Genomic DNA, 56,255 nt, shown 5'->3' with positions numbered 1-56,255 from the left:
CCGGGAACGCCTGGGCCCAGTCGACCGAGCGCGTGCGGACGTGGCGCACGGCATCCCGGGCGCTGCGGCGCCCCTTGGCGGCGGGCAGGGTCGCGACCCGTTCCAGCGCGAGCTGCTCACCCGCGGTCTCGAGGTCCGCGCGCAGTCGGGCGACGTCGTCGGCGTGATCGGCGGGGATGAGATGCGCGTCCAGGATGGCGACATCGTCCGTCGTGGTGTTGTGCTCCGCCGCGAGGAACAGAGTGGACGCAGGGATGCGGATGCCGTGCTCGACGAGCGCCTCTCGCACGTCGGCGCGGTTCAGCAGCTCGGCGGCCGCCCTGGCATTCGGGGCGCCGGGATGCCCGCCGCAGGCACCGCAGTCCAGTACGGCCTGATAGGGGTTGTTCGTCGTGGTGGCGCTGTGACCGGTGAACACCACGAGTCTGGCGAAGCCGTCGGTCAGTCCGAGCAGCGTCAGGATCGTCACGGCGGTCTGCACCCGCTGATCAGGGGTGAGCGCGTCCAGCGTGACCTCGGTCGTGGCCTCGGGGGTGAGCCTGCCGGTGGCCTTCCGGAGCAGGGCACTGGATGCACGCGGGGCCAGCGTCCGTGCTGCGGCGATCGGTCCGGCCGCCCAGCCGGTCGCCTCCGCGAGGACGAAGGGCGCACCGGGCACCTCCTCGGCCGTGTGCCACGAGGACTGCACGGCGGCGGCCATCTGCCGCCCCGCGAGGTGCCGCGCGTTCTCGCGCTCGTGACCGGCGGTCGGCGCCTCGGTGAGATCGAACTGCGACGTTCCCGGACCGGGATGCTGGTGGCGGTGCGTCGGGCTGAGCAGGGGAGCGAAGCGCATGGCGACGGAGAAGAAGCCGGCGAACCCCATGGTCTGGTACGGCCCCGTCTCCTCGAGATGCCGGCGCAGCCCCTCCGCGCGGTTGTCGATGCAGCACGCCACCTGCGCGAACGGCGCCGCCGGGGCGGCCGACAGCGCACGCTGCCCATCCATAGCAGCCAGCAGGTCGTCGCGGTAGTGGCCTTCGTACGCCTCCAGCCAGATCAACTCGCGACGGCGCAGCGGCAGGTGGATGAGCAGATCGGCGACGACGTCGCGATCCTCCGGCATCGCTTCGGCGGAGAGCAGCGACAGCACGTGCGCCGCGCGCTCGCGCGGACCGGGCAGGACCGGCGCCTGGACGGGAATCCAGCGAGCCGCCTCGTATGCCGTCGTCCCCGCGTGCGCGGGCACCAGGAAGGCGGCCTCGACGCTCACCCGCATGGCCAGGTACTCCAGCAGATCCGCGATCTCGTGCGCAGGATCCTCCTGACGCCCGCGGATGCGAGCCGTCCAACCCGGCAGGCTCGACAGATGGCAGCGAAGATACTCGACGCGCTCCGACTCCGGGACGCCCAGCTCTGCGAGGGCGTGCAGCAGAGCATCCTGGGGTTCGGCGTCGACGGCTCTCAGACACGCTCTGGTGCGGCGCGGCAGGCGTGGGGTATGCGGTGCCAGACCGCGCCAGGCCGCGAAGAGCCCGCTCTCCCGGGCAGGCATCGACCAGGTCGTCTGCCCTTCGCCGAAGTATCCGCCGAGGTAGGTGATCACATGCGTCTCGATGCGTGAGGCGACGTCGGAGTCGAGTCGCTGCGCGAGCGTGAGCTGCGTGCGCTTCGGTGTCGGAACGGTCAGGCCGTGCAGCAGATCCACGAGGATGATCTCGTCGGGCTCGAAGACGGTGCTGCCGACGGTGATCGGTGACTGCTCGAACACGCGGGGTGCGAGGGTCTGCAGCGCTCGCCGCAGATCGGCATCCGTGATCCGACCGCCCTTGTACAGCTCGCGCATCCACGTCTCGGGGGGCATGACGCGGGACCCCAGGAGTTGACCGGCGATCCGTGCGGCCTCGGTGAACGGCTCGTCGATCAGGCCTTCGAGCGGATTGCCCGAGATGAAGTCCTGCAGGGGCCAGGTCCCGGTGAAGATCCGGCTCGCCTCGACCACGTCGCGGTTCAGGCGGCGGCGTGCTTCCTCGGCATCGGAGATCGACAGGGCTGCGAGCGCGGCAGCCTCGACGCGGCTCACAGCCGCACTCCTTCTGACACGGGCTCGGGCGTGTTGACGAACAGCGGGCGGCCCACGCGGGGGATGGGCACGACGCCGTGCGGGTGCGGGTGCGGGTACGGCATCGTGCGAGGTGCCGTCATCGCGCGCGGCTGGAACCGGATGGGCTGCCCTGCGGCCAGAACGTGCGCATACAGCCACGCGGCTGCTCGCGGGAAGCGCCGTGCCAGCGAGGGTGCGCACCAGGCGGCGACCAGCACCATGAGCAGCGCTGCGAACGCCCATGCGGGTGCAGCCGCGGCGCCCATCGGAGTGAGGTCCTGACCCAGGAAGCGGGTGATCGCGGTGAGGATCGTCAGGTAGGCGCCGGCCATGAGGGGGACGGCGATGAGCAGGATCGCGATGCCGGGGCCGGTCGGCCTGCGGCGGATCCAGCCCCACCCGGCGGACGCCGCCGTCAGCGCGGCGAAGGCCATGAGCACAGCGCCACTGGCGTGCGACTCGGGGCGCAGCAGGGCGGCGAAGACGGCGACGGAGGCCGCGGCGACGGTGATGCTGAGCGCCCCCAGCGCCGCAAGCCGGGCGCGGCTCACGGGCGTGAGCGCCGGCTCGTCCTCGTGGCGGACGTGGGCGCCGACAGCGGAGGTCGATCCGAGGAACAGCGTGGACTTGAACATGCCGTGCGCGATGAGGTGCGAGATCGCGGCGGCCAGCAGCCCCAGCGAGCAGGCCAGCAGCAGGAATGCCATCTGCGCGATCGTCGAGTAGACCAGGGCGCCCTTGATATCGGGGCGAGCCAGCATGATCAGTGTCGCGTACACCGTGCCGATCGCGGCGACCGCGAACGTGAGGCCGGTCGCCCACAGACTGGCTCCGACCAGCGGGTAGAGGCGCACCAGCAGGATTCCGCCCGCATTGACGACGCCGGCGTGCAGGATCGCCGAGACGGGGGTGGGCGTCGCCAGCGAGGCAGACAGCCAGCGGTGGAAGGGCAGCTGCGCGCACCGCGCGGCAGCGGCGATCACGAGCAGGACCGCGATGACCGCGCCGGTCACGGGGCCGGCATCCGGAGCGGCAGAGAGCGTGCCGATGTCCTGGGTTCCGCCGTGTGCCAGGTGGAGAGCTACCGCCACCCACAGGGCGGTGTCGCCGATGACGATCATGCGGGCGGTGTGCCGGGCCGCGTCGCGGGCCGCCGGCTGCGGCCAGTGCATCGACACGAGACCCACCAGGGCCAGGCCGGATGCCGTCCATCCCGCCGCCAGCGTGATGACCGACGCCGAGGTGACCATGACGGCCGTCGCGGAGATGAGCAGGCCGGAGCGGATGACGAACCGCGCGGCGCTGTCGTCGCCGAGCAGCTGTCGGCGCGCGAACACCTGGACGACGGTGTTCACGAAGCTCACGAGCAGCAGCAGGAGGACGGTGAGCCTGTCCGCCGTCGCGCCGAACCACAGGCCGTCATCCATGCCGATGCGCATCGTGGTCGCCTGCCCCCGGACGCCCACGAGAGTCGCCAGTGCGAGAGCGGCCGACACGCCGAATGCTGCCCCGATCACGCCCAGATGCCGGGTCGCGCCGCGCGCGCCGGGGATCAGCGCGAGCAGAGACGCGAGTCCGGGCGCGGCGATGCCGATGGTCAACAGTACGGCGGTGAGGCTCATGCGAGGCTCGCCGGGGCTGTGTTGGTGATTGCGATCACGAACGCCTCCAGGCTCATCCGACAATGATTACAAGAAACAAAATAGCAGACTAAGTTGTCCGGTATTGACGGTCAGGTCTCATATGACAGGTGATCGGCCCGGCCTGACGCCCTTCGCCGGGGTCGGCCTGTTAACATGACGTCATGCCGGCGTGGACGTTCCTGACCAATCACGCGCACGTGTTCCTGTGCGTCGTGAAGGATCCGGAAGCCCGCCTGCGCGATATCGCCGACATCGTCGGCATCACCGAGCGCGCGACGCAGCGCATCATGTCCGATCTGGTCGAGACCGGTTACATCGAGCGCGACAAGGCCGGCCGCCGCAACGTCTACCGCGTGCCGCCCGGACTGCCGATGCGGCATCCCATGGATCGTCATGCCGACCTGGACCAGCTGGTATCGGTGCTCACCGGGTTCGGGCCGGGCGAGCATCCGGCGGCGATGGAGGAGGACCGGGGATCTCGAAAGAACCCGCCTCATGACGCCCCCTCCGTGAGCTGATGCCGGCCGCCCGGGTCACATGATCCGGCGGACCTCCTGCGCCCAGCCGCATGCCTCGGCGATCGCCCGGGCCCAGAACTTCGCCTTCTCGTCGCCTTCGACGTCGACGATCGTGAAGCCGCCGATGTACGGCTCGCCGGGTGCGTGCTGCCCCGACTGGATCTGCGCCCCCGCGTCGGTCACGCTCACGCGGAAGGCTCGGGACATGTCCTCGTCCACCCCGCCGGCGAACACGTACTCGCCTGCGGACCTGATCTCGTCGACCACTACTCTGACCAGGGGTCCGCGGGCGGCGAACCACTCGTCGGGATGCTCACCGACCCACTGCTGGTTGAAGTAGATGATGTACTGCGCCATCGGCACAGGCTAACCCCGGGGCTGCACGCGCGGAACCCCGTGCTCTCCCGACTTGTCTGCCGGCGGCCGGGTGAATACCGTTGTCTGGGCGGTCGCGCACATCTGCGGTGGCCGCGAACGACCAGGAGGCGACCGTGGCGCAGACCAGCATCTTCGAGGCGGACGGCCGCACCGTCGAGTACGTCGACGAGGGGGAGGGACCCGTCCCCCTCGTGCTGATCCACGGCATCGGCCGCACCGGCGAGGCGCTGGGCGTGATCGCGCACTACCTGGCCTCGGAGGCCGGCTTCCACGTCATCCAGATCGGCGCCGACGCGGTCGACGACGTGATCGCGGTGATGGACCACCTCGGCATCGGGGACGCCTGGGTCGGCGGCCATGGCTCGGGCGGCACACTCGCACGTCGCGTCGTCGCAGAGCACCACGAGCGATCCAACGGCCTGCTGCTGCTGGGCGTGGAGGACGAGGACATCCCGCTCGCCCCGGCGCTGCCGGTGCTGATCGTGCAGGCCACCGACGACGATGTGACCCCGCCCGCCAACGGCGAGAGGCTGCAGGCCACCGCGCCCGAGCGAGCCAGCATCAAGACGGTCTCCGGCGCCGACCACCACTTCCCGGTCACGCACCCGATCGAGACCGCCGTCATCATCGAGGAGTACCTGGACTGGGACTGATCCGGATGAGCGAGCAGTCGGAGCCCGCTACGGCCGAGGAGCTGATGCGGTCGCGGTTCGCGGCGTTCAAGCGTGCGGATGCCGCGTGGCTGCTGCGCACCTGGCATCCATCGACGCGGCCCGCCGAACTGGACCTCACGGACAATCCGCACTGGCGGGGACTCCAGATCGTCGACGCGGTCGACGGAGGAGCGGATGCCGACAGCGGCGTCGTCGAGTTTCGCGCCACCTATCTGCGGGACGACGGCTCGATCGGCATCCTGCACGAGCGATCGCGGTTCCTGCGCGACGATGGCCGATGGTTCTACGTCGACGGCGACCTGTTCGACGCGTAGCCCGGAGAGCGCGATCCGTCGCACGCGATAATGGATCGGGCGGCACACGTCACCGAAATCGACGAGAAGCGGATCATGAGCGAGACAGCGGCGACAGAGACAGTGTCTCCTGCATCTCCGATCCGGTTCGAGGTCGGGCGCCTCGCGCCGGGCTACTTCGCCGCCGTCATGGGCACGGGCATCGTCTCCATCGGCCTGCACGACGCCGGTCTCCTCATACCCTCCGCGGTGCTGATGTGGATCACCGTCGTGCTGTTCGTCGTGCTGTGGGTGCTGTACATCTGGCGCGCCATCGCGTTCTGGGATCGCGTGGTCGCCGACCTGCGCGATCCCGGGAAGGCGTTCGCCTACTTCACCGTGGTGGCCGCGGCCGACGTGCTGGGCGTGCGCCTCTCCCAGGAGGGCTGGACGCCCGCCGCCGCATCGCTGTTCCTCTTCGCCGCGCTGATCTGGTTCGTGTTCGGCTACGTGCTCCCGTGGCAGGTGATGATGACGCGCGACGGCAAGGTCATCCTCGCCAGCGCCAACGGCACGTGGTTCGTGTGGGCCGTCGCCAGCCAGTCACTGGCAGTCGGCATGGGACAGCTCCGGCCCCAGTTCGACTCCGAGCTCGCCCAGTGGATCGGTCTGCTGGCCGTGCTGGCCTGGTCGGTGGGCGTGATCCTGTACGCGGCGATGGCCGTCATGGTGCTGCTGCGCGTGGTGCAGTACGGCGTGACCCCGCAGCAGTTCGAGCCGCCCTACTGGGTGGCCATGGGCGCTCTGGCGATCGCCGTCGTGGCCGGTGCAGGCATCGTGCAGATGGATCACACCCCTCTGGTCGACGCGGTGCGCCCGCTGATCGCCGCGACCGTCGTCATCTTCTGGGTGTTCTGCCTGTGGCTGATCCCGCTGCTGGTCGGCGCGGGCGTCTGGCGCCATGTTCTGCATCGGGTGCCACTGCGCTACGTCCCCGCGCTGTGGTCGATGGTGTTCCCCGTCGGCATGATCGCCGTGGCGTCCATCTCGCTGGGCAAGGCGGATGCCCTGCCGGCGGCCGGCGCGATCGGAGAGGTGGCTCTCGTCATCGCCGTGATCGTCTGGGCGGCCGTGTTCGCCGGCCTGGTGCACCATCTGGTGAACGTGCTGTGGGCGTCGATGCGCGCACGGCGAGCCGGCGCGTAGCGCGTCAGACGGCGCGGCGCTGTTCAGGCGCCCGGACGCTCCTCACGCAGCCGGGGTTCGACCCGGTGCTCGGGCCGCGCACCGGCCTTGTCGGCGTAGAAGGCACGGATCCGGTCCATGTCGGCCGCCACATCACCGGTCAGCTCGATGGTGGGGCCGAGCCCCGTGGTCATCGTCGTGCGATCCACGTAGCCCAGCGTCACCGGCATCCCGGTCTCGCGTGCGATGCGATAGAAGCCGGACTTCCAGTGCGAGTGGCCCTGGCGCGTGCCATCTGGCGTGATGACCAGTCCGAACACTGCGCCCGCGCGCACCTGCGCGACGACGTCGCCGACGACGCGGCCGGGATCCCCGCGGTCGACGGGAATGCCGCCCAGTGCGCGCATGATGGGTCCGCGCCAGCCGGCGAACAGCGTCTTCTTGCCCATCCAGCGCACGTCGATGCCGAGCCTCCAGGCGATGGCCAGCATCAGCACGAAGTCCCAGTTGGAGGTGTGCGGGGCGCCGACCAGCACGGTCGGGCGGGTGGGTGCGGGTTCGGTCTGCAGCGTCCACCGGCTGAACACCCAGTACACCCGTGCGACAAGACGACGGAGCATCTCTCCACGGTAGGTGAGCGCTCATGCGCACCCGGGCATACGACCCTTCGCGCCCGGGCAAACGAAGAGCCGCCGTCGGGGACGGCGGCTCTTCAGGTGCGCCTGCGTCAGGCGGGCTGGGGGAGCAGCGTGAACGACACCGCCCCCTGCTCGTCGACAGTGGCGTCGAGCACCTTGTCGTCCAGGGCCTCCGAGACGGCCTGCTCGAGGAACACGTGCAGTTCCTCGTCGCCGATCACCTCGTCTCCGGGCTCGGGGACCGATGCGACGGTGACGGAGAACCGCGGTTCGTCCGTCGTGCCCGATGAGTGGATGCGCAGGCCCGCCTCCGGCGTGGTGCTCTGCTGTGCGACGATGGTCGCCGCGATCGTGTTGGCGTTGTCGGTCAGGGTGAGCATGCGGCTCTCCTTCCGGTTGCGGACACCGCACCGTCCGGGGCGGTGTCCGAGCCACGATTCCCCAGTCGCGCGGCGCCTTCAACCCGAGCCGGCGGACTCTGAGCGCATTCACACCTGCCTCGTTCACAGCGCGTAGCATTCGCTCATGGATGATCGCGCTGTCCGACTGTCCGCGCGGCTGCGCCTGGTCGTCTCAGCGGCGATCGGCATCCTCGCCGGCGTGGCGATGGGTGCGATGCTCGGACCTGCCGCGGGCGTCGTCGGCGGCTGGGGCACGCTGGGGGTCGTCAACACCGTCTGGGTGCTCGTGACCGTCTGGCCGATGAACGCCGCGGCGACCAGGACGCACGCGACCGCCGAGGACCCGGGCCGCAGGACGGCTCGCACCATCGCCATCCTCGGCAGCCTGATCAGCCTCGTCGCCGTCGGCCTGGTCGTGCTGCAGGCGCGGCATGCGGGGAGCGTCGAGGGGTACCTGCTGGCGGGCATCGCAGTGCTGGGCGTCGCTGCATCCTGGGGTCTGATCCAGGTCGACTACATGCTGCGCTACGCGCGGATCTATTACACCGGCGAGATCGGCGGGATCGTCTTCAACCAGCAGGACGATCCGGAGTACACCGACTTCGCGTACTTCTCGCTGGGGCTCGGGATGACGTACCAGGTGGCCGACACCAACGTCACGGCCAACGCCGTGCGCCGCCTGGTGATCGCGCAGACCACGCTGGCGTACCTGTTCGGGGCGGTCATCGTCGCCACCGTCATCAACCTGGTGACCAGCCTCGGGAGCTGACCGCCGTCAGTCCCGCCTGCGGCGGAGCAGCTCAGGCAGGACCGCCCACAGCACGACGGTCACCAGCAGCCCGACGACCGCGGCGGCGATGGCGACCGGCCTGCTCATCGTCAGGTCGAGGATGAGCGCGACGACCCCTACGGTCAGCGCACCCACCACTATCAGGTCGGCCTTCAGGAGCCGGTTGGCCACCCGCACCAGCATCACCTTCCGGTGCTGATGGAACAGCATCCGGTGCATCCCGACCGGCGCGAGGGCGAGGATGGTCGCGAGGGCCGCCAGCACCACCAGCACGATGTACAGGCCGTGCTGCACGGCGTCCAGCTCGGTGAAGCGCTGCTGGAAGACGACCGCCAGCAGGAAGCCCGCGAGCACCTGAGTGCCGGTCTGCATGACCCGCAGCTCCTGCATGAGCTCGTTCCAGTTGCGGTCCGCGCGCTGCGAAGCGGTCTCAGCAGGGCGGGAGGTCTCGTCGTCCATGACCCGCAGGCTACTCTGCGAGTCGTCGGATGCGCACGCGCATCCGAACCCGGCCCTTCACCGTCCCCCACGGCGTAGCATCGGGGGATGGCCGATCAGCAGAGTCCCCAGACGCAGACGCCCGCGCTCACCGCGCCGCCGTCGTTGCAGCTGATGACGGCGGACGCCGAGGCCGGCCTGTGCACCGACGGCTACTGCGTGCTGCCGCAGCCCCGACCCTCCGAGTGATCATCGCGTCGCGCTTGCGCGACGGCTGCGGGCGGCCTGTGCCAGCTCACCGAGGGCGCGCACGGTCGCATCCCAGCCCATGCACGCGTCGGTGATGCTCTGCCCCCGCACGAGGCCCGCCGGCCCCGCCTCCACATCGAGCTTCTGCGCCCCCGCGACCAGATTGCTCTCCAGCATGACGCCCGCGATGCTGCGCCCGCCCGAGGCGATCTGCCCGGCCAGTTCGGCGGCGACCTCCGCCTGGCGCAGGTGGTCCTTGCCGCTGTTGCCGTGGCTGGCGTCCACGATCAGCCGGTCCGTGAGTCCTGCCGCCGCCAGCCGTTGCGCGGCCAGGCGCACGTGCGCCGCATCGTGATTCGGGCCGTCGGCGCCGCCGCGCAGGATCACCGACGTGTCCGGGTTGCCGGTCGTCGTCACCAGGCTGGCTCTGCCGTCGCCGCCGATGCCGAGGAACGCCTGCGGAGCGGATGCCGCGGTTGCGGCGTCCAGGGCGGCCTTGAGCCCGCCATCGGTGCCGTTCTTGAATCCGATCGGCATGGACAGGCCGGATGCCAGCTGCCGGTGGATCTGGCTCTCGGCCGTGCGTGCGCCGATGGCGCCCCACGCGATGAGGTCGGCGGTGTACTGCGGGCTGATCGGCTCGAGGAACTCCGTGGCGCACGGCAGGCCCAGCGCCGTCACGTCCCGCAGGAAGCCGCGCGCCAGGCGCAGCCCTGCGGCGATGTCGTGGCTGCCGTCCAGATGCGGGTCGTTGATCAGGCCCTTCCATCCGACCGTGGTGCGGGGCTTCTCGAAGTAGGTGCGCATGACGATCAGCAGGTCGTCGCGGTGCGCGTCGGCTTCGGATGCCAGCATCCGGGCGTATTCGATCCCGGCGTCCACATCGTGGATCGAGCACGGGCCGACGACCACCAGCAGCCGGTCATCCGCGCCGTTCATGACGGCCCGCACCTCGTCGCGGCTGCGGGCGACGGTGGAGGCGAGCAGGTCCCCGGCGGGGAGCTCCTCGATCACCTCCGCAGGCGAGGGGAGCGCGGCGAAGCCGCGCACGTGCAGATCGCTGGTGCTCTGGAGCGTGTCGGTCATGGGCATGGGTCCTGTCCTCTCTGAGGCGGACCCTGCGCAGAGCCCGCCGAAACGGCGAAGGGCAGAGCGGATGCTCTGCCCTTACGGCTCTGAAGGTGTCGGTGCGCGCTACATCTGCGCCGGCTCCTCCAGAGCCGGCCGAAAATACGCGAACCAACGGGTCATGTCCAGAACACTACCGCACGGGCGGAGCACCGGATGACGCATGACGTCAGTGCCCGATGGGCGCCTGCCCGTCGGCATCCTCGAGGTCGTCGGCCGGCTTGCGGATCAGGAACGCGCCGATGATCGTGACGGTGGCGATGACGGCACCGATCAGCAGCGATGCGCGGGCTCCCGCCGCGACGGCGACCGGTGCGTCCGTACCGCCGCCGGAGGCGGAGACCGTCGTGAACACGGCCATCATCACGGCGATGCCGGCGGCGCCGGCCACCTGCTGCACGGTGCCGACGACGGCACTCCCGTAGGAGTAGAACCGCCGCTTGAGCGAGGCGAGCGAGGCCGTGAACAGCGGCGTGAACGACAGCGCCAGGCCCACCGAGAGTGCGGTCTGCGCCACGAGCACCAGCCACACCGGAGTGCCGGTGGTGACCGTGGTGAACACCCACAGCATGGCGGCGGCGAGCACCGATCCGGGGATGAGCAGGATGCGCGTTCCACGCTGGTCGTAGATGCGCCCGATCACCGGACCCAGCAGGCCCATCGCCAGCGCGCCGGGAAGCGCCACGAGACCGGCTTCCAGGGCTGTGAGTCGCAGCGCGTTCTGCAGGTACAGCGGGATGACCGTGATGCTGCCGAAGAACGCCAGCGACAGCAGGAACATCTGCACGATCGACAGGGTGAAGTCGCGTGAGGCGAACACGCGCAGGTCCAGCAGCGCGTCGTCCCGCCGCTGCAGCACCACCTGGCGCCAGAGGAACAGGCCCAGGCCGACGACGCCGAACGCCAGTGCGATGACCATCTGCAGCGTGCCGCTGCTGCTGCCCAGGCCGCCGATCTGGCTGAGACCGAACACCAGTCCGCCGAAGCCGAACGCCGACAGCACGATGGAGAGCACATCGATGGGGGCCTGTACGCTCTCGCCGACGTCGGTCAGCCAGCGCCATCCGATCAGCATGGCCACCAGCGCGATGGGCAGCACCACGAAGAAGATCGCGCGCCAGCCGAAGTGATCCAGCAGGAATCCGGACAGCGTGGGGCCGATGGCGGGAGCCAGCGAGATCACCACGCTGACCCTGCCCATCATGCGCCCGCGCGATGCCGCCGGCACCAGCTCCATGATCGTGGTCATCAGCAGCGGCATCATCACCGCGGTGCCGGACGCCTGCACGACGCGTGCGCCCAGCAGCATCGGGAAGCCGGTGGCCAGCGCGGCCAGCAGCGTGCCGGCGGAGAACAGCGAGATGGCGGCCAGGAACATCTGCCGCGTGGTGAAGCGTCGCAGCAGGAATCCCGTGATGGGGATCACCACTGCCATGGTCAGCATGAAGGCGCTGGTCACCCACTGCGCGGCGATCGGGGAGATGCTCAGGTCGTGGATGAGATGGGGGATGGCGATGGCCATCGTGGTCTCATTCAGGATGGCGACGAACGCCGCGGACAGCAGCACCCAGATGACGGCCATGTCCTTGGCGGGGATGATGCCGGTCCGGGGCGGAACGGGCAGCGTGCCGGTATCGGCGGACGACATGGGACTCCTGAGAGGTGCGAGGGAGGTGAGATGCGGCGGGCGAGCTGTGGATCAGCCCTACAGCCTAACGCGAGGCACCGACATTCCATTCCCTCTCGGTCTCCGCATCACAGTGCGCATTAGCCTGAGGAGGTGAGCATGGTCAGAGGCGGGCGCGGCGGGGCATTCCGCGGGGTGGACGAGGCCGCGCAGCGCAGGCTGAACGCTCAGGCACCGCAGATCGACGGGCTCGGCCGCCGCGTCATGGCGCTGTTCACCCCGTACCGGGGCAAGCTGGCGGTCACCGCGCTGCTGGTGGTCATCGGCGCGGGCCTGGCCGTCATCCCGCCGCTGCTGGTTCAGCGCATCTTCGATGACGCCCTGTTCCCGCTGTCCGGAGGCGGTCCGCACATTCCGCTGCTGGTGATGCTGGTGAGCGTGATGATCGGGCTGTACCTGCTCTCGGCGGGGCTGGGAGTCGCGCAGACCTGGCTCACCTCCACGGTCGGCAACCGAGTGACCGGCGACCTGCGGGTGCGGCTGTTCGACCATCTGCAGGCCATGGAGCTGGGCTTCTTCACGCACACCAAGACCGGGGTGATCCAGTCCCGGCTGCAGAACGACGTCGGCGGGGTGTCCGGCGTGCTCACCAACACCGTCACCAGCATCCTGGGCAACACGGTCACGGTGATCGCCTCGCTGGTGGCGATGCTGCTCATAGACGTGCGCCTCACGCTCATCGCCGTGGTGATGATGCCGATCCTGGTCATCGTGCAGCGCCGCGTCGGCCAGGTCCGCGCCCGCATCGCGGGGCAGACGCAGGAGTCGCTCTCGGAGCTGACCAGCATCACCCAGGAGACGCTGAGCGTTTCGGGCATCCTGCTGTCGAAGTCGTTCAACCGGCAGCGCACCGAGTCCGCACGGTATCAGAGCGAGAACCGCAACCAGGTGCGCCTGCAGGTGCGTCAGGCCATGAGCGGCCAGGGCTTCTTCGCCGTCGTGCAGGTGCTGATGTCCAGCATCCCCGCCATCATCTACCTGGTCGCGGGCTTCTTCCTCTCCGGCGGCGCCCCCGAGATCACCGCCGGCGCCATCGTCGCGTTCACCACCGTGCAGGCGCGCCTGCTCATGCCGCTGATGGGCCTGATGCGCGTGGCCCTGGATCTGCAGACGTCCAAGGCGCTGTTCGCGCGCATCTTCGAGTACCTCGACATGGTGCCGCAGATCGGCGATGCCCCGAACGCCGTCGACGCGGCAGCCGCGCCCGGCCCTCGCGGCCACGTCGAGTTCCGGGATGTCGTGTTCCGCTACCCGGATGCCACGGGCGACACCCGGCCGACCCTCGACCATGTCTCGTTCATCGCCGAGCCCGGCAGCCATGTCGCATTCGTGGGGCCCTCGGGCGCGGGCAAGACCACCATCCTGTACCTGGCGCCTCGGTTGTACGAGGCATCCGGCGGGTCGGTGCGCTTCGCCGGGGCCGACGTGCGCGCGCTCACGCAGGGCTCGATCATCGACGACGTGGGCATCGTCTCGCAGGAGACCTACCTGTTCCACTCCACGATCCGCGAGAACCTGCGGTACGCGAAGCCCGATGCGACGGATGCCGAGCTCGAGGCCGCCTGCCGCGCCGCCAACATCCACCACATCATCATCGGCTTCGAGGACGGTTACGACACGATCGTCGGAGAGCGCGGCTACCGGCTGTCCGGTGGGGAGAAGCAGCGCATCGCCATCGCACGCGTGCTGCTGAAGGATCCTCCGGTGCTGCTGCTGGACGAGGCCACCTCGGCACTGGACACGGTCTCCGAGCGCGTTGTGCAGGAGGCACTGGACGAGGCGGCGAAGGGCCGGACGGTGATCTCCATCGCGCACCGGCTGTCGACGGTGATGGGTGCCGACGTCATCCACGTCATCGAGGCCGGGCGCATCGTGGAATCCGGCACGCATGCCGAGCTGCTGGCCGCCGGAGGGCTGTACGCCGAGCTCGCCGCCCAGCAGGTGGCGGCATCGCGCATGGAGGGCGCCTGAGCGCGCGCGAGGATTCCGGATCACGCTGATCGGCATACGGGTGCTGGACTGGCGGGATGCCGCTCGCTGACCGCATCTGAGTCCGGGTGCGTGTGCTGACGCTCTACTGTGGCAGTTGGCGATGAAGCACGCATCGAGGCTCTCGCCGTCCACCCGATCGCGAAGACAGGAGCGTGCACCCATTCACATCGACACTCCGGCATCCCGTGCCAGGGTCCGCCCGGCCGGGACCCCCAGCCTGCTCCGCTCGCACAACGACCGGCTGACCCTCGACTTCATCTTCGATCACGGGCCGATCTCGAAGACCGAGGTCGGCGCGGGCACGAACATCTCCAAGCCCACGGTCGGGCAGAGCCTGAGCAGGCTCGCCGAGCTCGGCCTCGTCGCCGAGAGCGGGATGCGCGTGGGCGGGGTGGGCCGGGCGCCCACGCTCTTCGAGGTCGATCCCCGCGTGGGCTCGATGATCCTGGTCGAGGTCGGCACGGAGCTCGTGCACGGCATCGGCGTCACGATCGCGGGGGAGTACACGCCCGAGGTGCAGGTGCAGCCGAGCGGCCGAGACATCGTCGACGTCATCCGCGAGCTGCGTGACGAGCTGATCACCGGCCTGCCGGAGACGACATTCGGGCACACCCTCGTGCTCGGGCTCTCCGGCGCCTACGACGCCGTCGCCGACCACGTCCGGCACGGCGCGCACATGGCCCCGCGCGTCGCGGGACTGCAGCGTCCGGGACTCGGCGCGCGGCTGCGCGAGGCCTTCGGACCCGTGGTCGCCGTCGAGAACGACGTGAATCTGGTCGCACTCGCCGAGCATGCGGAGGGCGTCACGGCCGGCACCTCCACATCGGTGCTGTTCTGGGCGGACACGGGTGTCGGCGCCGCATCCCTCATCGACGGACGCATCCTCCGCGGCGCGACCGGCAGCGCGGGCGAGATGGCGTTCCTGCCCGTCTCGTCGACGGCGCGCACGCCCGATGACGGCGAGGGCGGCTTCCAGCGCTGGGCGGGAGGCGTGGCGCTCGCGGCGCTGGGAAGAACGTTCGGCCTGACCGGGACCACCCGGCGGATGATCACGACGGCGACCTCGGACAGCGCACGGTACGGCTCGTTCCTGGATGCCGTCGCCGAGCGCTACGCGCAGGCGATCGGGTCCCTGATCGCCGTGCTCGACCCCGAGGTGGTGGCTCTCTCCGGCGCGTACGCGCTCGCCGGCGGTGAGGAGCTCGCACGCCGCATCCGGGTGGCCGTCGACGAGCAGGCGATCCGCGCCGTGCCGGTGAAGCTCGGCGCGTTCACGGAGTCGCCGGTGCTCACCGGTGCGGAGGTGCTGGCCCGGCGCCTGCATCGCGCGGCACTGCTCGACCGGGTGGGACCCGCGGCCTGACCCGCGGGCCTGCGGACTCGAGCCCGCGGGTCGAACCCGCGGCCTGCGGGCCTGAGCCGTTCTCGCGCGCCGATCAGGCGGAGACAGCGGCGACGGATGCCGCGACCAGCGCCGCCAGCTGCGCTGCCGCACCCGCAGGGAGCGGAGCGCGCCCGAACGTGAAGCGCACGGCGGTCTGCGCGACCTCGGGCGCGACGCCGCACGCGACCAGCACGTGCGACGGTGCGTCGCTGCCGGCCGCGCAGGCCGAACCGCTGGACGTGATGACCCCGCGGCGCTCCAGCTCCAGCAGCACGGCCTCGCCGCTGGTGCCCTCGAACGTGAAGCCGGCGGTGCCGGGCAGGCGGCAGGTGGGATGCCCCGACACGTGCGCCCGCGGCACGGCATCCAGAATCCCGGCGATGAACTCCGCGGTCGTCGCCGCGACCGCCGCGATCGACTGCCCGCGCTCGGCCTCGGCCAGCTCCAGAGCCGTGGCCAGCGCCACCGCTCCCGCGACGTTCTCGGTGCCGCTGCGCCGACCGCGCTCCTGACCGCCGCCGTGCAGCAGCGGCTCCAGCGGCACGCGCGTGCGCACGGCCAGCGCCCCGGTGCCCTTGGGCGCGCCCAGCTTGTGCCCGGCGATCGAGATGGCGTCGACCATGCGTCCCACCGTGCGCAGATCCAGCCAGCCGGCCGACTGGACGGCATCCACATGCACGGGCACGCGCCGTTCGCGGGCGAGGGCGGCGATGGCCGGCACATCCTGCACGGTGCCGATCTCGTTGTTGGCGTGCGCGAAGGTCAGCAGCGCGGTGTCGTCGCGAAGGGCTGCCGTCACGGCATCCGGATGCAGGGAGCCGTGCTCGTCGACCGAGACCAGCTCGACGTCGATCCCGTGCAGGCGTCGCAGGTGGTCGGCCGATTCGAGCACGGACTCGTGCTCGATGGGCGTCGTGACCAGATGCCGGCGCCGGGGATCGCGCTGCAGCGCTCCCAGCACGATGCCCTTGACGGCCAGGTTGTTCGCCTCGGTGCCGCCCGAGGTGAAGATCACGTCGCCCGCCCGCATGCCCAGCGCGCCGGCGACGCGCTCTCGGGCATCCGCCAGTGCTCGCGCGGCGGCCTCGCCGGCGGTGTGGTGGCTGGACGGGTTGCCGAACACCTCCGTGAGGTATGGGCGCATGGCCTCGAGCACCTCAGGGCGCACCGGGGAGGTGGCGGCGTGATCCAGGTACAGCACCTCAGCCGATCCGCACGTCGAGCCCGAGATCCAGGGCGCGCGCGGAGTGCGTGAGCGCGCCGACCGAGATCACCTGGACGCCGGTCTCGGCGATGCCGCGCACGGTCTCCAGGCTCACCCCGCCTGAGGCCTCGGCGATCGCGCGTCCCTTCAGCAGCCCCACCGCCGTGCGCAGATCCGCGAGCGAGAAGTTGTCCAGCAGCACGGTGTGCGCCCCGCCGTCCAGCACCGCGGCGATCTGGTCGAGCCGGTCGACCTCCACCACGACGTGCGTGGTGTGCGGCAGCCGGCCAAGCGCCTCGCGCAGCGCCTCGGCCAGGTCGCGGCCGCCCTGGCGCAGCACTTCGAGGTGATTGTCCTTGGCCATCACGGCATCCGAGAGCGACCTGCGGTGATTGCTGCCGCCGCCGCACACCACCGCGTGCCGTTCGAACTCGCGCAGGCCGGGAGTGGTCTTGCGGGTGTCGGCGATGCGCGCATCCGTGCCCTCGACGGCGTCGACATAGGCGGCGGTGAGGGTGGCGATGCCGCTCATCCGCTGGGTGAAGTTCAGGGCCACGCGCTCGGCGGTGAGGATGCCGCGGGCGGGCCCCGACACGGATGCCAGGGCGTCGCCGGCCTCGAAGCGGTCGCCGTCCGCGGCATGCAGATCCACCCGGATGCCGGGATCGGTGAGAGCGAACGCGGCTGCGAGCACCTCGCCGCCGCTGAAGACGCCGGCCTCGCGCGCGATGAGGTCGGCGGTGGCCTGCGCGGCCTCCGGCAGCAGCGCGGTGCTGGTGATGTCGCCCCAGGGCGCGTCCTCGTCGAGGGCGGCGCTGACGGTGCGGTGCAGGGCTGCGGGGGTGATCATCGGGCCCCGATCAGGGCGGGCCGGCTCCCGGCGGACTCGCGCGGTGCGTGCCGGGCCGGTGCGGGGAGGAGGCGGAAGTGCGCGCCGAGCGATTCGGTCCGGTCCAGAGCGGCGGATGCCACGGCCCTGGCGACCACGAGCAGGTTCGCATCCTCCTGCTCCTCGGACGTGCGGGGCATGGGCGGGGTCCATGAGGCGAGCCGGTGCACGGCATCCGCCAGCCCCTCGTCGTCCCGCAGCAGCCCCACCCGCTCCCACATCAGCTGCTGCAGCTCCGCCCGCGCGAACGTCGCCGCACGGTTTCCCAGGTCGCGGTTCTTCTCGGGAAGAAGGTCGGAAGGCGGGGCGGACTGCGACCTGGGCGGGAGCGAGTCGGGTGGCGACGTGCTGAGGGAATCCGCGGCGCGGGCGCCGAAGACTGCGCCCTCCAGCAGCGAGTTGGAGGCCAGGCGGTTGGCCCCGTGCACACCGGTGCGCGCGGTCTCCCCGATCGCCCAGAGGCCGGGCAGCGAGGAGCGCCCGTCGATGTCGGTGACCACGCCGCCCATCAGGTAGTGCGCGGCGGGGGAGACCGGCACCGGCGCGCGCGTCCAGTCCAGGCCACGACGGTGCAGCTCGGCGTCGACGGTGGGGAAGCGCTCGGCCAGGTCTGCAACGCCGGTCGCGTCCAGCAGAACGGGTGAGCCCTGTGCGAGCGCCCGTCCGGCCACCGCGCGTGCCACGACATCGCGCGGTGCGAGCTCGGCATCCGGATGCTCGCCGAGCAGGAACCGGCGGCCGTCCGCATCCCGCAGCACGGCTCCCGCACCGCGCACGGCCTCCGAGACGAGGAATGGCGATGCACCCGTCAGGACGGTCGGGTGGAACTGCACGAACTCCAGATCCGCGACGGCGGCGCCCGCGCGCAGTGCCATGGCGATCCCGTCGCCGGTGGTGCCCGCGGGATTGGTCGTGGTGGGGTACAGGTGCCCTGCGCCGCCGGTGGCGAGGATCACGGCATCCGCGTGGATCTCCTCGCCGCCCAGCAGGCGGATGCCGTGCACCCGGCCGTCCGCCACCAGCAGGTCCGCCGCGAAGGCGGCCTCCCGGATGCGCACCGAAGAGGAGCGCACGCGAGCGAGGAGGGCGTCCGAGATCGCGCGGCCGGTGGCATCGCCGCCTGAGTGCGCGATGCGCGGCAGGCTGTGCGCGGCCTCCAGCCCGCGGGCGATCGAGCCGTCGGCGGTGCGGTCGAACGCGACGCCGACGGCCACCAGCGCGGCGATCGCGTCCGCGGCCCCGTCTGCCAGCGTCGCGATGGCGACCGGATCGCCGTGCCCGCTGCCGGCCTGCAGGGTGTCCAGCGCGTGCAGCGCCGCCGAATCGCCCGGGCCGTACGCGCCGGCGATACCGCCCTGGGCGTGCGCGGTGCAGCCGTCGCCCAGCTCGCCCTTCACGATCAGCTGCACATCGTGGCCGAGAGCGTCCGCCCGCAGTGCGGCGGTGAGGCCGGCGATGCCGCCGCCGGCGACGAGGATCCTCATCGCGGTTTCGCCGCCAGCATCCGCTCCAGCGCGAGCCGCGCCGGATCCGCCACATCGGCCGAGACCTGCACGCGGTTCTGGACGTGCCCGGCGACCAGCTCCTCGAGCACCCAGGCCAGATATCCCGGATGGATGCGATACATGGTCGAGCACGGGCACACCACAGGGTCCAGGCAGAAGATCGTGTGCTGCGGATGCTGTGCGGCGAGCCGGCGCACCAGGTTCACTTCGGTGCCGATGGCGAAGACGGTGGGCTCGTCGGCCTCCTCGATGGCACGGCGGATGTAGGCCGTGGAACCCGACTCGTCGGCGGCGTCCACCACGGGCATCGGGCACTCCGGGTGCACGATCACGCGCACGTCGGGGTGCTTCTCGCGGGCCTCGGCGATCTGGTCCACCGTGAAGCGGCGGTGCACCGAGCAGAATCCGTGCCAGAGGATCACCCGTGCGTCGGCCAGCGCCTCTTCGGACGAGCCGCCCAGCGGCTGCCGCGGGTTCCACATCGGCATCCGCTCCAGCGGCACGCCCATGGCTTTGGCGGTGTTGCGGCCCAGGTGCTGATCGGGGAAGAACAGCACGCGACGCCCGCGCGCGAACGCCCACTCCAGCACGGTGCGTGCGTTGGACGAGGTGCAGACGATGCCGCCGTGCCGTCCGACGAAGCCCTTGATCGCCGCGGAGGAGTTCATGTAGGTCACGGGGATCACGGGGACCAGGCCGTCGGCATCCGTCTGATCCATCGGCCCGTACACGTCGGCCAGCTGCTCCCAGCAGTCCTCCACCTCGTCGATCGAGGCCATGTCGGCCATCGAGCATCCGGCGGCCAGGTTGGGCAGGATCACGGCCTGATCGGGACCGGAGAGCAGGTCGGCGGTCTCGGCCATGAAGTGCACGCCGCAGAAGACGATGGCCTCGGCCTCGGGATGCTCCAGTGCGGCGTTCGCGAGCTGGAACGAGTCGCCCACGTAGTCGGCGTGCCGGACGACCTCCTCGCGCTGGTAGAAGTGCCCGAGCACGACCACGCGGTCGCCGAGCGTGCGCTTGGCGGCGTCGATGCGGGCGTGCAGCTCGTCCTCGCCGGCCTCGCGGTACTCGAGCGGGAGTTCGCCCTGGCGCGGTGCGCCGGTGGGGATGACATCGCCCATCGAGGAGCCGGGCCCGTAGCCGGGACGGATGTCGAAGTCCCACGGGCCCGCCGCCAGGTCGCTGGTGCAGACGGATTCGGAGGATTCGCCCGCGACCGCCGCCTGCACGGCGTGATCGATGGAGGGGTCGAGCAGGGGGAGTGCAGGCATGAGGACGCCGCCTTCTGGTCGCTGTGACACTTACTGTGCGGGAACAGATTATGTCTAACTGACCAGAAGTGCAATCCGTGTGGCGCCGTCGTACGGATGTCGGTGCGAGTCACGGATGTCGGCGCAGATGCGCTGAATCCGCCGACATCCGTGATCTGAGCCGACATCCGTACCGCATGGAGTGCCGGAGGACGGGATGCCGGGGCGGTCGGGAGAGCGGATGCCGGGGCGAGAGCGCGTCAGGCGTCGGCGATGTAGCGGTACAGCCGCGCGGGGCGGTGCTTGCCGGTGCGGAACGACTCGGTCGGGACGAGCTCGTCGGAGCCCTCCAGCAGCCGGCGGAAGTTCGAGGGGTCCAGGCGCCTGCCCAGCACCGCCTCGTACACCTCGCGCAGTTCGGTGAGCGTGAACTCGTCGGGCAGCAGGCCGGCGGCGATGCGGCTGTAGCCGACTTTGTTGCGCAGGCGATCCAGCGCGTACTCGGCGATGCGGTTGTGGTCGAATGCCAGCGGCGGGATCTCGTCCACGTCGAACCACTCGACGTTCTCCGGGGCTCCCTCGGCCGCGCGCTGCGCGTCGACGAGGTCCGAGCGCAGCAGCGCCCAGTACACGATCGAGATGGTGCGGTTGGGCGCGCGGTCCACGTCTCCGAAGGTGTACAGCTGCTCGAGGTAGCTCGGCTTGAGCGCGGTGGTCTCGGCGAGGGTGCGGGATGCTGCGGCATCCAGGTCCTCCGCCGGATCCAGCCATCCCCCCGGCAGCGCCCACTCGCCGAGATGCGGCTGGCGGGTGCGCCGCACCAGCGGCAGCATGAGGCGGTCGCCCTCGGGAGCGCTGCGCAGCGAGAAGATCACGGCCGACACTGCGACGCGGATCGCGTCCTGCTCGCCTGTGCCACTCACATCCTCGAGCCTAGGGGCAGGATGAGCACATGCCGGCATCCGACACCACACCAGGCCCTGCGACCGACGATGACATCCCTGCCTACCTCGATGCGCTGGGAGTCCCCGGCCTCGCCGACATCCACGTGCACTTCCTGCCGGAGCGGATGCTGCAGAAGGTGTGGGAGTACTTCGATCACGCGCAGGAGCACTACGGCGCGGCCTGGCCGATCCACTACCGCATGGACACCGAGGACAGGCTGCGGGCGCTGCGGCGGATGGGGCTGAGGGCCATCCCGGCATTGACGTACCCGCATAAGGCGGGCATGGCCGCCTGGCTGAATGACTGGAACCGGGAGTTCGCCGCAGAGCATCCGGATGTCATCCACTGCGGCACGCTGTATGCCGAGCCCGACGCGGGGGAGTACGTGCCCGACGCGCTCGCCGCCGGTGCGAGGTTGTTCAAGGTGCATGTGCAGGTGGGCGGCTTCGCGCCGGATGACCCCGTGCTGGACCCGGCGTGCGCTGCGCTGGAGGCGGCGGGTGTGCCGGTCGTGATCCACGCCGGCTCCCGTCCGCTGGTGGGCGCGCATACCGGACCCGAGCCCATCGCGGCCGTGCTGGAGCGCTTTCCGGGGCTGGCCCTCGTGATCGCGCACATGGGGATGCCCGAGTACGACGCCTTCGCCGATCTCGTCGAGCAGTACGAGAACGTGCACCTGGACACCACGATGTTCGCCACGGGGTACCTCGACGGCCCCGACCGCTGGCCGTCCGGGTACGTGCAGCGGCTGTCCACGCTGCCGGATCGCATCGTGCTCGGGTCCGACTTCCCGAACATCCCTTACGCCTATGCCAGGCAGCTGGTGGGCCTGGCGGGCCTCGGTCTCGGCGACGACTGGATGCGTGCCGTGATCTGGGGCAATGGCGCCCGGCTGATGGGCATCCGCGTGCACTAGACCCCGCCCGTGGCCGAAATGTTACCGGCCTGTGCGTGCACTCGTCGATTTCATTTGTTAGGTTACTGTCCTAACAAACTCCTGAGGCGGCTCGACTCACCCGAACCGAGGCACCCCCTCCTGCAGTGCAGCATCGAGAGGAAACACAGCAATGAACCGAACCGGAAAGCGCGGCCTCGCGCTCAGCGCACTCGCGGGGGCCTCCGCTCTCGCCATCGCCCTGACGGGCTGCTCCAGCAGCGGCACCGGCGCGAGTGGGGAGGCCAGCGGCTTCGACACCGGGGCCACGAAGAGCCAGGACATCACGTTCTGGGTGATGGGCGGTGACACGCCCGAGGAGCTCCGCGACTACCTCGTCAAGGAGTACAAGAGCGCGACCGGCGGCACGCTGACGATCACGCAGCAGGACTGGGGCGACGCCCTGACCAAACTGACCAACCAGCTGCCCGACAGCAAGAACACCCCCGATGTGACCGAGATCGGCAACACCTGGTCGCCGACCTTCACCACCGCCGGCGCCTTCACCGACCTGTCGCCGATCTACCAGGACCTGGGCGGCGACAAGCTGCTGAAGTCGTTCGTCGACGTCGGCACGGTCGACGGCAAGCAGTACGCCCTGCCGTACTACTTCGGATCGCGCTACATCACCTACCGCAAGGACATCTGGCAGGCCGCAGGCCTGTCCGTCCCGACCACCCTCGCCGAGTTCAACGCCTCGGTCGCCAAGCTGAAGACCGCCGGCCAGTCGGGCTTCTACATCGGCGGTCAGGACTGGCGCAACGGCGTCTCCTGGATCTTCGCCAACGGCGGAGAGCTGGCGAAGAAGAGCGGTGACAAGTGGGCCTCCTCGCTGTCCGACGCGAAGAGCCTCGAGGGGCTTCAGCAGTTCCAGGACCTGTTCGAGAACGCGTCCGACGCTCCCGTGACCGAGAACGACTCCACGCCGTGGGTCAACATCAACAACGACAAGAACGGCGCCGCCCCGACGGCCGCCACGATCATCGCACCCGGCTGGGCGCACTGGTCGGTGGGCGACTACACCGGCGACAAGGACGGCAAGGAGGTCCGCGAGTGGAATGACGCCACCTTCGGCGTCTTCCCGCTGCCCGGTGTCGAGGCGGGCTCGGTCGCGCCGGTCTTCGCCGGCGGATCCAACATCGCGATCTCGGCGAAGAGCACCAAGCAGGCCGGAGCCAAGGAGCTGCTGCGCATCATCTTCTCCGATGAGTACCAGCAGATGCTCGGCAAGAACGGCCTGGGTCCGGCGAACACCGACTTCGTCAGCTCGCTCGGCGACGACCAGTTCGCGAAGGCGCTCATCGACTCCGCTCTGGACTCCAAGCTGACCCCGGCCGCTCCCGGCTGGGCGGCTGTCGAGGGTCAGAAGATCCTCGAGGAGTTCTTCGGCAAGGTCGCGGACGGCGGTGACGTGAAGGCTCTGGCGAAGGAGTACGACGCCAAGATCGACGCCATCATCAACGGCTGACGCCGTCTCGCGGGGGCCGGATCCCGCATCCGGTCCCCGCATCTTCGTCCGCAGAGCAGATCCCGAGCGCGCAGCGCGACGGGAAGGGGAGCAGCATGACCTCCACCGCAGTGCCCGAGAAGGCGCGGTCGCCGAAGCAGGCCGCCGCCGCGAAGCGGGTCGATGAGCCCCGCCGTCGGCGGAGCTGGGCGCCGTACGCGCTGATCACCGGCGCCACTCTCGTCCTGGTGCTGGGAATGGGCTATCCGGTCGGGTGGCAGATCGTCACATCGTTCCAGAAGTACGGCGCGCTGCAGCAGCTGGGTGGCAAGGCGCCTGATTTCGTGTGGTTCGCGAACTACATCACCATCTTCCAGAACGCCGCGTTCTGGGAGGTCACCATCCGCTCGGTGCTGTTCTGCCTCATCACGGCGTCCATCACCGTCGTCATCGGGGTGCTGCTGGCCCTGCTCATGACGCGGATCCCCGCCGCCCTCCGGTTCATCCTGCAGATCGCCCTGCTGCTGGCCTGGGCCATGCCGGTGATCGCGGCCATGACCGTGTGGATCTGGCTGTTCGACCGCCGTCGCGGTGTGATCAACTACCTCATCGATCTCGTCCCCGGCGTCGACATCGGCGACTTCAACTGGATCGGCTCCTCGCCCCTGCTGTTCTTCATCGTCGCGGGGATCATCATCACGTGGATGTCCGTGCCCTTCGTGGCGTTCTCCGCCTACGCCGGGCTCACCCAGGTCTCGGGCGAGGTGCTCGAGGCCGCGCAGCTGGACGGCGCGGGCGCGTGGGCGCGCTTCCAGCACATCATGTACCCGGTGCTCAAGCCCGTGATCGCCATCGTGCTGCTGCTGAACCTGATCTGGGATCTGCGCGTGTTCGCGCAGATCACCCTGCTGCAGGATGCCGGACCCAAGGCCACCTCGTACGACCTGCTGGGCACCTACATCTACAAGACCGGCGTCGCCGGCATGGACTTCGGCGGGGGAGCGGCCATGTCGATCGTGGTGCTCGCCATCACCATCGCGCTGAGCTGGTTCTACGTGCGCAGCCTCATCAAGGAGGAGTCCGAGTGACCACCGCAGTCGACACCCCGATCGAACAGCGCGCACAGCCCGCGGCGGTGCCAGGGCCGCGGAGGATCCCCTCCCACCGGCGCCGCTTCCGTCCGAGCACCTGGCTGTACAGCATCCTGTCGCTGATTCTGGCGGCGGCCTGGGCCTTCCCCGTCTACTGGATGATCAACTCGTCCCTGCTCTCCTCGGCCACGCTGGAGTCCGCGACCCCGACGTTCCTCCCGATCGGCGGGTCGCTGCGCAACTTCGCCAAGGTGCTCAGTCCGGACTTCTTCTCGGCGCTCGGCGTGAGCGTCTCGGTCACGCTGCTCTCGGTCGCGGTCTGTCTGGTCTTCGCGTTCCTCGCCTCAGTCGCGATCAGCCGCTTCAGGTTCAAGGGCCGCGTCAGCTTCATCGTCACGATCCTGCTCATCCAGATGCTTCCGGCCGAGGGCCTGTTCATCGCGCAGTACAAGATGATGTCGGGCCTCGGGCTGCTCAGCAACGTGCTGGGCCTGAGCATCCTCTACGTCGCCGCCGTCGTGCCGTTCACCATCTGGATGCTGCGCGGCTTCGTCGCCGGCGTGCCGGCCGAACTGGAGGAGGCCGCCATGATCGACGGGCTCAGCCGCACCCAGGCGTTCATGCGCATCACGTTCCCGCTGCTCGCGCCCGGCCTGGTCGCCACCGGCGTCTTCGCGTTCCTGCAGTGCTGGAATGAGTTCACCGTCGCGCTGGTCATCATGGAGAACAACCGCACCCTGCCGCTGTGGCTGCGCGGGTTCGTGCAGCAGAGCGCCACGCAGGCCATCGACTGGGGCCAGGTGATGGCGGCGTCCACCATCGTCGCCCTCCCGGTGATCGTGTTCTTCGTGATCGTGCAGGGCAGGATGACCAGCGGACTGGTCTCCGGCGCCGTGAAGGGCTGACTGTTTCCGGCGCTGAACCGGTATGCTCTTCAATTGCAGTGCCCACAACAGAACACAGGCCGTACGACGTGTGCGGGAGAGCCCGGTGCGCGCAGCCGGGCACCGAAGGAGCAAGCCTCCCCGCCAATCTCTCAGGTACCCCCACCGCCCGCGTCGGGCCGCTCTGAAAAGTGACTCCTCAGCGAGTCCGCCGACGGTGAAAGCCTCCCTCCAGCTCTGTGAGCCGGAGGCGAAGGCGAAGCTCTCAGGCCCGATGACAGAGGGGGAGTTCCGAGGATGCCGATGATGTCGTCCTGCAACCCGACCGGGAGAACTCCGTGACCGACACGCCCCTATCCGATTCCGCGGCAGAGCCGCGCTACACGCCGCTCCGCGCGCGCCATGAGGCGCTCGGGGCATCCTTCACCGATTTCGGCGGCTGGCAGATGCCGGTGCGCTACACCTCCGATCTCGCCGAGCACCGTGCCGTGCGCGAGGCCGCGGGCATCTTCGACATCTCGCACATGGCCGAGTTCACCGTGCGCGGCCCCGAGGCGGCGGACTTCCTCGACTATGCGCTGGCCGGGCGGCTCTCAGCCATGAGCATCGGCAAGGCCAAGTACTCGCTGCTGCTCACCGAGCACGGCGGGATCGTCGACGACGTGATCGTCTACCGCCTGGCCGACGACGACTTCCTCATCATCTCCAACGCCGGCAACCGCGACGCCGTGCGCGAAGCGCTCAGCGCCCGCACCGCAGGCATCGACGTGACCGTCGTGGACGTCTCCGACGACTACGCGCTGATCGCCGTCCAGGGCCCCGCGGCGGAGAGCATCCTCACCGGCGTCGCCGGCATCGCGGACGTCAGCGTGCCGTGGGCCGAGCAGAAGTACTACGCCTGGGCGAACGCCGCCTTCAACGGCAGGCCGCTGCTGCTGGCCCGCACGGGCTACACCGGCGAGGACGGCTTCGAGCTGCTGGTCGCGGCCGCCGACGCCGAGGCGCTGTGGGATGCCGTGCTCGACGCCGGCGCGGAGCAGGGCCTCGTGCCGTGCGGCCTCGCCGCGCGCGACACGCTGCGTCTGGAAGCCGGGATGCCGCTGTACGGCCACGAGCTCTCGCTGGACACCAAGCCCGCGCAGGCAGGACTGGGCCGCGTGGTCGTGACCGAAAAGGAGCGCTTCGTCGGCAAGGGCGCGACAACGCCCGCCGAGGGGTCACGCGTGCTCGTCGGCCTCACGGCCGAGGGGCGCCGCGCCGGCCGCGCCGGTTACGACGTGGTGACCGAGGACGGCAGCGCCGTCGGCGAGATCACCAGCGGCGCCCTGAGTCCGACGCTCGGCCACCCCATCGCGATGGCCTACGTCGACCCCGCCTTCTCCACGGGGGAGACCCCGCTGTTCCTCGACGTGCGCGGGACCAGGATCTCCGCGACCGTGACCGCCCTGCCTTTCTACCGGAGGAAGAAATGACCGATCTGACCGCACTGAAGTACAGCGAAGAGCACGAGTGGGTTGCACTCGACGGCTCGACCGCCACCATCGGCATCACCGACTACGCCGCTGACGCCCTCGGCGACATCGTGTTCGTCGAGCTGCCCGCCGTCGGCACCGCGCTCAGTCGCGGCGACGTCTTCGGCGAGGCCGAGTCCACCAAGTCGGTCTCCGAGCTCTACGCCCCGGTCGCCGGCACCGTCACCGAGATCAACGAGGCCGTGGTCGACGACCCGGCGCTGCTGAACTCGTCGCCGTTCGAGGAGGCCTGGCTGGTGAAGATCGAGGTCGCCGACGGCGCACTGGACGGCCTGCTGGACCGCGACGGCTACACCGCGATCACGGAGGGCTGAGAGTGGCCTCCTTCGCCGATCGTCACATCGGGACCACCGCCGGCGCGCAGCGGCAGATGCTCGACGCGCTCGGGGTCTCGTCCGAGCTCGAGGAGTGGAGTCCGGTCGAGACGCTGATGCGTCAGGCCGTACCGGCATCCATCTTCACCGACCCTTCGACAGGCTCAGGGACCCAGTCCTCCGCCATCCCCGCCGCGGCCAGCGAGGCCGAGGCGCTCGCCGAGCTGCGCGCGCTGGCCGACCGCAACACCGTCAACCGGCCGATGATCGGCCTGGGCTACTACGGCACCTTCACCCCCAGCGTGATCCAGCGCAATGTGCTGGAGAACCCGTCCTGGTACACGGCCTACACGCCCTACCAGCCGGAGATCTCGCAGGGGCGCCTGGAGGCGCTGATCAACTTCCAGACCATGGTCACCGACCTCACCGGGCTGACGACGGCCAACGCGTCGATGCTCGACGAGTCGACCGCGGTCGCCGAGGGCATGCTGCTGGCGCGCCGCGCCTCGAAGGCGAAGACCGCGGTGTTCGTCGTCGACGCCGACGCGCTCCCGCAGACCAAGGCGCTGCTGCGCACGCGGGCGGATGCCGTGGGCGTCGAGCTCGTCGAGCGCGATCTGGCCGGCGGCGAGGACCTGCCCGCCGAGCTGTTCGGCGTGTTCGTGCAGTACCCGGGAGCCTCGGGGCGCGTGTGGGATCCGACCGCCGTGATCGACGCCGCGCACCTCGCCGGCGGCATCGCCGTGGTCGCGGCCGACCTGCTGGGCCTGACCCTGCTGCGCTCGCCGGGCTCGATGGGCGCCGACGTCGCCGTGGGCACCTCGCAGCGCTTCGGCGTGCCGATGGGCTTCGGCGGACCGCACGCCGGCTACATGGCCGTTCGCGCAGGCCTCGAGCGTCAGCTGCCGGGCCGCCTGGTCGGCGTCTCGCAGGATGCGGTGGGCTACCCCGCCTACCGGCTGGCGCTGCAGACCCGCGAGCAGCACATCCGCCGTGAGAAGGCCACCTCGAACATCTGCACCGCGCAGGTGCTGCTGGCCGTGATGGCCTCGATGTACGCGGTCTACCACGGGCCGGACGGGCTGCGCGCCATCGCCGCCGAGGTCGCGGCCAAGGCCGCGCTGCTGCGCGACTGGCTGGTGGAGGCCGGCGCCGAGATGGTCCACGATGCGTTCTTCGACACGCTCAACGTGCGGGTCGCCGACGCGGCCGCGCTGGTCGATGCGGCGCACGAGGCCGGCATCCTGCTGCGCCTGGTCGACGACACCACCGTCGGCATCGCCGTGGACGAGACCACCGCCATCACCGACCTGCACCGCGTGGCGGTGCTGTTCGGCGGCAAGGAGGAGCGCGTCTTCGGCCTGTTCGGCGCCGGCTCCACCGGCGCGCTGCCCGAGGCCCTGCTGCGCGAGGACGAGTACCTCACGCACCCGGTGTTCCACACGCACCACTCCGAGACCGCCATGATGCGTTACCTCAAGCAGCTGGCCGATCGTGACTACGCGCTGGACCGCGGCATGATCCCGCTGGGCTCGTGCACCATGAAGCTCAACGCAGCCACCGAGATGGCAGCCATCACCTGGCCCGAGTTCGCCCAGCTGCACCCGTTCGCTCCCGTGGACGACGTGGCGGGGTCCCTCGCCATGATCGACCAGCTCGAGGCGTGGCTGGCCGAGGTCACCGGCTACGACGCGGTGTCGCTGCAGCCCAACGCCGGCTCGCAGGGCGAGCTGGCGGGTCTGCTGGCCATCCGCGGCTACCACCACGCGAATGGCGACGAGCACCGCACCGTGTGCCTGATCCCGTCCTCCGCGCACGGCACGAACGCGGCATCCGCCGTGCTCGCCGGCATGAAGGTCGTCGTGGTGGCCACCGACGAGCTCGGCAACGTCGACCTGGGCGACCTGCGCGCCAAGATCGAGCAGAACGCCGAGAACCTCGCCGCGCTCATGATCACCTACCCGTCCACGCACGGCGTGTACGAGGAGCAGGTGGTCGAGATCACCTCCGCCGTGCACGCGGCCGGCGGTCAGGTGTACGTCGACGGTGCCAACCTCAACGCGCTGCTCGGCTATGCCCGCTTCGGCGACCTGGGGGGCGACGTGTCGCACCTCAACCTGCACAAGACCTTCGCCATCCCGCACGGGGGCGGCGGACCGGGCATCGGCCCGGTGGCGGCCAAGGCGCACCTCGCGCCGCACCTGCCCGGCCACCCGCAGGCGCAGAAGGACGTGCACGCCGGCGGCTACGTGTTCTCCGGCGGTCCGGTCTCCGGAGCTCCCTACGGCTCGGCGGGCGTGCTGCCCATCTCGTGGGCGTACGTGCGCATGATGGGCGCCGACGGGCTGAGGGACGCGACGGCTGCCGCCGTGCTCTCGGCCAACTACATCGCCGCGCGCCTGACCGACCACTTCCCGGTGCTGTACACCGGTGAGCAGGGTCGCGTCGCGCATGAGTGCATCCTGGACCTGCGCCCGCTGAAGGAGGCCACCGGCATCACCGTCGACGACGTCGCCAAGCGGCTGATCGACTTCGGCTTCCACGCGCCCACCATGTCGTTCCCCGTTCCGGGCACGCTCATGGTCGAGCCGACCGAGTCGGAGGACCTGGGCGAGCTGGACCGGTTCATCGAGGCCATGATCATGATCAAGGCGGAAGCGGATGCCGTGGCAGCCGGCCGCTGGCCGCATGACGACAATCCGCTGGTGAACGCACCGCACACCGCGGCCTCGCTGATCGCGGGGGAGTGGACGCACGCGTACACCCGCGAGGAGGCCGCGTACCCCGTGCGAACCCTGGTGGCGACGAAGTACTGGCCGCCGGTGCGCCGCATCGATCAGGCCTACGGCGACCGCCACCTGGTGTGCGCCTGCCCGCCGATCGAGGCGTTCGCCTGAGAACGCTCCCAGCCGAATCGCTCCGCCTCTGATTCCGGGTGGCGGGCGGTTCGGTTAAGACGTCATAACAGTTCGACCCCTGATTCTGCGCCGGGGACATCCGGCGCTTAGGATCGAAGCCATGCGCCGTCCTCGCAGACGAGGTCGGTACGTCGCTCTGAAGTCCATAGGAGGACACAAGTGAAGCGCAACAAGATCGCACTCGCCGGTGCGGCACTTCTGGTGGCGGGCATCACAGCCCTCGCCGGATGCTCGTCGGGCTCCAACCCGAAGCCGTCGAGCGACACCGGTTCCAACGCGAACATCGACCCCACGGCGATCATCTCGGCCAACGGCTCCGAGCCGCAGAACCCGCTGATCCCCACCAACACCAACGAGACCGGCGGCGGCAAGATCCTCGATGCCATGTTCGCGGGCCTCATCGGCTACGCGGCCGACGGCTCGGTCTACAACGACGTCGCCGAGAGCATCAAGGTCGACGACCCGCAGCACCTCACGGTCAAGCTCCGCAAGGGCGTGAAGTTCACCGACGGCACCGAGGTCAAGGCCGACAACTTCATCAAGGCGTGGAACTACGGCGCCCTGGCCGCCAACAAGCAGCTCTCCAGCTACTTCTTCGAGGACATCGAGGGCTTCGTCAGCACCGATGAGGTGTATGGCTCAGAAGGCGATCTGTCGGGCCTGAAGAAGGTTGACGACTACACCTTCACGATCGCGCTGAACAAGCCGGCCTCCGACTTCGCACAGCGCCTGGGCTACTCGGCCTACTTCCCGCTGCCCGACTCCGCCTTCAAGGACATGAAGGCGTTCGGTGAGCACCCGATCGGCAACGGCCCGTACAAGCTCGCCGGCGCCGACGCGTGGCAGCACAACGTGGGCATCAACCTGGTCAAGAACCCCGACTACGACGGCCCGGCTAAGGCGAAGAACGGCGGCCTGAACATCAAGTTCTACGCCTCGCAGGATGCGGCCTACGCCGACCTGACCGGCGACCAGCTCGACGTGCTGGACGCCATCCCGGACTCCGCATTCGCGACGTTCGAGTCGGACCTGGGCAAGCGCGCCGTGAACCAGCCCGCCGCCATCTTCCAGTCCTTCACCATCCCGGAGCGTCTGAAGCACTTCAGCGGTGAAGAGGGCCAGCTGCGTCGTCAGGCGCTGTCGATGGCCATCAACCGCGACGAGATCACCAAGGTGATCTTCGAGGGCACCCGCACCCCGGCCAGCGACTTCACCTCGCCGGTCATCGACGGATGGTCCGACTCGCTCAAGGGCGCCGACGTCCTGAAGTTCAACGAGAAGAAGGCCAAGGAGCTGTGGGCAGAGGCTGACAAGATCAGCCCGTGGGACGGCAAGTTCCAGATCGCTTACAACGCTGACGGCGGCCACCAGGCCTGGGTCGACGCGACCGTGAACTCGATCAAGAACGTCCTCGGCATCGACGCCTCCGGCGCTCCGTACCCGACGTTCAAGGAGCTGCGCTCCAAGGTCACCGACCGCACCATCGAGACCGCCTTCCGCACCGGATGGCAGGCTGACTACCCGGGTCTGTACAACTTCCTCGGACCGCTGTACGCGACCAACGCCGGTTCCAACGACGGTGACTACTCGAGCCCCGAGTTCGACAAGCTGCTCTCCGAGGGCATCTCGGCGACCGACCCGAAGGAAGCCAACGCCGACTACCAGAAGGCTCAGGAGGTTCTGCTGAAGGACCTGCCCGCCACGCCGCTGTGGTACTCGAACGTCGTCGGTGGCTTCGGCAAGAAGGTCAGCAACGTGAAGTTCGGCTGGAACTCCGTGCCGATCTACTCCGAGATCACGAAGTCCAAGTGATCCGCTGAGTCGAACGGGGCGGTGGTGACTCCACCACCGCCCCGTTTACTCTGCTTCCGAAACGAAAAAGGAGGTCGAGGGTGGCGTTCTACATCCTCCGACGGATCCTGCAGGCCGTCCCCGTGTTCTTCGGCGCGACCCTGCTGATCTATTTCATGGTCTTCGCGATGCCCGGCGACTCCATCGCCGCGCTCTTCGGCGACCACCAGCCGAGCCCGGCTCTGATCGACCAGCTGCGTGCGCAGTACCACCTCGACCAGCCGTTCATCGTGCAGTACTTCTTCTACATCACGGGCATCTTCCGGCTCGACTTCGGCACGAGCTTCTCCGGCCAGCCCGTCATCGAGGTGTTGTCCAGGACGTTCCCCGTCACCCTGCGACTGGCCGTCATGTCGGTCGCCATCGCCTTCGTCCTGGCGATCATCATCGGCCTGTTCTCGGCACTGGGCAAGGACGGCGTCTTCGACAACTCGATGCTCGTGCTCGCGCTGATCTTCGTCGCCCTGCCGATCTTCGTCCTCGCGTTCCTCGCCCAGTACTTCCTGGCCATCCAATTGGGGTGGTTCAGACCCACGGTGGGCGCCGACAACGACTGGGGCGATCTCTGGCTCCCGGCCATCGTGCTGGGGTTCAGCGTATACGCCACCAGCATGCGGCTCACGCGCTCGTCGACCATCGACACCCTCAATCAGGACTGGGTGCGCACCGCGTACAGCAAGGGCCTGCCCCGCCGCCGGGTGATCCCGGTGCACGTGCTGCGCAACTCGCTGATCCCGATGGTCACCGACCTGGGCACCGTGTTCGGCGTCCTCATGGTCGGTGCGACCGTCACAGAGGGCATCTTCAATGTGCCGGGCGTCGGCAACACGCTGTACCAGGCGATCATCCGCGGCGAGAACCCCACGGTGGTGTCGTTCGTCACCGTGTTCGTCGTCGTCTACGTGTTCATCAACATCGTCGTGGACCTGCTCTACGGCCTGCTCGATCCGAGGATCCGCTATGTCTCCAATTGACTCGAACAGCGAGCACTACGTCGCTCCGGTGGAGACGACCTCGGTGCGAGTCGATGTCGTCCGCATCGATGACAAGCCCAGCAACCTGTGGCTGGACGCCTGGCGCGACCTGCGGCGGCGGCCCGTGTTCTGGGTGTCGACGGCGTTCGTCCTCCTCGTGATCGTCGCCGCATTCGCCCCGACCCTGTTCACCAGCGTCTCGCCCACCGACGGCTGCACGCTCGCCAACAGCAACGGCGGGCCCAAGGCCGGCCACATCATGGGCTTCACCAGGCAGGGCTGCGACGTATACGCCCGCGTGGTCTGGGGCACCCGCACCTCGCTCATCGTCGGCGTGCTGGCGACGGTCATCGGCACGGTCATCGGCGTCGTGATGGGAGCCTTCGCCGGCTTCTACGGCGGTTGGCTGGACTCGCTGCTGTCACGCGTCGGCGACATCTTCTTCACGATCCCCTACATCATCGCCGCGGTGGTGGTGATGTCGGTACTGCCCGACCGCAACGTGTTCGTGCTGGCTTTCGCCATCGGCGGCTTCGCGTGGGCGGGCACGGCGCGCATCATGCGGGCCGAGATCCTGCGCGTCAAGCAGGAGGACTACGTGATGGGAGCCGAAGCCGTGGGCCTCTCGCGGTTCCAGACTCTGGTGGTACACGTGCTGCCCAACTCGATGGCCCCGGTCATCGTCGTGGCGACGCTGAGCCTGGCCGGGGCCATCGTGGCCGAGTCGGTGCTCGCCTTCCTCGGTGTCGGCCTCTCCGGCGTCATGTCGTGGGGCCTGGACATCAGCCAGGCGCAGACCAGCATCCGCACCGCTCCGATGGCCCTGTTCTGGCCGTCACTGGCGCTGACGCTGACCGTGCTGGCATTCATCACTCTCGGCGAGCTGCTGCGCGACGCCGTCGACCCGAAGGCGAGGGCCCAGCGATGAGCGCACCGCTTCTGACCGTCCGCGACCTGAAGGTCGCCTTCCGCAGCGGCAAGACGTCGCGCGAGGTGCTGCACGGCGTCAGCTTCGACATCTTCGCCGGTGAGACGCTGGCCATCGTGGGCGAGTCCGGTTCGGGCAAGTCGACGACGGCTGCAGCCATCATCGACCTGCTTCCCGGCACCGGCACGGTGACCGAGGGCAGCATCCACCTCGACGGCACCGACCTGACCAAGGCCGGCCGCTCGCAGATGGAGCACATCCGAGGACGGGACATCGGCTACGTGCCGCAGGACCCGATGTCGAACCTCAACCCGGTGTGGTCGATCGGCTTCCAGGTGAAGGAGGCCGTCCGCGCCAACGGGCTGGCGCAGGGCCGCAAGCAGGTGCACGACCGTGCCGTCGAGGTGCTCGTGCAGGCAGGCCTGAGCGACGCCGCGCGCCGCATGCACCAGTTCCCCCACCAGTTCTCCGGGGGGATGAAGCAGCGCGCGCTGATCGGGATCGGCCTGGCGGCCGACCCGAAGCTGCTGATCGCAGACGAGCCCACCAGTGCCCTGGACGTGACCGTGCAGCGGGTGATCCTCGATCACCTGGCTTCGCTGACCGCCGAACGAGGCACCTCGGTGCTGCTGATCACGCACGACCTCGGTCTGGCCGCAGAGCGCGCGGACCGCATCCTGGTGATGAATCAGGGCGAGATCGTCGAGGCCGGGCCCAGCGTCACGATCCTGACCAACCCGCAGCACCCGTACACCCAGCGGCTGGTCGCCGCGGCTCCCAGCCTGGCGTCCAAGCGCATCGGCGCGGACGTGCACGAGTCGGCGCCCGTCGACCCGAGCATCCCTGCGGTGGTCGAGGTGAAGAACCTCGTCAAGGATTACTCGATCCGCACGGGCGGGCTGCGCTCGGAGCAGTTCCGGGCGGTCGACGACGTGTCGTTCACGATCCAGCGCGGCACGACGCTGGCACTGGTGGGCGAGTCCGGCTCGGGCAAATCCACGGTGGCGAAGATGCTGCTGCAGTTGGAGAAACCCACCTCGGGCGATGTGTTCATCGACGGGCAGTCGGCCGTGGGGATGTCGCGCGCCGACATCTTCAAGCTGCGCCGACGCATGCAGCCGGTGTTCCAGAACCCCTACGGCTCGCTGGACCCGCTGCGCAGCATCGGCAGCCTCATCACCGAGCCCCTCGAGGTGCACCACGTGGGCACGAAGCAGGAGCAGCACCAGCGCGCGCTGGAGCTGCTGGAGAAGGTCGCCCTGCCGCGTGAGCTGGCCTGGCGCTACCCGAACGAGCTCTCCGGCGGTCAGCGGCAGCGCGTCGCGATCGCCAGGGCACTCGCCCTCCGTCCTGACATCATCGTGCTGGACGAGGCCGTCTCCGCTCTCGACGTGCTCGTGCAGGATCAGATCCTGCACCTGCTCTCCGACCTGCAGCACGAACTCGGACTGACGTACCTGTTCATCACGCACGACCTCGCGGTCGTGCGCGTCGCGGCCGACTTCGTCTGCGTCATGGAGAAGGGTCGCATCGTCGAGCAGGGCACGGTCGACGACATCTTCAGCAACCCCGCCGAGGAGTACACCCGGCGACTGCTGGATGCCATCCCCGGCGCCGACCTGCCGCTGGGCGGCGTGAGCTGATGGTCACCGCACGACCGCCCCGGGCGTTCCGCGCGACCGGGGCGGTCGTGCTGTTCGGGCTGTGCGCGGTGATGGCTGTCGTGCTCCTCGGCGATGCTGTGGTGCGGTCGGGCCCGGCGAATGCCGCCCTGCTCGCGCCGTGGCCCCTGCTGGTGGTGTGGGGCGTGTACGTGGTGGGCGTCGCCTCGGACGTGCGCGCCGACGCCACGGGTGTGCGCGTGCAGAACCTGCTCCGGCGCACGTGGGTGCCGTGGGGCAGGGTGGACAGGATCTCGATGCGCTGGCAGCTCGAGTTCGCCCTCTACGGCGGGGAGGTGCTCAGCAGCTTCGGCGGACCGGCGCGGTCGCGCCCCCGGCGCCTCGGCCCCGGCGGTGAGAAGGAGCGCGAGAACGCCGACGAGGAGGACGGCATCGCCGCCCTGCACCGGCTGCGCTCCGAGTCGCAGACGGACCGCGATGCCGTGATCGTGCGCGGCTGGGACTGGATATCGCTCGTCATCGGCCTCGCACTGGTGGTGTGGGCCGTCAACGCGGTCGCCGTCACGCACTGACGCGGGCCCCTCGACGAGCTCAGGTCCCAGCGGAATGGGCCGCTGGGCCTGTCGAGGCCTCACGGGGTCGCCGGCGGAATGGGTCGCTGGGCCTGTCGAAGCTCCGCCTCAGCTCGGCGTCCCGAACAGCGCCGGCCACAGAGCCGCTGCCCATGGGTACCCGACGAACGCTGCGGCGTCGATGAGGAAGTGCGCCACGAGGAACGGCAGCAGCCGGCCTCCGCGAGCGAACAGCCAGCCGAACAGCATCCCCATCGCGAAGTTCCCCACGAACGCACCCGGCCCCTGGTACAGGTGATAGCTGCCGCGCAGCAGGCTGGTGGCCAGGACGATCGGCCAGGTGCCCCAGCCCAGCTGCCGCAGTCGGCGGAACAGGTAGCCCAGCACGACGAACTCCTCCTGCACGGCCGCGCGCGCAGCCGACAGGACCAGGATCGGCACCGTCCACCAGTACGCGTTCAGGCCGCCGGGATCGACCGCGACGAACAGACCCAGTGCGCGGCCCAGCAGGTACAGGCCGAGGCCGGGGATGCCGATGGCCAGCACCAGCAGCACACCTCGGCCGATGTCGCGGCCGTACCGCGTTCCGCCCATGCCCAGCAGCGCCAGGTGCGGGCGGTGCGACTGCCACAGCAGGAAGCACACCAGCAGCACGGGGACGACCGCGAAGCCGATCGAGAGCAGCTGGTAGATGAGGTCGAAGACCTCCCTGCTGCTCTGCGAGGGGTTCAGCGTCGCAGTCTGGTCGGCCAGGGGAGTGCTCGAGGTGAACCGGTAGGCCAGCTGCACGATCGAGTAGATGGCGGACTGGCCGAGCCCCAGTGCCAGCACGATGGCGATCTCCCACCACAGCCGCGCGGGGGCAGCGGGCCGGTACTCCGTGCCTGGTTCCTGAGCCTGCCTGTCGATCACGATCTCGATGCTAGGGCCTGCTTTCAGGAACGCGCTGGCAGCCTGCGCTATTCTGGAACGTCAGCCCTGTGTCCGTTGCGGGCGACGAATCCACATCTCCCACTCCTTAGGACTTCTTGAATGGCGCACGCCCTCCGCTCTGACCTTCGAAACGTCGCGATCGTCGCACACGTCGACCACGGCAAGACCACGCTCGTCGACGCCATGCTCCGTCAGACCGGCTCCTTCGGCGAGCACGCGCACGTCGAGGACCGCGCCATGGACTCCAACGACCTGGAGCGCGAGAAGGGCATCACGATCCTCGCCAAGAACACGGCGATCACCTACAAGGGCATCCACACCGACACGCCCATCACCATCAACGTGGTGGACACCCCCGGTCACGCCGACTTCGGCGGCGAGGTCGAGCGCGGCCTGTCCATGGTCGACGGCGTGGTGCTGCTGGTGGATGCCTCCGAGGGCCCGCTGCCGCAGACCCGCTTCGTGCTGCGGAAGGCGCTCGAGGCCAAGCTGCCCGTCATCCTGCTGGTGAACAAGACCGATCGTGCCGACGCCCGCATCGCCGAGGTGGAGGCCGAGGCGCAGGACCTGCTGCTGGGCCTGGCATCCGACCTGGTCGACGACGTTCCCGACCTCGACGTCGATGCGCTGCTGGACGTGCCCGTGGTCTACGCCTCGGGTCGTGCCGGCGCAGCATCCCGCAACCGCCCCGCCAACGGCGAACTGCCCGACAACGACGACCTCGAGCCGCTGTTCGAGGCCATCCTCGAGCACGTGCCGGCGCCGTCCTACGACGACGAGGCCCCACTGCAGGCGTGGGTCACCAACCTCGACTCCTCCTCGTTCCTGGGCCGTCTGGCTCTGCTGCGCGTCTTCAACGGCACGCTCAAGAAGGGCCAGACCGTGGCCTGGGTGCGTCAGGACGGCACCACACAGAACGCGCGCATCACCGAGCTGCTGATGACCAAGGCGCTGGAGCGCTTCCCGGCCGAGTCCGCGGGCCCCGGCGACATCGCCGTGATCGCGGGCTTCCCCGACATCATGATCGGCGAGACCATCGCCGACCCCGAGGACGTGCGCCCGCTGCCGCAGATCCACGTCGACGAGCCGTCGATCTCGATGACCATCGGCACGAACACGTCGCCGCTGGTCGGCAAGGTCAAGGGCCACAAGCTCACCGCCCGCATGGTCAAGGACCGCTTGGATCGCGAGCTGGTCGGCAACGTGTCGCTGCGCGTGAACGAGATCGGACGTCCCGACGCGTGGGAGGTGCAGGGTCGCGGCGAGCTGCAGCTGGCCATCCTCGTCGAAAACATGCGCCGCGAGGGCTTCGAGCTCACCGTCGGCAAGCCGCAGGTCGTCACCCGCAAGATCGACGGCAAGGTGCACGAGCCCTACGAGCACCTCACCGTCGACGTGCCCGAGGAGCACCTCGGCGCCGTCACCCAGTTGATGGCCAACCGCCGCGGCCGCATGGACAACATGATCAACCATGGCACCGGGTGGATCCGCATGGAGTTCATCGTGCCGGCGCGCGGGCTGATCGGCTTCCGCACGGAGTTCCTCTCCATCACCCGCGGCACCGGCATCGCCAACGCCATCGCGTACGGCTACGACGAGTGGGCCGGCTCCATCGTGGCCCGCCAGAACGGGTCCATCGTGGCCGACCGCGCGGGCGTCGCCACCCCGTTCGCCATGATCGCCCTGCAGGAGCGCATGTCGTTCTTCGTGCGACCGACCGAGGAGGTCTACGAGGGCATGGTCGTGGGCGAGAACTCCCGCGCCGATGACATGGATGTGAACATCACCAAGGAGAAGAAGCTCACCAACATGCGCTCCTCCACGGCCGACACGTTCGAGTCGATGACCCCGCCGCGCATCCTGTCGCTGGAGGAGTCGCTGGAGTTCGCCCGCGAGGACGAGTGCGTCGAGGTGACCCCGGATGCCGTCCGCATCCGCAAGGTCGTGCTCGACCAGACCATCCGCGGCCGTGAGGCGTCGCGCCTGAAGCGCCAGGACGCCAACGCCAACGCCTGACGCCCTGTTCTCGAGACCCCTTCCGGATCGCGGCCCTGGCGGGCCACGACCCGGGAGGGGTCTCGGCGTTCATGCCGGAGGTCGCCTGCGGGAAAGATAACGAACCCATAACACATGTTCTTGGGAGCGGAGCATCCGGATTCCCACGAACCAGCCACGGAATGTCCAGGTCCGTGGCATGTTCCGCCCAGGCGGGGCTGGAATGCTCGGAACTCGTGCCCGGGCAGTACGCTCCCGATGAGCGAGCCCCTGATGGGACCGGGCCGACGACGACCCGAAAGTCGAACCCCATGCTGGATACCCTCAACACCCGTGCGTCCCGTCGGGTGAGCGCTGCTTCGTCCGCCCACTCGGCCCTGCGCCGCCCCCTCATCGGCCTCGCCGTCGGTGCGGTGCTGGCAGGCATCGCCGCGACCGGCGTCATGGCCGCACCCGCGCTGGCCGCCCCCAGTGCCAAGGACGTGCACAAGGCCGCCGTCGTGGAGCAGGACGGCCGCATCGCGCTGACCAACGCCGTGGCGCTGAACCACGTCGTCGAGCAGTCCGGTCTGCAGACCCCCTCCACCTTGACGGAGGTGAGCGTCGCCACCCTCACCCGCGACGTGAAGGCCATCGCCGGAGCGGATGATGCCAGTGCCGAGCAGCTGGCGGATCTCACCGAAGACGTCATCCGCAGCACCGTGCGCGTGCAGCAGGGCACTGCGGCGCTGCAGAACGAGCTCAGCGAGGCGAAGGACGCCCAGGCCGCCGAAGAGGCGGCCAAGCAGGCGGAGGCTGAGCGCATCGCTGCGGAGCGGGCGGCTGAGCAGCAGCGCCAGGCCGCGGCTGCACTGGCGGCTGCCAACACTCCGGACGGCGCGAAGGCCACCGCACGCCGGCTCGCGGCCGACCGCTACGGCTGGGGTGAGGGGCAGTTCGCCTGCCTGTCGAGCCTCTGGAACAAGGAGTCCAGCTGGAACTATCAGGCCTACAACCGCAGCGGCGCCACCGGTATCCCCCAAGCGCTGCCCGGCAGCAAGATGGCCAGTGCCGGCGCCGACTGGCGCACCAACGCGGCCACGCAGATCTCCTGGGGTCTGGACTACATCAAGCGCGCGTACGGCTCGCCCTGCGCGGCGTGGTCGCACTCCCGCGCCGTGAACTGGTACTGATCGTCATCGCAGCTCGCTGATCAGCACGGCGCTGGTGCCGGTCTCCCGTGCCTCGAACAGGTGCGGGGCGTCTCCCGGGTACGACAGGTAGTCGCCCGGATGCAGCAGCTCGGGCTGGTCTGCGGGGCCGATCAGCGCTTCGCCGCTGATGAGTACCACGTGCTCGGTGGTGCCGTTGCGGTGGGGGAGCGAACGGCGGGGCTCGCCGAGCTCGGCCTGGATCAGGTAGATGTCGCGCCGCGTTCCCGGTGCCGCGGCCGAGAGGAGCGTCGCCAGGTAGGGGGAAGCCGCCGAGGGCACGCCCGCATGATCGCCGAGGCGGATCAGCCGCGGAGCTGCCGTGCGCTCGTCCACGAGGGTCGAGAAAGGAATGCCGAGGGCATCGCCGAGCGCCCACAGCGTCTCCACGCTGGGGTTGGCGGCCCCTGTCTCGAGCTGCGACACGGTCGCCTTCGAGACCCCCGCCCGCCGGGCCAGCTCCGACACCGAGATGCCGGCGGCCTCGCGCTCGCGGCGCAGGGAATGGGCGATGCGTTCACGCAGATCCATGTGTTCAGTATGCCAAACGCTCGTTCGATTTGACGGACACTCGCAGAATGTTCAGAATGATGATCATGCGTTCAGTGGAGCGAACAGAGACGGATGCCGTCCGGCACCCCTCGCGCGAGGTGTGGCGCGAGGGGATGGGCGTGGCCATCGCCACCAGCGCCTACGGCATCTCCTTCGGCGCGCTGGCCGTGGCATCCGGCCTGGATGTCTGGCAGACCTGCGTGCTGAGCCTCGTGATGTTCACCGGCGGCTCGCAGTTCGCCTTCATCGGTGTGCTCGGCGCCGGCGGGCTGGCTGCACTGCCCTCCGCCGTCGCATCCGCGGCGCTGCTCGGCGTGCGCAACGTGGCGTACGGCATGCGGATGTCGGGCATCATCGGCCGTGGGTTCCTCAAGCGCGCCGCCGCCGCGCAGATCACCATCGACGAGTCCACCGCCGTCGCGATCTCCCAGGACGACCCGAGGCTCGGCCGTCTGGGGTTCTGGATCACGGGCCTGGGCGTGTTCGTCGGCTGGAATCTCACCACCCTGGCGGGGGCGCTGCTGGGAGACGTGCTGGGCGACCCGAAGGCGTGGGGTCTGGATGCGGCGGCCGCCGCCGCCTTCCTGGCACTGCTGTGGCCTCGCCTCAAGGAGCGCCAGGCAGTGGCAGTCGGTGTGGCGGCGGCCGTCGTCGCGGCTGTGCTCACGCCGGTGCTCATGCCCGGCCTGCCGGTGCTGGTGGCCGCCGTGGTCGCGATCGTCGTCGGCTGGTTCAACTGGCTCGGGCGCGATGCGGCTCCCGCCCGCGAGGAGGCTGTGAAGTGACCATCTGGAGCGCCGTGCTGCTGGCCGCGTGCATCTGCGTGGGGCAGAAGCTCATCGGATACCTCGTGCCCGCCAAGCTGCTCGAGGCGCCGCGCACCGCGCGCATCTCCGACCTGCTGACCGTGGCGCTGCTGGGGGCGCTGGTCGCCGTGCAGTCACTGGGCGCAGGGCAGGCGATCCTCGTGGATGCCAGGGTGCCTGCGGTGCTGGTCGCCGCGGGCCTGCTGTGGATGCGGCAGTCGTTCCTGGTCGTCGTCGCCGCGGCGGCCGCCGTGGCCGCTCTACTGCGGCTGGTGGGCTGGGCCGCCTGAGCGGGGGTGCGCTCACAGCATCCGCCGCTACGCTGGCCCCGTGCGCTCCGCCCTGTCCCGTGGTCTGTCCTGGCTCGCCGCAGCCCTCGTCGGTGCGGTCTACGGTGTCGCGGCGACCATCGCGCACAGTTACACGCTGGGTCCGGTCCCGGTGGGGCTGATCCTCGGAACCGTGGCCTGTGCGGCGCTGCTCGTCGCGCTGCGCGCCCTCACCGGCGACCGCTGGGCGGCTCTCGCCGCCGGCATCGGGATGCTGGGGATGCTGCTGGCCATCTCTCAGCGCGGACCTGGGGGATCCGTGGTCGTGCCGAACACGGCGCTGGGCAACATCTGGATGTACCTCGCAGCGGGCATCGTGGTGCTCGTGGTGATGTGGCCGGACATGGCCAGGCTGCGCGCGCTGTCGGCATCCGCCGCCGGGGCGGGCCGGGATGGCGCCCGCTCGTCGTAGACTTGAGGCGTGACGTATGTGATCGCCCTTCCCTGCGTCGACGTCAAGGACCGCGCCTGCGTCGATGAATGCCCCGTGGACTGCATCTACGAGGGGGAGCGGATGCTCTACATCCACCCTGACGAATGCGTGGACTGCGGCGCCTGCGAACCGGTCTGCCCCGTCGAGGCGATCTTCTATGAGGACGACCTGCCCGAGGAGTGGGCGGACTACTACAAGGCCAACGTCGAGTTCTTCGACGAGCTCGGCTCCCCGGGCGGCGCAGCCAAGGTCGGCGTGCTGCCCTACGACCACGCACTGGTCTCCGCGCTCCCGCCACAGGTGCAGTGAGTGGGAGTCCGCGACCTCGCGAACTATCCCTGGGATGCCGTCGAGCCGTACCGGGATCGCGCAGCCGGGCATCCTGACGGCATCGTCGACCTCTCGATAGGCTCGCCCGTCGATCCCACGCCCGAGATCATCCGCCGGGCGCTGGCCGAAGCCACCGACGCGCACGCCTACCCGCAGACCGTCGGGACTCCCGCGCTGCGCGAGGCCATCGTCGACTGGTATGCGAGGCGCCGGGGCGTGCCGGATCTCGCCGTCGGCAACGTGCTGCCCACGATCGGCTCCAAGGAGCTCGTGGCGCTGCTGCCCCTGCTGCTCGGGCTGGGTGTGGGGGACGTCGTCGTGCATCCGCGGGTCGCGTACCCCACCTACGCGGTCGGCGCGACGACCGTCGGGGCCACGCCGCTGGCGATCGACGACCCGGCCGACTGGCCTGTGGGTGCGAAGCTCATCTGGATCAACACACCGGGAAACCCCGACGGGCGCACCTGGAGCGTCAGCGAGCTCCAGGTCGCCGTCGCGCGGGCGCGCGAGCTCGGCGCCGTGCTGGCCAGCGATGAGTGCTACGCCGAGCTCGGATGGGACGGCCCCTGGGCCTCCGAGCCCATCCCCTCGGTGCTGGACCCTCGGGTCACCGGCGGCACCAGGGCGGGGCTGCTGAGCGTGTACTCGCTGAGCAAGCAGTCCAACCTGGCGGGTTATCGCGCGGCCCTGCTGGCGGGCTGCGCGCGCATCGTCGGGGATCTGCTCACGGCGCGCAAGCACCTGGGCCTCATGCCTCCCGCTCCCGTGCAGCATGCGATGGCCGTCGCCCTGCGCGACGACGACCACGTGGCCGCGCAGAAGGAGCTGTATCGCGCGAGGCGCGAGCTGCTGGTGCCGGCCGTTCGGGCTGCGGGGTTCCGCATCGACGGCTCGGAGGCGGGCCTGTACCTGTGGCTCACCGAGGGCCGTGACGCGTGGGACTCGATGGGGAGGCTGGCTGATCTCGGCATCCTGGCGGGTCCCGGGCACTTCTACGGCGATCACTCCGGCGATCATGTGCGCGTCTCGCTGACGGCTCCGGGGGAGCGCGTGGCTGCCGCAGCGGCTCGGCTGAGGGCATCCGCGCGCTGAAATTGTCGGAATCTGCTATTGGAAGCCCGATCTCTTGGTGGATGTCACAGTAGGCCCGGCACGCGGCTAGGCTGTAAAAGCGATGCGGTCGGGTTCCGACAGGCGCCCTGCGCCACACATCGTCCAAGACGACACAGACGCAGCAGGAGGTAGGCGTGAGCGCAGCTCAGCCTGACAAGGCGACCCTCTCGATCGGCGACACCACCGCGGAGTTCCCGGTGCTGCCCTCGACCAGCGGGAACGCCAGCATCGACTTCTCGACTCTCACCCGCCAGACCGGGTTGACGGCCCTGGACTACGGGTTCGTGAACACGGCTTCGACCAAGTCGGCCATCACGTTCATCGACGGCGACAAGGGCATCCTGCGCTACCGCGGCTACCCGATCGAGCAGATCGCGAAGAACTGCAGCTACCTCGAGACGGCGTGGCTGCTCATCTACGGCGAACTGCCCACGGCATCCGAGCTGGCCGAGTTCGATGACAAGATCCGCCGGCACACGCTGCTGCACGAGGACCTCAAGCACTTCTTCACCGCACTGCCGCACACCGCGCATCCCATGTCGGTGCTGTCCTCGGCGGTGGCCGCGCTCTCGACGTACTACGAGGGCCAGACCGACCCCGCCAACCCCGAGCACGTCGAGCTGAACATGGTGCGGATGCTGGCCAAACTGCCGGTCATCGCCGCGTACGCGCACAAGAAGAGCGTCGGCCAGGCGTTCCTCTATCCCGACAACTCGCTGAGCTTCGTCGACAACTTCCTCAAGCTCAACTTCGGCGTGCAGTCCGAGGAGTACGAGGTCAACCCCGTCATGTCGAAGGCGCTCGAGCTGCTGCTGATCCTGCACGAGGACCACGAGCAGAACGCCTCCACCTCCACCGTGCGCCTGGTCGGCTCGACCGGCGCCAACCAGTTCGCCTCCATCTCCGCCGGCATCCAGGCGCTCTCCGGCCCGCTGCACGGCGGCGCCAACGAGGCCGTGCTGACGATGCTCGGTCAGATCCGCGAGTCGGGTCAGAGCGTGCAGCGCTTCGTGGAGCGGGTGAAGAACAAGGAGGACGGCGTCAAGCTGATGGGCTTCGGACACCGCGTCTACAAGAACTACGACCCGCGCGCCAAGCTCGTCAAGGAGGCCGCTGACGAGGTGCTCGCCGAGCTGGGCGTGCAGGATCCGCTGCTGGACCTGGCCAAGGAGCTCGAGGAGATCGCCCTCGCGGACGACTACTTCAAGGAGCGTCGCCTGTACCCGAACGTCGACTTCTACACCGGCGTGATCTACAAGGCCATGGGCTTCCCGACCCGCATGTTCACCGTGCTGTTCGCCATCGGCCGCCTGCCCGGCTGGCTGGCGCAGTGGCGCGAGCTGAACCTCGACCCGCAGACCAAGATCGGCCGCCCGCAGCAGCTGTACATCGGCGCACCGGAGAGGCAGTTCCCGACGCGCTGACTGGAGCTCACCGCGCAGGTGCGTGGTGACGACGCCGCAGCGAGTGATGCGAGTCCTTGATCGCAGTGAGGTGCTCGCGCCCCATAGAATCCGTGCATGACTGACGACTTCTTCGATGGAACCGTGCAGCAGATGAACGGGCTCATGGCGCTGTTCGGCGTGGTGTTCGCCGCCGTGGTGATCTTCATGATCATCAGCGGCGTGCGCAAGTGGAAGGCCGCCAAGGACGCGGGTTACGACCCGCTGGCGATGGACACGCAGATCGCCGCCCAGCTGGGACGCAGCGAGCTGCTGCGCCCCGCCGGTGCGACGGGTGCCGATGCGTCGCAGAAGTCGATCGAGGAGCGGCTCGCCGAGCTCGACGACCTGCACGCACGAGGTGTGATCTCGGATGCCGAGCACGCGGCCGCTCGTGCGAGGACGCTGGAGGGCTGAGCCGACGACCGGCGGTTCTGAGCCGGGCCTGGTGCACTTCGGGGGTCGGGGCGGCCCCCGAAGTGCGTGCGGTGGACGCGGGTGAGCGGATGCGAGCGGAGCGGATGCCGGAGGCGTCGGCCCTGGTGCTCAGTGGCCCTGCGGGCGGCTGGCGCGGCGCGAACCGGTGCGACGGCCGGCCTGCTGCTGACCGGCCGGGCGCGCGGCGCCGTCTCGGTGCTGGCCGGCCGGACGCGAAGCCTGGTGCTGGCCGGCGGGAGCGCCGGTCTGGGTGCTGTAGCGGGTCTGGCTGCCCTGTGAACGTGCGGGGGAGTGGTCGGCGGCATCCTGACGCCGACCGCCGCGCTGGCGCTGACCGGAACCCGACCGTGCGCTGTCCGAACGCCCGCTCTCGGCGCGCTGTCCGCCGCGGCGACCGCGTGAGCGACCGGCAGACCGGCCGTCGCCCGGCTGGCCCTGGGCCGGCTTGGCCTTCGGCTTGCCCTGCGGCTGCTTGGGTGCGGGCACGTACGCGATCTTCGCAGCGCGCTCGCCGACGAGCTCGTCGATGATGGCGGGGGTGACGTCCTCCAGCGGGGCGGTGATCTGCGCCTTGCGCAGGATGTCCTTCACGTCGCGGCGCTGCTCGGGCAGTGTCACCGTGACGACCGTGCCGGCCTCGCCGGCACGCGCCGTGCGGCCGGAGCGGTGCAGGTACGCCTTGTGCTCGACAGGCGGGTCCACGTGCACGACCAGCTCGACGTGGTCGACGTGCACGCCCCGGGCGGCCACGTCGGTGGCCACCAGCACGCGCACGCCGCCGTCGGCGGGGTCGGCGTTGAACGCGGCGAGGTTGCGCTCGCGGGCGTTCTGACCCAGGTTGCCCTGCAGATCGACGGCGGGGATGCCCGATGCCGTCAGCTGCTTGGCGAGCTTCTTGGCGTGGTGCTTGGTGCGGGTGAACAGGATGCGGCGTCCGGTGCCCGAGGCCAGTGCGGTGACCAGATGCTTCTTGGCGTCGGCGTCGGCGGCCACCAGAACCCGGTGCGTCATCTCGCCGACCGGCACGCTGGACTCGTCGACCTCGTGGCTGACCGCGTCGTGCAGGAACTTCCGTGCGAGGGTGTCGATGCCGTGGTCGAGGGTGGCGCTGAAGAGCAGGCGCTGCCCGTTGCTCGGGGTGGCGGTCAGGATGCGTGTGACGCCCGGCAGGAAGCCCAGGTCGGCCATGTGGTCGGCCTCGTCGAGCACGGCCACCTCCACGGCATCCAGCGAGACGACACCCTGCTTCATCAGGTCCTCGAGGCGGCCGGGGCACGCGACGACGATGTCGACGCCGGCGCGCATGGCCTGCTCCTGCGGGCGCTGGCTCACGCCGCCGAAGACGGTGGTCACGCGCAGGCCGACGGCCTTCGCCAGCGGTGCGATCGTCGCGGCGATCTGCGACGCCAGCTCGCGGGTGGGCGCCAGCACGAGGCCGCGCGGGTGGCCCGCGCGGTGCGCGGAGCGGGAGGCCGCCAGTCGTGCGACCAGGGGGAGGGCGAACGCGATGGTCTTGCCGCTGCCCGTGCGGCCGCGGCCCAGCAGGTCGCGTCCGGCGAGGGAGTCGGGGAGGGTGTCGCGCTGGATGGCGAACGCCTCGGTCTTGCCGTCGGCGGCCAGCACGTCGGCGAGGACGGCGGGCACGCCGAGATCGATGAAGGAAGTCATAGGGGTACTCCGGGAGAAGGCGCAGGTTTTCTGCGGAAATGGGGCGACGGCGCGGGTTCGCGCATCGGTTCGCCGCTCGAGATGTGACCGCGGCCCGGGTGCCGGGGCGGAAGCGTGTCGACGACGCAGACGTCTCGCTTCACGAGGAACGTCGACTCAACCCTAACAGTCCTGCCCGGTTGTCCCTGGACGTACGCCGACACCCCGTCGTGTCGCCCACTCCCCGGCCTGCAGACGCCCATAGGTCGGGTGTCGGCGGTAGGGCGGGTCTCGGCAAGAGGGCAGACGGCACGATCAGGCGTGCAGGGCCGCGTTGAGGGTCACTCCCTGACCGGCCCGCCGCCTGGCCTCGATGGCGCCGGTGATGGAGTTGCGCCAGAACAGCAGCCCGTCGCGCCCGGACAGGGTCACGGCTTTCACCGCGGGGCGGCGGCCGTCGGCATCCTTCGGCTCGTCGACCAGCACCACCTTGGTGCCGGCCGTCAGGTACAGGCCCGCCTCGACGATGCAGTCATCGCCCAGCGAGATCCCCACTCCGGAGTTCGCGCCCAGCAGCGTGCGTGCGCCGATCGACACGCGCTGCGTGCCTCCGCCGGAGAGCGTGCCCATGATGGACGAGCCGCCGCCGACGTCGCTGCCGTCGCCGACCACCACGCCCTGCGAGATGCGACCCTCGACCATGGAGGCGCCCAGTGTGCCGGCGTTGTAGTTCACGAATCCCTCGTGCATGACGGTGGTGCCCGGGGAGAGATGCGCACCCAGGCGCACGCGTGAGGCATCCGCGATGCGCACGCCTGCGGGCTGCACGTAGTCGGTGAGGCGGGGGAACTTGTCCAGCCCTTGCACCTGGATGCCATGCCGCTGCAGCCGCGGGCGCAGCCGCGCCGCGTCGGCGGGCAGCATCGGTCCGGCATTGGTCCATGCCACGATCGAGAGGTGCGCGAAGATGCCGTCCAGATTCACCTCGTTGGGGCGCACCAGCAGGTGCGAGAGCGCGTGCAGCCGCAGGTAGGCATCCTCGGTCGAGGCGACCGCGGCATCCAGATCGATGCTCAGCGCGACCCGCTCCACGATCACGGCGCGGCGCTCATCGGGGCCGGCGTCCAGGCTCAGGGACTCGGACCCCGAAAGGTCATCTGGCAGCTCTCCGAGCCCCAGCGCGGGGAACCAGGCATCCAAGACGGTGTGATCGGATGCGATCGTGCGGAGGCCCGTGCCCCAGGCGGTGCGCGCAGTGCTCATGCTGCAACGGTAGCGCGGCAGGTCTCATGCGCGCTGGGCGTGTGACGCACGGTTTAGTGTGGGGGATATGGTGCTCGATCTGACTGCGTCCGCCGCTGACATCACTCGCGCGATCTGCGACATCCCCAGCGTCTCGGGCACGGAGCGCGCGCTGGCCGATGAGATCGAGCAGACCATGCGCGCCTACCCTCATCTGGAGGTGTCACGGCACGGCAACACCGTCGTCGCGCGCACGAACCTCGCCCTTCCTCAGCGGGTCGTGATCGCCGGGCACATCGACACCGTGCCGATCAACGACAACGTGCCCACCCGCACCGTGCAGATCGACGGCGTCGATCACCTCTGGGGTCGCGGCACCGTCGACATGAAGGCCGGCGTGGCCGTGCAGCTGAAGCTCGCCGCCGAGCTGACCTCCTCCGAGGCCGACATCACGTGGATGTGGTACGACAACGAAGAGGTCGACGAGGCGCGCAACGGCCTGTTCCTGCTGGCGAAGGATCGCCCTGACCTGTTCGCGGCCGACTTCGCCATCCTCGGCGAGCCCTCCGACGGCAGGGTGGAGGGCGGCTGCAACGGCACCCTGCGCGCCATCGTGCGCACCCGCGGGGTGCGCGCGCACAGTGCACGCTCCTGGGTGGGGGAGAACGCCATCCACGGCGCGGCGCCCATCCTCGCGCGCCTGGCCGAGTACCGCGCCCGCGAGATCACCGTCGAGGGCCTCGGGTACCGCGAGGGGCTCAACGCCGTCAGCATCCGCGGCGGTGTGGCGGGCAACGTCATCCCGGACCTCTGCGAGGTCGAGGTCAACTACCGCTTCGCGCCCAGCAAGAGCGTGGCGGATGCCGAGGCGCACGTGCGCGCCGCGTTCGACGGGTTCGAGGTGGAGATCACGGATGCCGCCGCCGGTGCGCGCCCGGGGCTGGACGCCCCCATCGCGCAGCGGTTCCTGGCCGCAGTGGGAGGGCAGGCGCACGCCAAGTACGGCTGGACCGACGTGGCGCGGTTCTCGGCTATGGGCGTGCCCGCGGTCAACTACGGCCCCGGCGATCCGCACCTGGCGCATCACGATGAGGAGCGGGTTCCCCTGGCGCAGATCGATGCTGTCGAACGCGGGCTGCGCGCGTGGCTGACGGGCGCCTGATCCCGGCGCTGCGCGGCTGGGCGCGGCTGCCCGTGATCGGTCGCATCGCGCTGATCTACGTGGCCGCCCGGCTGGTGACGACCGGTCTCCTGCTGCTGGCCTCCGGATTCTCGACCTCGGTCTCCCGGTTCGGGATCGCGCCGAGCCTGCGCGACTACGTGCTCGGCTGGGATGCGCAGTGGTACTGGTGGGTGGCCGTGACCGGCTACCCGCACACGCTCCCGCTGACGGATGCCGGTGACATCGCCGAGAACGCGTGGGCGTTCCTGCCGATCTACCCGTGGGTGGCGAACATCGCCGGCTTCGGCGACTGGGCGGCGGGCGCCGTGCTGGTGTCGCTGGTCGCGGGCTTCCTGGCGAGCCTGGTGCTGCACCGGCTGCTGCGCCCTCGGATCGGCGCCTCCGCGGCGATGTGGGCGGTGGCGTTCTTCGCCTCGGGCCCGTTGGCGGCGATGTTCCAGGTCGGCTATGCGGAGGCGCTCTTCGTCCTGCTCCTGCTGCTGGCGCTGGACCTCGTGGCGCGGCGCCGCTACGCCTGGCTGTACGCGGTGCTTCCGGTGATGGGGTTCACCCGCCCCGGCATCCTGGCGTTCGCCCTGTTCCTGGGGCTGCACGGCATCGTGCGGTGGCTGCACCGTGCGCGCGAGCCGCTGCCGGTGCGCCACATCGTGCACATCATCGCGCTCGGCGCGCTGGCCGTCGTCGTCGGCTTCGCCTGGCAGGTGATCGTCGGCATCGTCACGGGCGACCCGTCGGCGTATCTGAAGACCGAGCTGGCGTGGCGTCGCAACTGGCTGCTCGAGCCGAGCACCGAGTTCCTCCCGTTCGAGGGGTTCGTGCGCGGCGCGGAGTTCTGGGCGGGGCAAGCGGGGATGCCCGGCTGGACCGGCTGGGTGGTGCTGGCGCTGCTGGTGGCGGGAGCCGCGGCGGTGCTGCTGAGCTCGGCGTCGGTGCGCAGGCTCGGCTCCGACATCCGTCTGTGGAGCGCGAGCTATCTGCTGTATCTGCTGGCGGTGTTCTTCCCGCAGTCCTCGACGCTGCGGCTGCTCATGCCGCTGACACCGCTGTGGGGTGCGCTGGCGGTGCCGCGCTCGCGCCGGTACCGATGGGGGATGCTGGCGCTGTGCGTGCTCGCGCAGTGGCTGTGGATTCTGTCGATGTACGGCCTGGCATCCACGTTCTACCAGGTTCCATAGTCGGATCAGAGAGTCCGCACAGGCCGTCTGACCGGCGATTGTTGCGGGTGGCATGTCTCCGGCGCATGCTGACGATAAACTTGGTGCATACCACCGAGCGAAAGGATGCCGCGATGGCAGCGATGAAGCCGAGGACTGGCGACGGACCGATGGAGGCCGTGAAGGAGGGGCGTCTCATCATCGTGCGAGTTCCGCTCGAAGGCGGCGGCCGTCTGGTCGTCTCCGTGAACGATGCAGAGGCCAAGGAGCTCCACGACGTGCTTGGCGCCGTCGTGGCGGCGGTCTGACCGGAGAGCACAGTAGAAGGGGCGGTGGGCGACCACCGCCCCTTCTCGTGTCTTCGGCGGCTGCTCGTGCGTCCGCGCCGCGAGGGACTCTGCGCCGGGCTCAGACCGAGATGCGCGAGAGCTGCAGCAGACCCTCCCCGGTTGTGGAGAGCGCAGCCAGCACGGCCGGCGACTCCTGGGTCTCCTGCACCAGCGATCGGTACGCGCTGGTGACGGCATCGCGCTGCACGGGGTCGGCCACGCGTCCGCCGGCCAGCACCCGCGGCACGAGCACCAGCCCGCCGGGCCGGGCCAGACGCAGGCCGTGCTCGACGTACTCGATGACGTTCTCGGGGTCGGCGTCGACGAGCACGATGTCGTAGGACGCCTCGTTCATGCGCGGCAGGACATCCGCTGCGCGCCCGGTGATGAACCGAGCCCTCGCGGAGGGGATCTTCGCCTCGGCGAAGGCCTGCCTGGCCGCCGCCAGGTGCTCGGGCTCGTTGTCGATGGTGGTCAGCACAGCCTGCGGGGCGCCGCGCAGCAGCCACAGGCCGGAGACTCCGGCGCCGGTGCCGATCTCGACGATGGATCGGGCCGTGACGCTCGCGGCCAGCACCGCGTACTCGGCGCCGACGACCGCGCTGATCGGCGCAGCGCCGAGCTCGAGCGCATGGGCGCGGGCACGGGAGATGGCTGCGGGTTCGACGGTCGTCTCGCGGGCGAATCGGGCGTTCGCGTCGTGTTCGCTCATGGGGTTCTCCAGACGAATCGGGTCATAGACAGCGTAAGCGTCCGCGGTGGATGCCGTGGGCAGGCGCGGCGGGTAGCCTAAGGGGATGGAGTTCGGCCTCACCTTCGACAAGCTGCTGCTGATCGGCCTTGTCGCGGTGCTCATCATCGGCCCTGAGCGCCTGCCGAAGGCCGCTGAGGCGTTCTCCAAGGTCGTCCGTCGCGTGGGGGAGTACCTGCGCGACACCAAGGACAAGATGAAGGACGAGCTGGGTCCGGAGATCGACGAGGTCGACTGGCGCAAGCTGGATCCCCGCCAGTACGACCCGCGCCGCATCATCCGCGATGCGCTGTTCGAGGAGCCGTCGTTCGACAGCGCGCCGAGCGCTCCGAGCGCTGCCGTGACCTCGAACCCGTTCACGGCCGACCCGGTCGCCGAGTCGGCCTCGCCGAGCCGCCAGCCCAGGACGCGCGAGTTCTTCACCCGGGCCACGCCTCCGCCGTTCGACGCCGAGGCCACCTGATCCGCTGACCCGACGGTCAGATCAGCCGCATCGGCAGCGAGCGTCCCGGCAGATCGCGACCGCGGTGCGCGATGGTGCGGGCGAGCTCGATGATGGCCTGCGCCGCGGCATCCTCCGGGTGGTCCAGCACCACCGGCATCCCGGCATCCCCGCCCACGCGCAGCGCGGGGCTGAGCGGGATGGATGCCATGAGCGGAACCTCCTCGGCGGGCGCGCCCTGGTCGCCGGGCGCGCTGAGCGCCGCGGAGACCTCGGCGCCGCCGCCGGTGCCGAACAGGTCGATGACGGTGCCGTCGGGCAGGGTGTACGGCGCCATGTTCTCGACGACGCCGATCACATGCTGCCCGGTGCGGCGGGCGACCAGCCCGCTGCGGATGGCCACCTCCGACGCCGCGCGCTGCGGCGTGGTGACCACGAGCACCTCGGCGTGCGGCAGCAGCTGCCCGATCGTGATGGCGATGTCGCCCGTGCCGGGCGGCATGTCGATGAGCAGCACGTCCAGGTCGCCGAAGAACACGTCGGTGAGGAACTGCTTCACGGTGCGGTGCAGCATGGGCCCGCGCCACGCCACCATCGCCTCGCCGTCGCGCAGGAACATCCCGATCGAGATGGCCTTCACGTCGTGGGCGACCGGCGGCAGCATCATGTCGTCGATGCGCGTGGGCTGCGTTCCGGGAGCGATGCCGAGGAGCCCCGGGATCGAGAAGCCGTGCACATCGGCATCCACCAGCCCCACACGCAGGCCCTGATGGGCGAGGGCGGCGGCGAGATTCGCGGTGACGGTGGACTTGCCCACGCCGCCCTTGCCGCTGGTGACGAGGATGACGCGGGTGAGCGAGTCCTTGGTGAACGGGATCTCCCTGGCGGGACGGCCGTCGCGCAGCTTCTCGGTGAGGGCACGGCGCTCGAAGGGCGTCATGACGCCCACCTGCACGTCCACGTCGGTGATGCCGGGGACGGCAGCGGCGGCATCCCGCACGTCCTGCTCGATGCGGCGCGCCATCGGGCATCCCACGATCGTGAGCACGATGGCGACGTCGGCGTGCGTACCGTCGACGGAGACGGTGCGCACCATGTCCATGTCGCCGATGGGGCGGCGGAGCTCGGGGTCCGTGACCGCGGAGACCGCGGCCCGGACCTGGTCGGCCGTGGTCATGACGGGTTCTCCTCGGCCGGCTCCGGTTCGAGCTCGGCGAGCAGCGACTTCAGCTCCTGGCGCAGCACCTCGCGGGTGACGAGCTTCTCGTTGCGCTCCTCGAGGGCCAGGCGCAGCGCGACGATCTCTCGGGCGAGGTACTCGGTGTCGGCGAGGTTGCGCTCGGCGCGCTGGCGGTCCTGCTCGATCTGCACGCGGTCGCGGTCGTCCTGGCGGTTCTGCGCGAGCAGGATCAGGGGTGCGGCGTACGAGGCCTGCAGCGAGAGCATGAGGGTCAGAGCGGTGAAGCCCAGGGCCGCGTCGTCGAAGCGCAGGGCGTCCGGCATGACCGTGTTCCAGCTGATCCAGAGCACGCAGAACAGCGTGAGGATGACGAGGAAGGCGGGGGTGCCCATCGCCCGGGCGACCCACTCCGTGAACCTGCCGAACCGGTCGCGCGAGGCCGTCTGCGGGCGGGCGGCGCTGGTGCCGGCGCGGGGGGTGTCCAGGCGCGCGCTGCGAGCCATCATCGTGTTCCGCTCGTCTCGGTCTCGTCGGAGTCGTGCGTGCGCCAGTCATCGGGCAGCAGGTAGTCCAGCACGTCGTCGACGCTGATCGCGCCGACCAGGCGGTGGGTGGAGTCCACCACCGGCAGCGAGACGAGGTCGTAGCTGGCCAGCAGGCGGGCCACCTCGGTGGCGGGTGCCGTGACCGAGACCGGTTCGATGTTGTCGTCCAGGATGGCTCCCAGCCGCTCGTGCGGCGGGTAGCGCAGCATCCGCTGGAAGTGCACCACGCCCAGCAGGCGTCCGGTGGGCGTCTCGAAGGGCGGCAGCGTGACGAACACCGCGGCGGCGAGGGCCGGATGCAGCTCGTGGCGGCGGATGAGGGCCAGGGCCTCGGCGACCGTGGCGTCGGCGGAGAGGATGATCGGCTCGGTGGTCATCAGGCCGCCGGCGGTGTCCGGGCCGTAGCGCAGCAGGGTGCGCACGTCCTCTGCCTCCTCCGGCTCCATGAGAGCCAGCAGCTGCTCGAGGCGCTCCGGGGGGAGCTGCGCGAGCAGGTCGGCCGCGTCGTCCGGCTCCATCTCGTCGAGCACGTCGGCGGCGCGCTCGTCGCCCAGGCGGTCCAGGATGCCGACCTGGTCGTCCTCCGGCATCTCCTCCAGCGCATCGGCCAGACGCTCGTCGGGGAGCTCCTCGGCGACCTCGATCAAGCGCTGCTGGGGAAGGTCCAGCAGGGTGGTGGCCAGATCGGCGGCGTGCAGCTCGGAGTAGGTGGCGACCAGCTGCTCGGCGGACTGCGCCTCGCCAGGGCGCTGCTGCTCGGTGACCTCGTTCCACGCTGCGAACGTCGTGGGGCCCTTCGCGAACGGGGAGGCGCTGGTCTTGGCCTTGCGCAGGAACAACTGCGTCACGGCCCATTCGCCATGCCGGTCCTGCTCGATAGCGGCGTCCTCGACGACGGCGGTGCCGCTGCCGTCGGCCAGGCGCACTTTCCTGCCGAGGTACTCGGCCAGCACGCGCACCTCGCCGGGGCGCGGCTGGAAGCGGCGCACGTTGATCAGTCCGGTGCTGATGACCTGCCCGGCGCGGATCGAGTTGACGCGCCCGATGGAGAGGAACACGTGCCGGCGCCCCGGAATCTCCACGATCAGGCCGATCACGCGCGGAGCGGCCGCTTTTCGGTACACGATGACGACGTCCCGGACCTTGCCGAGCCGGTCGCCCACGGGGTCGAACACGGCGCAGCCAGCCAGGCGCGCGACGAAAACCCGTTGTGTGCTCACAGCATCCAGCGTAGTCGGCGCGCCGGCGTGCCGACCCTCGGAGACTCGTCCCCGGAGGCGGATGGGACAATGGGGCGATGAGCATGATGAATCGCCCGGCCCGCGCCAACGATCTCGGTGAGATCGTCGCGTCCTCGCACGACTACGAAGTCGCTCAGAAGACTGTGTCGAAGCTGATCGAGGGTGATGTCCCCGCGCGCGACATAGCGATCGTCGGTCAGGGGGTGCGCACCGTCGAGCGCATCACCGGCAAGCTCGGCTACGCCGCCGCCGCGCGCTCGGGCGCCGTCAACGGCGTGCTCATCGGCCTGGTCCTCTCGGCGATCATGCTGTTCGGCAACGACAAGGCGCCGATCTCACTGTTCCTGGGGTTCATCCTCGTCGGCGTCGCGCTGGGAATGATCATGAGCCTGGTGACGTACTCGATCGTGCGACGGCGCCGCGACTTCGCGTCGATGACGCAGATGCTCGCTGATCAGTACGAGGTGCGTGTGCAGGCGGGGTCGCTGGCGAAGGCTCGGCAGGTGCTGGGTTCAGAGCGGGTCGCCGCGCCGCGGCCGTCCGTGGACCTGAGCAAGCCGCCGCAGTACGGCGAGCGGATCCCCGCGCCGGGTGCGGTTCCGGAGCCTGCTCCTGCTCCTCCCGCGCCCGCTCCGGCGCCTCCGGCGCCGCCCGCTC

The 56,255-nt window shown here is 69.8% G+C and carries 55 protein-coding genes and 2 riboswitches (1 of these 57 running past the window's edge); of the genes, 34 read left to right on the top strand and 21 right to left on the bottom strand.

Annotated elements, in window-relative coordinates:
• Positions 1-2,062 carry the 5' portion of a DUF2309 domain-containing protein gene (locus tag WA967_RS02415; RefSeq protein WP_424419300.1) on the bottom strand. Its footprint begins 524 nt before the window's first position, so only the first 2,062 of its 2,586 coding nucleotides appear in the window; the start codon lies at positions 2,060-2,062; its stop codon lies off the left edge, out of view.
• Positions 2,059-3,705 carry a proton-conducting transporter membrane subunit gene (locus WA967_RS02410; protein ID WP_424419299.1) on the bottom strand — a complete coding sequence of 549 codons (1,647 nt, stop codon included), beginning with the start codon at positions 3,703-3,705 and terminating at the stop codon, positions 2,059-2,061. Before WA967_RS02410 ends, WA967_RS02415 begins: the two co-directional genes overlap by 4 nt.
• 182 nt (positions 3,706-3,887) lie before the next feature.
• Between WA967_RS02410 and WA967_RS02405 the strand changes: the two genes are divergently transcribed.
• Entirely contained in the window at positions 3,888-4,244 is a 357-nt protein-coding gene (locus WA967_RS02405) for a helix-turn-helix transcriptional regulator (protein WP_424419298.1), read from the top strand.
• Positions 4,245-4,259: 15 nt separating this feature from the next.
• Here the strand turns inward: WA967_RS02405 and WA967_RS02400 are convergent, their stop codons facing one another.
• A complete protein-coding gene (locus tag WA967_RS02400) occupies positions 4,260-4,601 on the bottom strand; it encodes a YciI family protein (RefSeq protein ID WP_424419297.1) in 342 nt (113 codons plus the stop codon).
• A gap of 134 nt (positions 4,602-4,735) precedes the next feature.
• On the opposite strand from WA967_RS02400, the gene WA967_RS02395 reads away from it, so the two are divergent.
• The 3 genes from WA967_RS02395 to WA967_RS02385 all read left to right on the top strand — a co-directional run bounded on the left by WA967_RS02395 (position 4,736) and on the right by WA967_RS02385 (position 6,774).
• Complete coding sequence (locus WA967_RS02395) at positions 4,736-5,275, top strand: alpha/beta fold hydrolase (RefSeq protein WP_424419296.1); 540 nt, start codon at positions 4,736-4,738, stop codon at positions 5,273-5,275.
• 5 nt (positions 5,276-5,280) lie between these two features.
• Positions 5,281-5,610, top strand: a complete 330-nt coding sequence (locus WA967_RS02390) for a YchJ family protein (RefSeq protein ID WP_424419295.1) — start codon at positions 5,281-5,283, stop codon at positions 5,608-5,610.
• 75 nt (positions 5,611-5,685) lie between these two features.
• Complete coding sequence (locus tag WA967_RS02385) at positions 5,686-6,774, top strand: tellurite resistance/C4-dicarboxylate transporter family protein (RefSeq protein ID WP_424419294.1); 1,089 nt, start codon at positions 5,686-5,688, stop codon at positions 6,772-6,774.
• Between the two features lie 23 nt (positions 6,775-6,797).
• Here the strand turns inward: WA967_RS02385 and WA967_RS02380 are convergent, their stop codons facing one another.
• Both WA967_RS02380 and WA967_RS02375 read right to left on the bottom strand, forming a co-directional pair.
• Positions 6,798-7,373 carry a 1-acyl-sn-glycerol-3-phosphate acyltransferase gene (locus tag WA967_RS02380; RefSeq protein WP_424419293.1) on the bottom strand — a complete coding sequence of 192 codons (576 nt, stop codon included), beginning with the start codon at positions 7,371-7,373 and terminating at the stop codon, positions 6,798-6,800.
• A 107-nt stretch (positions 7,374-7,480) separates the two neighbouring features.
• A complete protein-coding gene (locus WA967_RS02375; RefSeq protein ID WP_424419292.1) occupies positions 7,481-7,771 on the bottom strand; it encodes a Fe-S cluster assembly protein HesB in 291 nt (96 codons plus the stop codon).
• A gap of 145 nt (positions 7,772-7,916) precedes the next feature.
• On the opposite strand from WA967_RS02375, the gene WA967_RS02370 reads away from it, so the two are divergent.
• Complete coding sequence (locus tag WA967_RS02370) at positions 7,917-8,561, top strand: DUF1345 domain-containing protein (protein WP_424419291.1); 645 nt, start codon at positions 7,917-7,919, stop codon at positions 8,559-8,561.
• Between the two features lie 6 nt (positions 8,562-8,567).
• Here WA967_RS02370 and WA967_RS02365 read toward each other — a convergent pair whose 3' ends face one another.
• Complete coding sequence (locus WA967_RS02365; RefSeq protein WP_424419290.1) at positions 8,568-9,041, bottom strand: DUF6328 family protein; 474 nt, start codon at positions 9,039-9,041, stop codon at positions 8,568-8,570.
• Positions 9,042-9,128: 87 nt separating this feature from the next.
• Between WA967_RS02365 and WA967_RS02360 the strand changes: the two genes are divergently transcribed.
• Positions 9,129-9,269: a hypothetical protein gene (locus WA967_RS02360; protein WP_424419289.1), complete on the top strand. Its 141-nt coding sequence runs from the start codon at positions 9,129-9,131 to the stop codon at positions 9,267-9,269.
• Here the strand turns inward: WA967_RS02360 and WA967_RS02355 are convergent, their stop codons facing one another.
• Positions 9,270-10,355 (bottom strand): 3-deoxy-7-phosphoheptulonate synthase, encoded by a 1,086-nt coding sequence (locus tag WA967_RS02355; protein WP_424419288.1) that lies wholly within the window; start codon positions 10,353-10,355, stop codon positions 9,270-9,272.
• 211 nt (positions 10,356-10,566) lie between these two features.
• The gene (locus WA967_RS02350) at positions 10,567-12,045 is read right to left on the bottom strand and encodes an MDR family MFS transporter (protein WP_424419287.1); all 1,479 of its coding nucleotides are present in this window, start codon (positions 12,043-12,045) and stop codon (positions 10,567-10,569) included.
• A 138-nt stretch (positions 12,046-12,183) separates the two neighbouring features.
• Here WA967_RS02350 and WA967_RS02345 point away from each other — a divergent pair, with 138 nt between their 5' ends.
• Positions 12,184-14,055 carry an ABC transporter ATP-binding protein gene (locus WA967_RS02345; RefSeq protein ID WP_424419333.1) on the top strand — a complete coding sequence of 624 codons (1,872 nt, stop codon included), beginning with the start codon at positions 12,184-12,186 and terminating at the stop codon, positions 14,053-14,055.
• Between the two features lie 121 nt (positions 14,056-14,176).
• A complete protein-coding gene (locus WA967_RS02340; RefSeq protein WP_424419286.1) occupies positions 14,177-15,439 on the top strand; it encodes an ROK family transcriptional regulator in 1,263 nt (420 codons plus the stop codon).
• Positions 15,440-15,512: 73 nt separating this feature from the next.
• Here the strand turns inward: WA967_RS02340 and WA967_RS02335 are convergent, their stop codons facing one another.
• The 5 genes from WA967_RS02335 to WA967_RS02315 form a co-directional block, all read right to left on the bottom strand.
• A complete protein-coding gene (locus WA967_RS02335) occupies positions 15,513-16,661 on the bottom strand; it encodes a cysteine desulfurase family protein (RefSeq protein WP_424419285.1) in 1,149 nt (382 codons plus the stop codon).
• A gap of 1 nt (position 16,662) precedes the next feature.
• Positions 16,663-17,514, bottom strand: a complete 852-nt coding sequence (gene nadC, locus WA967_RS02330; protein WP_424419284.1) for a carboxylating nicotinate-nucleotide diphosphorylase — start codon at positions 17,512-17,514, stop codon at positions 16,663-16,665.
• On the bottom strand, positions 17,511-19,037 hold the full coding sequence (nadB, locus tag WA967_RS02325) for an L-aspartate oxidase (protein ID WP_424419283.1): 1,527 nt from the start codon (positions 19,035-19,037) through the stop codon (positions 17,511-17,513). The genes nadC and nadB overlap by 4 nt, the downstream gene beginning before the upstream one ends.
• Positions 19,034-20,332 carry a quinolinate synthase NadA gene (gene nadA, locus WA967_RS02320; protein WP_424419282.1) on the bottom strand — a complete coding sequence of 433 codons (1,299 nt, stop codon included), beginning with the start codon at positions 20,330-20,332 and terminating at the stop codon, positions 19,034-19,036. The genes nadB and nadA overlap by 4 nt, the downstream gene beginning before the upstream one ends.
• 239 nt (positions 20,333-20,571) lie before the next feature.
• Entirely contained in the window at positions 20,572-21,195 is a 624-nt protein-coding gene (locus WA967_RS02315; RefSeq protein ID WP_424419332.1) for an NUDIX hydrolase, read from the bottom strand.
• Positions 21,196-21,263: 68 nt separating this feature from the next.
• Here WA967_RS02315 and WA967_RS02310 point away from each other — a divergent pair, with 68 nt between their 5' ends.
• From WA967_RS02310 to WA967_RS02255, 12 genes are all read left to right on the top strand, one after another.
• Positions 21,264-22,172, top strand: coding sequence for an amidohydrolase family protein (locus WA967_RS02310; RefSeq protein ID WP_424419281.1), 909 nt, complete (start codon positions 21,264-21,266; stop codon positions 22,170-22,172).
• A 151-nt stretch (positions 22,173-22,323) separates the two neighbouring features.
• Positions 22,324-23,658, top strand: a complete 1,335-nt coding sequence (locus tag WA967_RS02305; protein WP_424419280.1) for an extracellular solute-binding protein — start codon at positions 22,324-22,326, stop codon at positions 23,656-23,658.
• A 95-nt stretch (positions 23,659-23,753) separates the two neighbouring features.
• Positions 23,754-24,725, top strand: coding sequence for a carbohydrate ABC transporter permease (locus tag WA967_RS02300; protein WP_424419279.1), 972 nt, complete (start codon positions 23,754-23,756; stop codon positions 24,723-24,725).
• Complete coding sequence (locus WA967_RS02295; protein ID WP_424419278.1) at positions 24,722-25,633, top strand: carbohydrate ABC transporter permease; 912 nt, start codon at positions 24,722-24,724, stop codon at positions 25,631-25,633. Before WA967_RS02300 ends, WA967_RS02295 begins: the two co-directional genes overlap by 4 nt.
• Before the next feature lie 63 nt (positions 25,634-25,696).
• Positions 25,697-25,790, top strand: a riboswitch (glycine riboswitch).
• Positions 25,791-25,903: riboswitch (glycine riboswitch) on the top strand.
• A gap of 47 nt (positions 25,904-25,950) precedes the next feature.
• Positions 25,951-27,084, top strand: coding sequence for a glycine cleavage system aminomethyltransferase GcvT (gene gcvT, locus WA967_RS02290; RefSeq protein ID WP_424419277.1), 1,134 nt, complete (start codon positions 25,951-25,953; stop codon positions 27,082-27,084).
• On the top strand, positions 27,081-27,458 hold the full coding sequence (gene gcvH / locus WA967_RS02285) for a glycine cleavage system protein GcvH (RefSeq protein WP_424419276.1): 378 nt from the start codon (positions 27,081-27,083) through the stop codon (positions 27,456-27,458). The genes gcvT and gcvH overlap by 4 nt, the downstream gene beginning before the upstream one ends.
• 56 nt (positions 27,459-27,514) lie before the next feature.
• Entirely contained in the window at positions 27,515-30,355 is a 2,841-nt protein-coding gene (gene gcvP / locus WA967_RS02280; RefSeq protein WP_424419331.1) for an aminomethyl-transferring glycine dehydrogenase, read from the top strand.
• Between the two features lie 180 nt (positions 30,356-30,535).
• On the top strand, positions 30,536-32,188 hold the full coding sequence (locus WA967_RS02275; protein WP_424419275.1) for a peptide ABC transporter substrate-binding protein: 1,653 nt from the start codon (positions 30,536-30,538) through the stop codon (positions 32,186-32,188).
• Positions 32,189-32,268: 80 nt separating this feature from the next.
• A complete protein-coding gene (locus WA967_RS02270; protein WP_424419274.1) occupies positions 32,269-33,201 on the top strand; it encodes an ABC transporter permease in 933 nt (310 codons plus the stop codon).
• Complete coding sequence (locus WA967_RS02265; RefSeq protein WP_424419273.1) at positions 33,188-34,129, top strand: ABC transporter permease; 942 nt, start codon at positions 33,188-33,190, stop codon at positions 34,127-34,129. Before WA967_RS02270 ends, WA967_RS02265 begins: the two co-directional genes overlap by 14 nt.
• Positions 34,126-35,772, top strand: a complete 1,647-nt coding sequence (locus WA967_RS02260; RefSeq protein ID WP_424419272.1) for an ABC transporter ATP-binding protein — start codon at positions 34,126-34,128, stop codon at positions 35,770-35,772. Before WA967_RS02265 ends, WA967_RS02260 begins: the two co-directional genes overlap by 4 nt.
• Positions 35,772-36,323: a PH domain-containing protein gene (locus WA967_RS02255; RefSeq protein ID WP_424419271.1), complete on the top strand. Its 552-nt coding sequence runs from the start codon at positions 35,772-35,774 to the stop codon at positions 36,321-36,323. The genes WA967_RS02260 and WA967_RS02255 overlap by 1 nt, the downstream gene beginning before the upstream one ends.
• 108 nt (positions 36,324-36,431) lie before the next feature.
• Here the strand turns inward: WA967_RS02255 and WA967_RS02250 are convergent, their stop codons facing one another.
• Positions 36,432-37,235 (bottom strand): CPBP family intramembrane glutamic endopeptidase, encoded by an 804-nt coding sequence (locus WA967_RS02250; RefSeq protein WP_424419270.1) that lies wholly within the window; start codon positions 37,233-37,235, stop codon positions 36,432-36,434.
• Positions 37,236-37,355: 120 nt separating this feature from the next.
• Here WA967_RS02250 and typA point away from each other — a divergent pair, with 120 nt between their 5' ends.
• Together typA and WA967_RS02240 are read left to right on the top strand one after the other, a co-directional pair.
• A complete protein-coding gene (typA, locus tag WA967_RS02245) occupies positions 37,356-39,272 on the top strand; it encodes a translational GTPase TypA (protein ID WP_424419269.1) in 1,917 nt (638 codons plus the stop codon).
• Between the two features lie 290 nt (positions 39,273-39,562).
• On the top strand, positions 39,563-40,423 hold the full coding sequence (locus tag WA967_RS02240; protein ID WP_424419268.1) for a phospholipase: 861 nt from the start codon (positions 39,563-39,565) through the stop codon (positions 40,421-40,423).
• Positions 40,424-40,426: 3 nt separating this feature from the next.
• On the opposite strand, the gene WA967_RS02235 is transcribed toward WA967_RS02240, so the two are convergent.
• Positions 40,427-40,972, bottom strand: a complete 546-nt coding sequence (locus tag WA967_RS02235; protein ID WP_424419267.1) for a helix-turn-helix domain-containing protein — start codon at positions 40,970-40,972, stop codon at positions 40,427-40,429.
• 65 nt (positions 40,973-41,037) lie between these two features.
• On the opposite strand from WA967_RS02235, the gene WA967_RS02230 reads away from it, so the two are divergent.
• From WA967_RS02230 to WA967_RS02200, 7 genes are all read left to right on the top strand, one after another.
• The gene (locus WA967_RS02230) at positions 41,038-41,778 is read left to right on the top strand and encodes an AzlC family ABC transporter permease (RefSeq protein ID WP_424419266.1); all 741 of its coding nucleotides are present in this window, start codon (positions 41,038-41,040) and stop codon (positions 41,776-41,778) included.
• Complete coding sequence (locus tag WA967_RS02225; protein WP_298867854.1) at positions 41,775-42,089, top strand: AzlD domain-containing protein; 315 nt, start codon at positions 41,775-41,777, stop codon at positions 42,087-42,089. The genes WA967_RS02230 and WA967_RS02225 overlap by 4 nt, the downstream gene beginning before the upstream one ends.
• A 40-nt stretch (positions 42,090-42,129) precedes the next feature.
• Positions 42,130-42,540 carry a histidinol dehydrogenase gene (locus WA967_RS02220; protein ID WP_424419265.1) on the top strand — a complete coding sequence of 137 codons (411 nt, stop codon included), beginning with the start codon at positions 42,130-42,132 and terminating at the stop codon, positions 42,538-42,540.
• A gap of 9 nt (positions 42,541-42,549) precedes the next feature.
• Positions 42,550-42,870, top strand: coding sequence for a ferredoxin (gene fdxA, locus WA967_RS02215; RefSeq protein WP_298867858.1), 321 nt, complete (start codon positions 42,550-42,552; stop codon positions 42,868-42,870).
• Entirely contained in the window at positions 42,871-43,983 is a 1,113-nt protein-coding gene (dapC, locus tag WA967_RS02210; RefSeq protein ID WP_424419264.1) for a succinyldiaminopimelate transaminase, read from the top strand.
• Positions 43,984-44,138: 155 nt separating this feature from the next.
• Complete coding sequence (locus tag WA967_RS02205) at positions 44,139-45,428, top strand: citrate synthase (protein WP_424419263.1); 1,290 nt, start codon at positions 44,139-44,141, stop codon at positions 45,426-45,428.
• 96 nt (positions 45,429-45,524) lie between these two features.
• Positions 45,525-45,863 (top strand): SHOCT domain-containing protein, encoded by a 339-nt coding sequence (locus WA967_RS02200; protein WP_424419262.1) that lies wholly within the window; start codon positions 45,525-45,527, stop codon positions 45,861-45,863.
• A gap of 129 nt (positions 45,864-45,992) precedes the next feature.
• On the opposite strand, the gene WA967_RS02195 is transcribed toward WA967_RS02200, so the two are convergent.
• Both WA967_RS02195 and dapD read right to left on the bottom strand, forming a co-directional pair.
• Positions 45,993-47,552 (bottom strand): DEAD/DEAH box helicase, encoded by a 1,560-nt coding sequence (locus WA967_RS02195; protein ID WP_424419261.1) that lies wholly within the window; start codon positions 47,550-47,552, stop codon positions 45,993-45,995.
• Positions 47,553-47,846: 294 nt separating this feature from the next.
• A complete protein-coding gene (gene dapD, locus WA967_RS02190) occupies positions 47,847-48,794 on the bottom strand; it encodes a 2,3,4,5-tetrahydropyridine-2,6-dicarboxylate N-succinyltransferase (RefSeq protein WP_424419260.1) in 948 nt (315 codons plus the stop codon).
• 67 nt (positions 48,795-48,861) lie between these two features.
• On the opposite strand from dapD, the gene dapE reads away from it, so the two are divergent.
• From dapE to WA967_RS02175, 3 genes are all read left to right on the top strand, one after another.
• Positions 48,862-49,935, top strand: a complete 1,074-nt coding sequence (gene dapE / locus WA967_RS02185; protein ID WP_424419259.1) for a succinyl-diaminopimelate desuccinylase — start codon at positions 48,862-48,864, stop codon at positions 49,933-49,935.
• Positions 49,917-51,131: a hypothetical protein gene (locus tag WA967_RS02180; protein ID WP_424419258.1), complete on the top strand. Its 1,215-nt coding sequence runs from the start codon at positions 49,917-49,919 to the stop codon at positions 51,129-51,131. The genes dapE and WA967_RS02180 overlap by 19 nt, the downstream gene beginning before the upstream one ends.
• Before the next feature lie 113 nt (positions 51,132-51,244).
• Positions 51,245-51,418, top strand: a complete 174-nt coding sequence (locus WA967_RS02175; RefSeq protein ID WP_298867871.1) for a DUF3117 domain-containing protein — start codon at positions 51,245-51,247, stop codon at positions 51,416-51,418.
• 100 nt (positions 51,419-51,518) lie between these two features.
• Here WA967_RS02175 and WA967_RS02170 read toward each other — a convergent pair whose 3' ends face one another.
• Positions 51,519-52,151, bottom strand: coding sequence for an O-methyltransferase (locus WA967_RS02170; protein ID WP_424419257.1), 633 nt, complete (start codon positions 52,149-52,151; stop codon positions 51,519-51,521).
• Positions 52,152-52,236: 85 nt separating this feature from the next.
• Between WA967_RS02170 and WA967_RS02165 the strand changes: the two genes are divergently transcribed.
• Positions 52,237-52,653: a twin-arginine translocase TatA/TatE family subunit gene (locus tag WA967_RS02165; protein ID WP_424419256.1), complete on the top strand. Its 417-nt coding sequence runs from the start codon at positions 52,237-52,239 to the stop codon at positions 52,651-52,653.
• A gap of 16 nt (positions 52,654-52,669) precedes the next feature.
• On the opposite strand, the gene WA967_RS02160 is transcribed toward WA967_RS02165, so the two are convergent.
• Genes WA967_RS02160 through WA967_RS02150 form a run of 3 tightly spaced genes read right to left on the bottom strand, consistent with a single transcriptional unit; the run spans position 52,670 to position 55,577 of the window.
• Positions 52,670-53,809, bottom strand: coding sequence for an Mrp/NBP35 family ATP-binding protein (locus tag WA967_RS02160; RefSeq protein ID WP_424419255.1), 1,140 nt, complete (start codon positions 53,807-53,809; stop codon positions 52,670-52,672).
• Complete coding sequence (locus WA967_RS02155) at positions 53,806-54,315, bottom strand: DUF1003 domain-containing protein (RefSeq protein ID WP_424419330.1); 510 nt, start codon at positions 54,313-54,315, stop codon at positions 53,806-53,808. The genes WA967_RS02160 and WA967_RS02155 overlap by 4 nt, the downstream gene beginning before the upstream one ends.
• On the bottom strand, positions 54,315-55,577 hold the full coding sequence (locus WA967_RS02150; protein ID WP_424419254.1) for a magnesium transporter: 1,263 nt from the start codon (positions 55,575-55,577) through the stop codon (positions 54,315-54,317). The genes WA967_RS02155 and WA967_RS02150 overlap by 1 nt, the downstream gene beginning before the upstream one ends.
• A gap of 77 nt (positions 55,578-55,654) precedes the next feature.
• On the opposite strand from WA967_RS02150, the gene WA967_RS02145 reads away from it, so the two are divergent.
• On the top strand, positions 55,655-56,255 hold a 601-nt coding region (locus tag WA967_RS02145), incomplete at its 3' end, for a general stress protein (protein WP_424419253.1).

Source organism: Microbacterium sp. (assembly GCF_049650565.1).
Taxonomy (GTDB): domain Bacteria; phylum Actinomycetota; class Actinomycetes; order Actinomycetales; family Microbacteriaceae; genus Microbacterium.
This window is presented reverse-complemented; position numbering and strand designations above follow the sequence as displayed.

Bases quoted from the DNA above. Each gene is read 5' to 3' on its own strand.
- WA967_RS02410 (WP_424419299.1), bottom strand. From the start codon at position 3,705: ATGAGCCTCACCGCCGTACTGTTGACCATCGGCATCGCCGCGCCCGGA.
- WA967_RS02405 (WP_424419298.1), top strand. From the start codon at position 3,888: ATGCCGGCGTGGACGTTCCTGACCAATCACGCGCACGTGTTCCTGTGC.
- WA967_RS02400 (WP_424419297.1), bottom strand. From the start codon at position 4,601: ATGGCGCAGTACATCATCTACTTCAACCAGCAGTGGGTCGGTGAGCAT.
- WA967_RS02390 (WP_424419295.1), top strand. From the start codon at position 5,281: ATGAGCGAGCAGTCGGAGCCCGCTACGGCCGAGGAGCTGATGCGGTCG.
- WA967_RS02385 (WP_424419294.1), top strand. From the start codon at position 5,686: ATGAGCGAGACAGCGGCGACAGAGACAGTGTCTCCTGCATCTCCGATC.
- WA967_RS02380 (WP_424419293.1), bottom strand. From the start codon at position 7,373: ATGCTCCGTCGTCTTGTCGCACGGGTGTACTGGGTGTTCAGCCGGTGG.
- WA967_RS02375 (WP_424419292.1), bottom strand. From the start codon at position 7,771: ATGCTCACCCTGACCGACAACGCCAACACGATCGCGGCGACCATCGTC.
- WA967_RS02370 (WP_424419291.1), top strand. From the start codon at position 7,917: ATGGATGATCGCGCTGTCCGACTGTCCGCGCGGCTGCGCCTGGTCGTC.
- WA967_RS02365 (WP_424419290.1), bottom strand. From the start codon at position 9,041: ATGGACGACGAGACCTCCCGCCCTGCTGAGACCGCTTCGCAGCGCGCG.
- WA967_RS02360 (WP_424419289.1), top strand. From the start codon at position 9,129: ATGGCCGATCAGCAGAGTCCCCAGACGCAGACGCCCGCGCTCACCGCG.
- WA967_RS02355 (WP_424419288.1), bottom strand. From the start codon at position 10,355: ATGACCGACACGCTCCAGAGCACCAGCGATCTGCACGTGCGCGGCTTC.
- WA967_RS02350 (WP_424419287.1), bottom strand. From the start codon at position 12,045: ATGTCGTCCGCCGATACCGGCACGCTGCCCGTTCCGCCCCGGACCGGC.
- WA967_RS02345 (WP_424419333.1), top strand. From the start codon at position 12,184: ATGGTCAGAGGCGGGCGCGGCGGGGCATTCCGCGGGGTGGACGAGGCC.
- WA967_RS02340 (WP_424419286.1), top strand. From the start codon at position 14,177: ATGAAGCACGCATCGAGGCTCTCGCCGTCCACCCGATCGCGAAGACAG.
- nadC (WP_424419284.1), bottom strand. From the start codon at position 17,514: ATGATCACCCCCGCAGCCCTGCACCGCACCGTCAGCGCCGCCCTCGAC.
- nadB (WP_424419283.1), bottom strand. From the start codon at position 19,037: ATGAGGATCCTCGTCGCCGGCGGCGGCATCGCCGGCCTCACCGCCGCA.
- nadA (WP_424419282.1), bottom strand. From the start codon at position 20,332: ATGCCTGCACTCCCCCTGCTCGACCCCTCCATCGATCACGCCGTGCAG.
- WA967_RS02310 (WP_424419281.1), top strand. From the start codon at position 21,264: ATGCCGGCATCCGACACCACACCAGGCCCTGCGACCGACGATGACATC.
- WA967_RS02305 (WP_424419280.1), top strand. From the start codon at position 22,324: ATGAACCGAACCGGAAAGCGCGGCCTCGCGCTCAGCGCACTCGCGGGG.
- WA967_RS02300 (WP_424419279.1), top strand. From the start codon at position 23,754: ATGACCTCCACCGCAGTGCCCGAGAAGGCGCGGTCGCCGAAGCAGGCC.
- gcvH (WP_424419276.1), top strand. From the start codon at position 27,081: ATGACCGATCTGACCGCACTGAAGTACAGCGAAGAGCACGAGTGGGTT.
- gcvP (WP_424419331.1), top strand. From the start codon at position 27,515: ATGCTCGACGCGCTCGGGGTCTCGTCCGAGCTCGAGGAGTGGAGTCCG.
- WA967_RS02265 (WP_424419273.1), top strand. From the start codon at position 33,188: ATGTCTCCAATTGACTCGAACAGCGAGCACTACGTCGCTCCGGTGGAG.
- WA967_RS02260 (WP_424419272.1), top strand. From the start codon at position 34,126: ATGAGCGCACCGCTTCTGACCGTCCGCGACCTGAAGGTCGCCTTCCGC.
- WA967_RS02255 (WP_424419271.1), top strand. From the start codon at position 35,772: ATGGTCACCGCACGACCGCCCCGGGCGTTCCGCGCGACCGGGGCGGTC.
- typA (WP_424419269.1), top strand. From the start codon at position 37,356: ATGGCGCACGCCCTCCGCTCTGACCTTCGAAACGTCGCGATCGTCGCA.
- WA967_RS02240 (WP_424419268.1), top strand. From the start codon at position 39,563: ATGCTGGATACCCTCAACACCCGTGCGTCCCGTCGGGTGAGCGCTGCT.
- WA967_RS02235 (WP_424419267.1), bottom strand. From the start codon at position 40,972: ATGGATCTGCGTGAACGCATCGCCCATTCCCTGCGCCGCGAGCGCGAG.
- WA967_RS02230 (WP_424419266.1), top strand. From the start codon at position 41,038: ATGCGTTCAGTGGAGCGAACAGAGACGGATGCCGTCCGGCACCCCTCG.
- WA967_RS02200 (WP_424419262.1), top strand. From the start codon at position 45,525: ATGACTGACGACTTCTTCGATGGAACCGTGCAGCAGATGAACGGGCTC.
- WA967_RS02195 (WP_424419261.1), bottom strand. From the start codon at position 47,552: ATGACTTCCTTCATCGATCTCGGCGTGCCCGCCGTCCTCGCCGACGTG.
- dapD (WP_424419260.1), bottom strand. From the start codon at position 48,794: ATGAGCACTGCGCGCACCGCCTGGGGCACGGGCCTCCGCACGATCGCA.
- dapE (WP_424419259.1), top strand. From the start codon at position 48,862: ATGGTGCTCGATCTGACTGCGTCCGCCGCTGACATCACTCGCGCGATC.
- WA967_RS02175 (WP_298867871.1), top strand. From the start codon at position 51,245: ATGGCAGCGATGAAGCCGAGGACTGGCGACGGACCGATGGAGGCCGTG.
- WA967_RS02170 (WP_424419257.1), bottom strand. From the start codon at position 52,151: ATGAGCGAACACGACGCGAACGCCCGATTCGCCCGCGAGACGACCGTC.
- WA967_RS02165 (WP_424419256.1), top strand. From the start codon at position 52,237: ATGGAGTTCGGCCTCACCTTCGACAAGCTGCTGCTGATCGGCCTTGTC.
- WA967_RS02160 (WP_424419255.1), bottom strand. From the start codon at position 53,809: ATGACCACGGCCGACCAGGTCCGGGCCGCGGTCTCCGCGGTCACGGAC.
- WA967_RS02155 (WP_424419330.1), bottom strand. From the start codon at position 54,315: ATGGCTCGCAGCGCGCGCCTGGACACCCCCCGCGCCGGCACCAGCGCC.